Raw genomic sequence first — 57,671 nt, 5'->3', positions numbered from 1 at the left:
TTTATGAATCATAACCGCTTTATCGAGCTTACATTCATATTTCAAATACATCATATCTGATTTTTCCAGTAAAATCGCCGCATATTCGGCTCGACTGTATTGCGACAAGTACTTGAGTAAATGAATAAGACTTTGTTCATCATCCTTTTGTTCCAACTGGACAAGAACTTGTTCATTTGTAAGCCTAATCGCATGTGCTGATTTTTCCAGTGTGGTCAAGCGTTGTTTTTCCCCTTGCTGAAGGCTGACATCTCCTAATAAAAATTCCTTTCGAACCCGTTCGGCAATCTTTTCGGCACCCCATTTGCGAAAATAGTGCACCGCTTCTCTAGCATAAAAGTTTGAACGTTTATGGCCCTTTTCATGGTATCGTGCTGCAAGTAAATTGCTTAAAGCCAGCATATGAATTTGACCATTGCGTTCACTGCTTTCAATCGCCTCATTGTACCATTGATCCAAGCGAGCATCGGGCTGTAAGCACTTTTGATAGGCTGCTTTTGCCAAGCACATCCGCGCATAATGGTTATCTGCATAGTGAACGATCCATTCTTCAAATTCGTCTATCAGTATTTTCATCGTGCTCAGATTTTGCTGTTGCACATTTTCCGGATAGTCCGCATGCACAGCAGCTCTTGTTAAAACGCGGTACAGGAGGAGATCAGGATATAAAACCGTACCGTTCAGCAGTTTATCCGCCGCTTCAATTTGATTTGTTAGATGAATAGCCGCAGAGCAATTGCCTTCAAGATAGAGTCTTTGAAGTTTAAATAGCGCTTTCGTCAGCACTTTTGTTCTGCTCGGCACTGGCTCGATTATAACCGCCTGCTCTTCATCCGCATCTGACAGATCCTTTAATAAACAGTCAAGATGAAGTTCATGGGTTTCACGAATATAATTCAGCGTGATGCGATCCATCCATGTCATTTTTTCCTTAAATTGCGCTATTTCTCTACGCAATGAGGTCAATGGGGTTCCCATCACATACTTTGCATTGAGAAGCCCCGTCACACTATAACCGCAATAAACATAATATCCCGATAACAGTCCCTCATCGATCGAACTCATAGAATCCGCTATTGTATCAGCAAGTGGGGCAGAACGATGCTTTAGAAATGAGCCGCTTAAAAAATGAACAATGGATTTTGTCCATACTGCCGTTGTATTTTCCAGCATATCAAGTGCGATCAGCATCAAGCTTTTACCATTATGATAATCTTTCCAAAAGTTATATTGGATAAAGCTTATACCGGCATAGCCGATTGGCGCATAGTCAGAACGCCCATTAATAGCGGATATTTCTCCAATCTTGAGTAGGATAAAGAGAAAGAGTTTGCTGTCCGTCACATAGGTAACGGGCGCCAGCTTTGTCAATATATTGAGCGTATAGAGTATTCGTGCATCTTCAATTGCTGGCGATCTATGAAGTGTCTCAATCATATCTTTTGAAAAAAGCTGCTTTATGCGCACCGTTTCTGAAGCAAAATCCCTCGTTGTTAAGTCAAAACCCAAATCCTTAAGGACGTCTCGCCCCATTTCAATCACTTCGTGTGATCGACCACTGTGAATGAGCAGATCCATATATTTACACTTTACGTCAATTAACGCCTCATCTGATTGACATGTCATCATCAACTTTTGAAACCGCTTATCTGCCTGCTCGAATTTTTCTAAAAGGAATTCACATTCTCCAAGTTCAAACTGAATCTTTGTCGCCAGATGATCCTCTTCAAAGCGACTGCGAGGCAATAAGGTTTCACTCATCTGAAAGAGTTTTAAAGCATCCTCAATTAACGTAATTTTTTTGACGGCTATGCCTATTTGATAGAGTTCAACAACCCATCTGTTAGGATCTTTAAACAATGTTTTCGGATCTGCTCGCATTATTTGAGACGTCAATGCAAGCTGACCACTATTAAAATCGAAATTCGACCGATCTGCAATGATTTGCTCGGTTATCTCAGTATGTATCTTAGCCCTTTTCGCTCGAGGCAATCCCCGGTATATATGGTCAACAACAATGTCATGCATGAGTATTGATCGCTCGGCATTCTTAACAGCCTCATCGGAATCAACGATCGTTATAAGGCCGTTTTCACACAACCTATGCGTTTTCATACGCATCTCAGCTTCTTCAAGACCAACGATTTTCATCAGAAATGCATCTGAGGCAATCCCATCCAGACAGGCAAGTGTACTCAGCAGGATCCAGTCATCAACATTCAAATGTTCAAGCTTTCTAACCAGCAACGTGCGAACGTCGGGCAACAGCTCACCGCTTTCGATTATTTTAATATTGACAGACCAGCCTTCTCGTTCATCATCATACAGCACCCATTCTTTATCCATAAAAGCCAACAGCATTTCTTTAATAAAAAACGGATTGCCTAAAGTCGCACCATATAGATATCGTCCAAGTTTTTTCTTGTTTTGAATAGACTGTCCCAACACTGCTGATAAAAACATTTCAACATGATGAATACTAAGTGGTTTGATCTCGATTTGATGCTTCGAAAAATCTGAAAAGCACGTTTCCAGCAAATTTAATTGTGCCGTCTCATAAGACCTATTGGTAATGAGCAGTAAGCAATTCGCCTTCTGATAGTTTTGACAAAAATACTCTAGGACATTTAATGAAGCACGGTCTGCCCACTGTAAATCATCAATAAAAATGATCATTGGAAAAAGATAGTCTGAAACAGCTACCATAAAATCAAACAACACTTTTTCAACTTGATTAGCCTGTATCACATAAGCCCTATTCGGCTCAAACTGTGTATTGACGAGGAGTTTCTGTAAATATGGCGTTAATGAAGCAATAAAGGCAATATCTGATCCGACGGTATCGATCAGTGTCTTACGGACCGAATCTAATTGTGCGAGCGGCAGTGTCAGTAATCGTTTCACCATATTCTCAACGACTTCAGAAATTGCTGAAAACGGTTTGCTTTCATGTTTTCTAAATTTGCCGTAAATGCAATTCACATCGCTCATAACCATTGATTTTACAACATTTTCAACAAATGTCGTCTTTCCAATTCCAGCATCACCACTCACAAAGCAAACATCGCCATTCCCTTCTAAGATATGGTCAAAATGCTTCATTAACAATTCCGCTTCAATCGGTCTCTCCAAGACGTATTGCTGTATGTGCTCAATTACTTGCATTTTTACGTCTGAGCTGCTAATTTGTTTCATGTCACAATCTCCAACTGTTCAACTTGGTTTAAAGTATCTGTTACAATAACTTAACATGCTGTTTTGCTTATCATATCATGTTGCCATTTAGATGGGAATGCCCTTACAAGTAATTCATCCATTTTTTCCAGTTATTGAACAAATGGTTAATGTTTATATCAATCAGTAAAAACAGCCTTATACGCTCATTAACATCTCACCGTACACCATCCGCTTCTGCACTGCGAAATTGATCATTTATTGTATACTCCCGCCGCTTAAATCAAACACCGATGAGATATCTCGATCGTCAGCATCAAAAAGAGTTAATTTGTCCAGCATAATCGGCGCCGTTTCGGCATCGTCCGCTACATCTGCATAGACTAAGAAGACCGGTTGGGTAGGTATTTCAAGTTCGACTGTATGGTTAGCATCCAGTACAAATACTGCTTTTGCAATTTCACCAAATGTATTACGCCCCATAAAGAGCAAGTAACGTTCACCATCAATCTCGACAACACCATTTTTAAAATTACCCGTGCCATAAGCCGTATGAACGATTTTATATCGGCCTGCCAAGCTCTTGTTTAAAAGTACGTACCCCAGCGATTCATCAACCGTCATCGGCACGTAAACAGCATTGCCGAGCTTCACCATTAGCCCATCATATATTGTAATCTGCCGAGAAGTCCCCGCACGACTCCCCCGATTGAGCCAATCACTTGTTTTCATATGTAAGTTGTTAAACGCACTATCTATCGGATATTGGAGCTGATAACCCGCATATCCCATCCCGATGACCAAGAATGCCACCAGTACAATCATCCATTTTTTCATCCTGTTTCCTCCTGAATATTTAAGCGGTAATATTTGTTTCGAAATGATGTCTGTGCTTCCATTGCCAACGCCACGCTTTTTCATCCAATTGCATTATAACACAAATAAATGATGCCTCCAGCGATACGGAAAGCATCATTGATCAGGGTGTCCTCTCCATGGAAAAAATCAAGCCTAAAATTGCCTTTGAAGTTGAAGAATGCAATTCGGCAATCGGCTTTGTCTCAAATGGGCTCGGCATCACAATCGTCGCTAAAAATCCATTTTTGACACATAAGAATTGTGCCATTGTTCCTTTTGTCGATAACCCCTATACACTTTCTGTACACATGGTATGGCTTAAAAACAAATTGCTTTCTCCTGCTGCCTGCAAATTCAGAGATTATATGCAAACGCTGGTAGATCATCAATTACCCACAAAGGTTTTTAATGCCGAACAGTCTAATCTAGCAGATATCGTGCTCATGGAATAGCAATGCCATTTGGATTTTGACGTTTATATTCTGACGTTTTCTATTTTGACGTTTTCTATTTTGATCCTAAAAATAACATAAAACCACAAAAATAAACGGCCCCAAGTATTAGCTTTAAATTGCTAACAGCTTGGCGGCCGTTTTTAATGCTTCCTAAAATGCATTTTTTCTTTAAGACTATTATATTGCAATGATTTATAAAAGCACACCCACGAATCGTATAACGTGTTCCTCTCACTTGTCAAGCACTCAATTGGTATGGTGATCAGAAACTTTTATTGACTTTCTTCTTAGCATGATTTTTTTATTCTCATGCTCTTTTTGATGGAAGTCACAATGTAAACCATCATATAAACGCTTGCCGCAAGAATGACAATCACTGCGCCCGAAGCAATATTGATGACATAAGATGCAAATAAGCCCGCTAAACAAAAGACACTGCCAATTATAACAGAAAATATCATCCTAAGTTTTAAACTTTTCGTCAATCGTTCCGCTATGGCAGGGGGTGCTGTAAACAGGGCAAGGACAAGAATAATCCCAACAACCCTTATGAGTACCACAACGGACATTGCAATGAGTATAAAGAGCAGGTATTCGAGCCATGCTGTTTTAATGCCTAAGAGATATGCAAATTCCTCATCAAACATATACGCTTTCCAATAATGAAAGAGTGTCGATATGACGAGTACAACAATCAGTGTGACAACTGCCATCAAGTAAAGATCTGCCCGCGTCACTGACAGAATACTTCCAAATAAATAGGAGGATAAATCCGGTGGATATCCCGGCATTAAAGCAATAAATAAAATCCCCAGTGCCATTCCCAATGACCAAAAGAGACCAATCACAACATCTGATCGCGTACCGCCCTTTCTTTTGATAAAACAGATACCCATTGCTGCCAAAATAGAGATAAAAAAGGCACCAATAATCGGCTCGAAACCAAGATAATAACCTAGACCTACGCCACCATAAGAAGTATGGGCAATACCGCCGCTCATCATCACCAGTTTTTTTTCAACGATGATGACCCCGATGATCCCACATACGATACTGGCAAAAATGCTGGCAATCATTGCATTTTGGATAAATTGATATTGCAATATGGATAGCAGCATTTTATTCACCCTCCTCATGCATTTTTAAGACCCTATGCGGTACACCATGTGCTATGAGATCGATCGGACAGCCATATAAGGCATTTACAACTGCTTCATTCAGCTCTGTTGCACCATGATAGACCAGTTTGCCATTGAGACACGCCAGCGTTTTGACATGGGAAGAAACCGCTGACAGATCATGTGTTACCAAGATAATCGTCATGTGCCGATTGAGTTCATTGAGTAATGAAAAGATCTGATCTCTGGCATTTGCATCGACACTTGCCGTTGGTTCATCGAGCAGCATCAGTTTAGGGTTGACAGCAAGCGCCCTTGCTATTAGCATCTTTTGAAATTCGCCGCCTGACAATTCAGATATCATTCGCTCTTTCAGTTTATAGATCCCAACGGTATGCAACAATTCATCCGCTTTTTCTTTATCGCTTTTCGTGTATCGGTGAAATGGTTTGAAAGCCGCATCTAGCGTTCCCGTCAAAACCACCTCGCGAACGGTAATGGGAAATGTTCTTTCAAGCGTCGTCATTTGAGGAACATAACTAATCAAACGTCCTAGTTTTCCGGGCTTTTTACCATAAACGGTTATATTGCCGGATGCATAGGGGATTAACCCAATGATCGCCTTTAATAAAGTCGTTTTGCCGCCGCCATTTGGACCAATAATCCCTAGGTAGTCCCCCGATTCAACATTGAACGAAACACCTGAAATAACAGGTGTTTCGCTATATTTAACCATTAAGTTTTCAATGCAGACCGCGCTGTTGTGATCCGTGTGATTGAATGCATTCATTGCATTACCTCTGACATGTGTTCAACCATATTTTTCAGATTGTCTATGTAGTTCGCATCAAGCGGTGCCAATTGAACGGTTTCACCACCGATTTCTTCAGCAAATGCCTCTGATTGTTTACTGGAGATTTCAGCTTGATAAAAAATGATTTTGATCTCTTCTTGTTTTGCCAAGTCAACCATTTCTTCCAATCGCTGAGGCGTCGCTTCTTTGCCATCCTGCTCGAGCGCATACATCTGAAGTCCATAGTCATCTGCTAAATAACCAAATGCCGGATGAAACACAATAAATTTTCTATTTTCAATCGTTTTAAGCGTATCTTCAATTTGTTCATCCAACGCCTCTAATTCTGTAATGTATGCATCAGCGTTTGCTTCATACTGTTCTTTATGATCAGGATCTAATACCCCCATTTCACGTGCAATCGCCTGAACCATTACAATCGCTCTTCTAGGTGATAGCCAGATATGAGGGTCTCTTTTACCGGGTGCCAACTCTCTATCGTCGTATGCATTAGAGACTTCATCTTGAAGCTTAACGATTTTCATTCCCTCTATTTCATTTGCTTTGGGAATAATATTCGCTTCTTCTGTGGGAACGCCAATTGTAAAATAAATTTTCGCTTTGCTAAACTGTGTCATTTCTTTTGGCGTTGGCTCATAATTCGCCGGACTGTTCCCTGGCGGAACCATTGCAATTACCTCTACTGTATCACCGCAAACGGCTTCAACAAACGTCTTTTGTGGGATGATGGACACTGCAACAACCTGTTTTTCTTCAGTTTCTGCTGCCGCTTCATTACTGGCGCAGCCTGTCATCATCACGAATGAAGCAATGATTATGAGGACTGCTATACCTAAAAAACTTTTTTTCATCATTATTCTATTCTCCTTATTTCAGCAAAGATATCAAATTTCCATCACATCAAATGCAAATAATTCGCATTTGCAATAATGATTATATTGTACTTTACAGAATTTGTCAAGCTTTCAATGATGTCTATTAGGCACAATAACCGTTATCCCTCAAATGGTGATCAAATTGACGTTCGACTTTAAGTAAATGACCAACGAAAAACAATGATGCAATTGCCTTCATTATAGAAATATTTGACTCTTCATTTGATCAATCGCTTCTTTCGTCGTCTGGTGCATGTTTAGTTTATTTTCCCATGCAGCTGCTATATCATTCGTATGCAAAACGCTGTCAGGGCAATTGGCAATACACCTAAAACAAGCAATGCAGGCTTCTGCATCAGCCTCGCCCTTTAGTGCATTCATTGCATTCGTTGGACAAAGCGTTTCACATAGCATACACATTGTACACGCTTTATCATCACGCGTCGGCAATTGCTTTATTACGTGAAAACGAAACTGCTCTGCTTGATCAAGCTGTTCAGACGTATACTTGACTTTTTCAAAATCACAAACCGCTTTGATGTCACCATCCTTAAATCTTTGCAGTGTTTGAACGGCATAATCTTCGGCCATTTCAAAATCTGACTGATTCGGCCTGCCTTCTGCCGCTTGCCATCCGCTGTAATTAAACGTATGTGCCCCCAGAAACTCTGCTGTCGATACGAGTGTGAAACGACGTTCTGTCAGCAGCTTTTTTATATAATAATGAGCGGGTTCCTTACCAAATCCGCCATACGTGAAGAAGACAGAGCATGGCTTGTCATTGCCCTCTTGGCGCTTAAGCCATTCTCTGCACACACGCGGCGCTCGCAGTGAATAGATCGGAAATCCGAAGAAAACAGCATCGTATTCATCGAGCGCTAACGTTCTATTCCTATCTTCATATGATGTAATGTCATACTTTGTCACTGTCACATCCATACTTTCAATTTTTTGCTGAATCCTGTCTGCAATTTTTTTGGTATTGCCCGTCGCTGAAAAGAAAACCATCAATACATTGTATGCCTTATTACCTCGTACTTTTCCCATTTAACTTTCTCCCTTCTTGAAAACCACATTTATGATTTTCTCTTGATTCATTTTAATGATTGATTAAATCATAATCACTCATTACCGCCACTTTTGAATACGATCGTCAGTATCCTTAACGCGTCACTATTTACACTTTAATTGCAACACATTCATAAAACTTCCCCCTCCTTTCAAATGGCGTGACCATTGGCCTCCATAGCTTGCGCGTACGCTTGAATGACTTGATATGATCCATAATGATAATAAGATGCACTTTATAAATCCAAATACTGAATTCATATTCAATATTAAGTTAAAAAAATATAGCTTCCTCACACAAATGCAATTTTGAAGATAGCGTATAAGCTTATTATACCTATTCCTACATGCATCATCAAGTACCAGCATCATAAGATAGGCCAAAAGACTGCTCCCTCTTAATGCATCATACAGCGATCCACGCTTTACAACGCATTAACACCTTCAAAATAAGCTTTGTTGACTAAACTCAGCATATGCCGTGCCCATTCTTTACTTTTATAATGCCTTGCAATTTCAAGAATGCTTTCTGTAAAATTACTGGCCAATATGTGTATAAATGCACTTTCATAGTCTTGTTGACAACGTTTTGAGAAGCTCGTTTCAATGTGCTGCTCAATAATCTCGACGAGTTCATCTCTTGCATGTTCATGTTTTGTTCCCTTGCTTTTATCCATAAGGATGACAATCCTCTTGTGATCATCAAATAATTTAAGAAGCGCACCTTCTCCTACTTTTTCAAAGTTATCAGAAGGTTTGCCGGTTTCCCGTTCTTCTTCTCTTAAGATGCCCGTGATATCAATCAAAACGGTATCGACGATCTCGTCAAACAAGGCCGCTTTATTTTTGTAGTAAGAATACACTAAACCAACCGGAATACCCGCTTTTAAAGCAATCTCCTTCATGGTGGCACTTAAAAAATCTTTTTCATAGAACGCGACAAGTGCAGCGTCGTAAATTCTTTGCCTTATTTCCTCTTTAAGTACCTGCGCCAATTTAGCCTCCACAATTGAAATAGCATTCATTGAAATAGCATTCGTTTAGATCGTCCATTGTTATTATACCTCTTTTTCAGTGTAAAAACAAAGACTGCCAAAAGCGATGGCACAGGTACCGTAAAAAGAGAGGCTGTTGCGGGATAGCGCTTTACTGGAAAAATCGCATCATTACCTTAACGTAAAGGAGGCGTTGCCCATCTAATCGCTTAGATTTACAACACCCCTTTGAAGACAAATAATCAGCGTTATTGCCACCAACTGAATTAAATTATGCCATTATTTTAGAAACGTCCTGCAACTGCGTCCTGAGCATACCTGCAAAAATGCCATTTTGTCTTTTCAAGTCGCTCGGCGAGCCAATTTCCTTAATCCGACCGTCTTTAATAACAATCACTTTATCAGCGCCTGACACGGTCCGCATGCGATGCGCGATAATCAAAACCGTTTTATTTTTTACCAATTCGCTGAGCGCACTTTGTATCTTGCTCTCGTTCTCTGCATCTAATGAGGCTGTTGCTTCATCAAGCAGAATAATCGGCGCATCTTTCAGCATCGCTCTTGCAATTGAAATCCTTTGTCTTTCGCCGCCTGAAAGCCGTTCGCCATTTTCACCAATCAGCGTATTGTATCCATCCGGCAATTTATTGATAAACTCATCACATCTTGCTAATCTGGCAGCTTCTTTGACCGCTTCGTCAGTTGCATCTTTTTTACCCAGTCGTATGTTTTCCATGACACTGGTATTAAATAGCGTTACATCCTGAAAAACAATAGAATAATACTGCATCAGCGTTTCAGGATCGATGCCTGCAATATCTTCTCCACCAAGTGTTATTTTACCTCTGTCAATGTCCCAAAATCTTGCTGCTAACTTCGCAACTGTCGATTTCCCACCGCCTGACGGTCCTACCAGCGCTGTCACTTCACCTTGCTTTGCTGTAAAGCTTACCTTATTTAATGTTTGGATTCCATCAATATATGAAAAATCCACATTTTTAAACACGATATCATAATGTTTTGGTGAAAATTCTGTTCGTCCTTCTTGACGAGGCATGTTATCCATTTCTTTCATCCGATTAATCCGAACATTCAAAAATAGCAGCAGGGCTAAATTATCGACGATCTCCATGATCGGATTATAAACTCTCGCCGTAATTACAAGGAACACTAAATATGCAAAGACACTAACTTCGCCTCTAATCAGAAGGGCGCCTCCAACCAACATAACACTTGGCAGACCGAGTTTTAAAATGGTATAAGCAAAATTGACGAAAGCGCCGAGCAGCAGTTCTGATTTAATGAGATAAGCCTCATAGCTGTCCAACTTATCGTCTAAAATTTGACGATAATCATCTTCCCTGTTGTAAGATTTAATCTCATGAACTGAATCGAGTGTTTCCTGAATATTATCCGATATATCGCGCTTAATATCGTAAACCTCTTTATGCGTCTTGTTCTGAAACTTCCTTGAGAGATAAAAGACTAAAAACGCTACCGGCACCACCCAAAAAACAGCAAGCGCTAAGCGCCAATTGTAAATAAACATCATCACTGCCATCATCACCAGTGTTATACCCGCCGCGAAAATTTGGGGCACTGCATGTGAGAACAGTTGTTCAATCTGAGTCGCATCTTCCATAATCGTCGCGCTTAAGTCAGCAATATCCTTTTTTCCGAAAAACGCTAATGGCAATTTTCTTAATGTTTCTGCCAGACTAATGCGTCGTTTAGCACTTTCTTCATAAATTCTCGTGTAAGTTGAATCATACTGAAAATACGCGATGACAAACATCACCACTAACGAAGCAACACTCATCACTGCGTAATAACTGATCGATCCTATTGCACTTGCCGAATCATTCAGCATCACACGCATACTTTGATCCAAAAACTGAAATCCGAAGATCATCGGCAGCATAAAACTGATGTTCATAATCGTTGATAATATAATGGCATTCATTAAGTTTTTAGCGCCTTTTTCCGACATGGCAAAAGCGTTTTGAAAATAATTAAGCATATTGTACCTCCTCGCGCACGACATCTTCCACAGCACTGTCAACATGCCCGATTTTCCATGCTACCGATTGTCGATACTCATACCACATCCTGCTGTATAGACCATTTTCAGCAACTAATGCGTCATGTGTTCCCTGCTCGACAATCCTTCCTTCGTCAATGACCAATATCCGATCTACGTTTTTTACACTGGTCAAACGGTGTGCGATCATTAATGTGGTTTTGCCTTTGCTTAATTCATGCAGCGCTTTCTGAATCAAATGCTCATTTTCCGGATCGGCAAAAGCCGTCGCTTCATCGAGCAGCACAATTGGCGCATCTTTTACAATAGCTCTCGCCAGTGCGATCCTCTGCTGCTCACCACCTGAAAGATAAGTGCCTTTTGAACCGATGACCGTTTCTAATCCGTTCTTTTGCGCATCAATGATTGTTCTGGACTGTGAAAGATCAACGGCTTTTTGTACCGCTTCTTCGGTGACGCCTTCTTTACCAAATACAATATTTTCTCTCAGAGTTCCCTTATATAGATGTGTATTTTGGAAGACAAAGGAAATCTGATTCATTAAGTCTTTCTTGCTTATTGCTTTAACATTCACACCCCCAAGAAGCACTTCGCCTCTATCGACATCAAAAAATCGGGCCGCTAATCTGGCGATTGTCGTCTTGCCGCCGCCTGATGCTCCTACAAGTGCAACGGTCTCACCCTCCTTTAATTTAAAGCTGATGCCGTCAACGGCATTTTTATCCGCGCCGTTATAAGCAAAAGCAACATTCCGAAACTCAACGGTATGACTGGTTACAGACATTGGCGATGACGGGTAAACCATTTCGGGATATTCGAACAGATTGTCAATACGATCAATTGCCTGTTTGGCAATCATGCTATTCTGTTGAAAATACATGGACTTCATCAACAGCATCGTGAAAATTGGCGAGATCATTAAATAAAAAATATAATCGGCCAATATCAAGGCAATATTGCCGCCGCTGCCAATTAAAAGAATGCCCATCGGAATTAGGAAAAATGCCGCTGATTGCATAATAATGGTGTAAAAGGACATCGGTGATCGCCATAATAAGGTATACGCATGCACCATTTCCTTATAATGCATAATGCTGTTATAAAACTTTCTGAATGAATAAATGGATTGTCCGAACGTTTTAACAACCGGAATCCCTCTCACATACTCAACCGATTCGGAACTCATTTCTTCTAATGCATCATAATACTGTTTCTGAAAATCTTGTCCCTTGCTGTTCATCATAAACTTCATCGTAATAAAACCTAAAATAATTGGTACTAATGAAGCTACGCCCAATCGCCAATTCATCGTAAAAATCAAGACGAGTAGTATGACCGGCGACAGCACCGTTCCAGCCATATCCGGCAATTGGTGGGCTAAAAAACTATGCGTGGTACCGGCGCTGTCATTGACAATTTTACGAAGCTTCCCGCTGGCATGTTGATCAAAAAAGCCAAGAGGCATATTCATAATCTTTGCCATCCCCACTTTTTGCAATCCCACTTCAACTCTAAATGCCGCTAAGTGGGAACACATCAATGCTAAAAAGTAGACAACAACGCCTGCAATTGCACTCCCAAACGCCAACCATGCATAGAGTCCAATATTGGTGAGCTCGTTTGCCGCAGGATTCAACAATATTTGTCTTGCAATATACCACACCATGACATATGGTATCATATTTAATACCGCAGACGAACCCGACAGTATAAGAGCCAATGGCAATAAAGCCTTTTTATTCCCCATATAAGGGATGAAACGTTTTAAAATTGATTTTTCTTTCATTTTCTTCACAATCCCTCCAAAAATAATTTTCTTATGCTTTTACATTATTCACTGCGGCAGTCACCTTGCCTCGCCTCAATCTGCCAAACTCTTTCGTAACAAGATAGACCACCCACAGTGTCATTGTTGTATCAATCAGACAGGAACCAAGATAAACCCATCGAACACCGTAAAACCTTGGCAAAATCAGCATCACCGGAACATAGAAGACCAGTTGTCTGGCAATCCCCATCATTGTCGCCGGCTTACTATTATTAATCGCCGGAAAAAATGTCATTGCCATAAAAATAACCGGCATAATCGGCAGCAATGCCATAAATATTCTAAAATTGCCTAAATCCCAAGCTGTAAAGGCTTTTGCAGGCAACATCAAGTTTAGGACAAATTCAGGCATTGTCATGCCAACTAACCAGAACGGCAGCATCAACGCTGTCGCCGCTACAGCAAACACCTTGAAAGCACTGATAACCCGCTCATACTGCCTTGCACCAAAATTAATGCCAATGGCCGGCTGTAATGCACGCATCAATCCAAAAATCGGGGTTAGCATAAACGTGAACAATCTGTAGACAATCCCATAAAATGCCACATCTGCCGTTGTCCCAAACTTTGTAAGCGCATTCATAACGACAACTGCCTGTATCAATGTCATTACCGTCATAATGAAAGACGGCATGCCCATGGATAGAATATCTTTCGTGATCTTCTGATCACGTCTAAAGCTAAAAACCTTCGCATCAAATGAAGCGCGTCCGCTTTTAAAATAGATAAATGCCGAAAGCGTATAGACGACCATACCAATATTGGTGCCAATCGCCGCCCCTACAACGCCCATATCCATCAGCACAATTAAAATATAATTGATAATTACATTGACGATAAGCCCGGAAGCCATCATCACAGCGGCTGATTTCATCTTTCCTTCAGCGCGAACGACCATATTGCCCGCGAGCCCTGCAATCCAAAAAATCGCTCCAATCTGCGTCACTCTGAAATATGAAACGCCAAATGCCAATGCGTCACCGGAACCGCCCATCATCCTAACCAAGACGCCTGCAAACGCGTAGCCAATAACAGAAAACACCAATCCGATCACGACATTCAAATAGTTCACATTCCCGAGTACTTTCTTTTGCGTATCGTGGTCTCCGGCGCCAATTGCAATACTGAGTGCTGAACCGGCGCCAACACCAATCAGCGACCCAAAACCCAAAGCAATTTGCGTCAGCGGATACGCTAGTGATATCCCCGCAAGTGCCGTCTCACCTACAAACCGACCGACAAACAAGGCATCAAACACGGTATTCATGCCATAGAGCACCATTGCTAAAACCGCCGGCCAAGACAGCCGCCACATGACTTGCCACATATTGCCTTCGAGGATCATTTGTTTTTTACTCGTCTGCTCCATTTCTTATCCCTCCCTAAATCATTATTACGATCATTTTTGACACATCTTCACCAACATAAAGCGCATGATTTCATTAAACCTTCTTTTTAGATCAAATCTCGGAATCCTTTAGTTGGTTTGCCTTTGACAGCGCATCTCTTAGCAATGGCCTGAAAAACTGTCTGAAAGTTTCTTCCCTATTGATAAACAGCGTTTTATCCTCGAAGAGATTTTGTCCCATCAACAGTATATTTACCATCCGGCTAATAAGCCGCAGCGGTTCATTTTCACCGCACATGTCTCTTTTGGTCACGTTTGACAGCTTTTTAAAAAAATCATTTTCCAGCCTATTAAACGCTTCTCTAATAGCCGAATCATACATCACTTCTGCGCAGAACATCAGGTATAGTTTGCGGCTGTCAGTCGCCACGCTGAACTTTTCAATAATGGCTGAAAGCATAATTTCTAAAGCCACCTCTTGATCTTCTTCTTTCGCGAGCGCTTTAAAATAGTCATTGGTTTCCACAAAGGTGACATTACCCCGATCCATAATGTCAATAAGGATTTCGGAAGTGTTTTTGTAATAATAGTATAGGCCGCCCTTTGACAGTCCCGTTGCTTGGACAATGTCTTCCATCGTTGTGAATCGGTAACCTTTTTTTAGAAAAACGTCTGCGGCAATTTGGCGTATTGCTACCAATCTATCTTCCCTGCTCATACGTTCTTTTATCATTCGCCCTCCCCGCTACCGACGCAAGCGTCGGTTCCTGCAAACAGTAAAAGACGCCAAAGGACGTCTTTCAAGGGTTGATTTAATTGATGTTGATTATCATTCTCATTATAGCATAGCAACTGTACCTGTCAATAGCTTAACAAGACCATTGTCATTGCTCTTCATCTCTCCAACAATTGGCGCATTCAAAAAACGCTCTATAAACACCTTTAACTGGCTCATGCCGTTAAAATCACTCTATAAAATACTTTTTAATTTTCTCGACGCCTTCAGCATCTACTGGATATGAATCAAACACTTGGCCATCTTTGAGATGAATTACGCGATCACAAGTCTTAAAGATCAGTTCTGGATCGTGTGTGATAATCATCGTACACAATGTGTTTTTCTCAGTATCCCGTATCAATTCGCTCATTCGGTTCATATTATCCCAATCTAGACCACTGGTTGGTTCATCATAAATGAGTATGTCCTTTCCGGCCATCATCGCACTTGCAATGGCGACGCGCTGCTTTTGACCGCCTGAGAGCGCCATGGGATGCCTTTCTCTGTGTGCCTCTAGATTTAATGCCTTCAGCAGTTTGTCAACTTTTTCTTTATCGGGCTTTTCAATATTTAAGAGCAATTCTTCCGCTACGCTTTCCGTAAACAATTGCGTATTAACATCTTGCATAACCATAAAACTTCTGGCCGTCAATTCTTTATTTTTTTGAACTTTTCCGTCAATCTCTATCATACCTTTGAACTTTTCAAGACCACAGAGACAATGCGCCAAAGTCGTCTTTCCGGCACCGTTATCACCGATTAAGGCAACTATTTCATGCTGAAACAGTGCCAGTGATTCGATATTTAATATTTCTCTTTTGCCTCGACTGAATGATAAATGCTTTATACAGATGCTCGGTTTTCTTTCGTGATGAATAACCGGCAGCGCTTTCAAAGAATTTAAGTCAAGTGTCCTCAATCCTTTTGACGTTAATGCGTCAAGACTGAGTTTTAGAAAATCCTCTCTGTCGTATACAGACTTAATTTCTCCTTCTTGCATATACACAAAACGATCCGCCACATCTCTCAGGTAATGAAGGCGATGCTCAGCAATAATGACTGTTTTACCCATTTTTTTAAGCGTTTCAATGACGCCTTTCAACTGAATAATAGAACTTTTATCAAGGCTTGATGAAGGCTCATCCATAACAAATACATCCGGATGAGTGGCATAAACGGAACCGCAGGCAATCCTTTGTTTCTCGCCGCCGGACAATTCGAAAATACTCCGATCCATTAAATGTTTCAAATTCAGCTTTTCGACAGCTTCTTCTATTCTCGAGCCAATTTCATTAACCGCCACGCCGAGATTCTCACAGCCAAAGGCCAGCTCACTGGTCGTATCGACATTAAAAAACTGCGTCCTTGGGTTTTGGAAGACCGAGCCAACCTTTTCTGCGGTTTTTGCAATGGCCTGTTGGGACATATTCACCTCTTTCGACAGCACTTCACCTTCCAAACTGCCATGGTAAAAATGAGGAATCAGTCCGTTAATCATCCTGCTTAAGCTCGTTTTGCCACATCCGCTGACACCACACAGAACAAGACACTCGCCCTCTTTTATATGGAGATTGATATTTTTAATGCCCGTGGCCGCTCGGTATTCTTTTTCGCCGACTTCGCTTATTTCTTCATACATAAAACTGGCATTGATAAATTTAATCATTGTTCCCCCTTTCTTCAAAGAAATACATTAAGCAATTACTACATGCCGTCCAGTATTGTAAAAATCATAAAGATCGACGATAGGATCACCACACCATAATCTAAGATCCCAAATCGTATTTGCTTAAAGCATGTCCTTTCTTTAGGCCCGCCCAATCCTCTGGAAATTGATGCCGCTGAAAGGTCGCCGGATATTTTAACGGTCGACATAAGCAGGGGAACAATGACATACTCCAATGTTTTTATCGGTGACAACATGATGGATTGCCAGTCAAATCGTATGCCTCTAAACCGCATTGCATTGCGTATATTCCGCCATTCTTCCCCTAAGGTCGGAAAGAACCGAAACATCACGCTAAAGGGAATAATGATCTTATCCGACAATCCCATTCTTTTAAACGCGGCGACGAACTCACTGACAGTGGTCGTGCGAATCAAGAGAATCGCCGCGCAAATAACTGGCATGTAAAGCCTGGTAACGCGAAATATCGTCAATAAAAGAATGCTTACCGTTCCAGATAATTTAGATATCAACACAACATCAATCGCTAAAAATGCAAAATAAATAACGAAAGCCGTCATCGCCATCCGCGTTTGTTTGCCATTTATGAGTAGGAGAACAATAAAAACGAAAAAAAGATTGCTCGCAAAATAGTTCGTTCCCCCCCACAAGGCAAAATTAGCTGCTAAAAAAAGTAAAGCTTTACTTCTCGGATCCATCCATAAATAAGGGCTATTGGTATAGCCGAAATTGAAATTTTCCATTATACGATGCCCGCTTTTCTAAAATGTTTTTTGAGTATGCGCTCACCGAGCAAAGCGCCAAAGAAGGCGGCTACAATCGTTCCACCCATTAAAGGGAGCAATATCCACGGCGGTAAAAAACGCGCCAGTGCATCGGCGTATTCCGCACCATAATACGCTTCCGTTTTGGCAAAATAGACATCTTTCATCAACACGACACCAAAGTAAGGGCCAACTGTTGTCAAACTATAAATCAAGTAGCTGAGTTTCACTCTTTTCAGCGATTGATATCCTCCATTCAGTAATATCACTTCTGTGACAACGCCCACAATCAGCACCCATATTGAAGCATAGTAGCTCGCTCCCATAAACACAAAAGCCATCAGCACCGACATCACAAAGACAGCCCCCGTCTTGGGTGCACGCATTACGAACAGCATATAAATCGTTGCACATATTAAGGCTACAAAAACTGGCGCAATCGCATAGAGCAGCGGCACCATCCCCAATGCCGTAACAACAGCCATCATCACAATAATATACACTGCTGCGAATATCCCAACGTTTATGAGATCTTTTACATGTAATCTTGAAGTCATTTTTCCCCTCCACATCATTTTCAACGAATCCTGCACCTATGTATTTTTCTTCACTTTTCTGGACACCCTCAAAACTTTTAGTCTTTAAGGCGCTATTTTCGCATAGGCGCTACTACCATTACAATCAAATTTAGCACTATCCAATTAACGGCATCATTTAAACATTTACGCTGCCTCTCATCACGCTCCTTTACCGTTTGTTATTTTTTAAATTAGCACTAGCATCTCTATTATAGTAATCGTTAAGATCATTGTCAATGATTATCATTATCAATTACATGCTAAATTCCCATTCCTTTGCAGACGCTTGAACTTGCCAAAGCTGCCTGTAAAGTCCCTCTCTTTTTAGCAGTGATTCATGTGTCCCTTGCTCAACAAGCTCACCTGCATTAAACACCAGAATTTTATCTGCCGATCTAATCGTATGGAGATGGTGCGCAATCACCATCACCGTTCTGCCTTTTGCCAGCGTGCTAAGCGCTCTTTGGATTTTAACTTCATTCACCGGATCAACATTACTGGTCATTTCATCAAGTACGACAATGGGGGCATTTTTGACAAAAGCACGTGCAATCGAAATACGCTGCCTTTGCCCACCAGACAATCCCACGCCGTTTTCACCAACAATTGTGTCATAACCATTTGGCAATCCGACAATAAAATCATGAATCTGCGCTTTTTTAGCGGCTGCCATCACTTGAGCTCTCGTTGCATTTCGATTTCCGAGTTTTATATTCTCGTAAATACTGTCAGCAAAAATCACAACCTGCTGCATGACAATACTGATATTTGATAACAGGTCATCATAATCCATTTCTCGAATATCCACACCGCCGATTTTAATCGCACCGCTTTCGTTATCCCAAAATCGGAGCAGCAAGTTTGCAACTGTCGTTTTACCTGAACCCGATGGCCCCACCAATGCCGTTATGCTCCCTTGCGGCAGTTCAAAGCTGACATCTTTCAGTGCAAATTCGTTGCTGGCATAAGCAAAATTTACCTTTTCATAGGCAATCTCAAATGTACCTGCTTTTTGAGGCACTTGTATTTGAGACATTTCGGGCGCTTCCAGTATTTTGGAAACTCTTTGATAACTGTCTTTTACTTGCAGAAAGTTGATCCAATACTTTTCAATCTTGCCAATGGGTTTATAAAACTCATGGCTAAAAATGATAAATATCAAGAACGTTTTTATGGCTAACATATCATAATAGAGCATCACCGCACCCGCAATCATCATCACGGCATAGGCGAGTTCAAAAAAAATCGAAAAGCTTCCCACATAAATGGCAACGGCCTTGGATTGCTTTTTAGCACTCGTACCGAATTTCCGAATGCTGTTTTGAAGCTTTTCCTCAAAATCAACATTTTCTGAAAATGCCTTTATGAGCGGAATACTTCTCACGTACTCGATAAAAAGACTTGCCATGTCGACTAAATCATCATTGGTTTGCTTTTGCAATAAAAGGCTTCTCTTTAACCCAAGGACAAGCATCAGCACTGCTATGGGCAACAGGGCAATCATCGCAAGGCCCAATGCAAGGCTCTGCGTAAAAAGCCAAACACCAAGGATCAGTGCAATGATGATATCACTAAACATCACTGAGAAAAAATGACCCACTAAACTTTCCAAACGATCGACATCTTTATGAATAATGGTACTGATTTCACCTAAACGTTCCTTGCTGTAGAATGCAAGCGAGAAACGCTTGAGTTTTCGTATAATGCTTTCCCGCACCTTTGCTACAACCGCAAATCCCGCAAAGTGTTTCGTCATATCAGCCGCAATGACTAAGCCGGCTTTCAATAAAAGAATGGCGAACAAGAGCATGCACAATACCGTCATTTCACTTCGTGAGCGATCAATATGTCCCTGATTAATGACATTCACAATGACATACATTAAATAGGTGCTTAAAAGTCCACTCATTGTAAATGCAAGCGTTGCCGCGGCAATCATCGCTTTGCCCTTGACTGTCAAAACATTCAGCATTTGCTTAATCATGCCATGACCCCCTTTGTTTCTCTGATTTCCCAATGGTCAACTTCATTCTGGGCATGAACCATTTCGGAATAAATCGAGCAGTTCTCCAATAAGTCATTATGTTTGCCAGTAGCCGCAACGCGGCCTCGATCCATCACCACAATCTGATCGGCATTCGCAATGGTATTCAAATGATGCGCAATCACGATCAGCGTTTTCTGCTTGCAAAGATTATGAATCGCTTCTTGAATCAGTTTTTCATTATAGGCATCAATCGCCGCGGTCGCTTCATCAAGAATGATAATAGGCGCATTTTTCAACATTATGCGTGCAATGGCAATACGCTGCTTTTCTCCACCGGAGAGTTTTGCACCGGCTTCACCAACAAGTGTATCGTATCCATTGGGCATCTGACTGATCATGTCATGGATCTGAGCCTTTTTCGCCACCGAGATTACGTCTTCCATACTTGCATTTGAACGCCCGATACGAATATTTTCAGCGATACTCGCATTGTACATAAAGACATCTTGCTGAACGATTGAAACCAGCTTTGAAATATCCTTTTCATTCAGCTTGTTTATATCATGATCGCCAATGGTTACATGCCCCTCGGTTACTGGCCAAAACCCCATTATAAGATTGGCAATCGTCGATTTCCCCGAACCGGATAGTCCCACAATGGCATTGACCGTATTCTTTTCAAATACAAGATTAATAGCCTGCAACACTGTATGACTGCCATCATAACTAAAACTCACATTCCGCATCTTTACAGCGCCCGGCGTTATATTCCCATTATATGCATACGCCTTTTTAGGCGCTTCACCCATGATCGAGGCAATACTGTCCAGTGATCTGCCCAGTACAATTTCCGTATGGTTGAAAGTCATCAGCTTAATCAGTGCGCTGGGAAACATTCCCGCAAGTATGATGGCTAAGATAAACCGTGTTGTAGAAAGCTCGCCAGTATTCATGAGCATTACCCCGACCAGCACCACCAGCACAATGCCAATCTCCAACAGCATACGCGTAAGGCTCGTCGGAATTGAAATGGTGTGCATGATTTTTTTCATCCAGTCTATATAGGTATTAATCCTTAAAAGGATCGTCTCCGTTTTTTGTTCGTCGGTGGCAAATGCCTTTATCGTCGGCATGCCTGAAATATACTCGGTCAAGTCTTCCGACATTTCCTTAGTACTCTGTGCATACCGTTTAAAGGTTTTTCCCCATAGTCTGCCAGTGATTTTTCGAAAAACAACCATTAGCGGGAAAGGCAAAACCAACACCAAGGCCAACCGCCAGTCTACGGCGGTCAAACCGATCACCGCTAAGACGGGAACCAGCTTTGTAATCATCATTTCCGGCTGTGCATGGGCAAGGTAAACCTCTATTTGCTCTACATCGTGGCTAATAATTTTAGTGAGATCACCAACGCTCCGTTTTTGGAAAAAACTTATGGGGAGCTGTTTTAAATGTGCTATCATCTCCAAACGAATATCTGTAAGAGACTGATAGGCCGCATGATGCGCATGCCATATGCCGATAGCATAAAAAAACGCCTTTGCAAACTGCATGAAGCAAATGCCGATCACCGCCAAACTAATATTCTGCCGCGTTGCAGCCCCCTGCATAAACAAACTCATCAGCCAAACGGATAAAAATGTCGTCGCAATCCCCGGGAGTACACTTATAAACATATAGCGATTGGCACCCTTATTTTTTTCTTTCATTTTCTTAGCAAACGATTTTGTGTTCAATACGTGCCCCTCCCGGTTCATTTTCACTTAAAGACTGATTCAGTATCACAAAAGTGCTAATCTCTTTTCCTAGAATACGTGTACGGACAATCGCTGAATCCACTCCAAAATAGGCTCTAACATTTTCCTGAGTCAGTACTTCAATCGGCTTTCCAAAAACAGACTTACAATCATTTAAAAGCAGCACTTGGTCTGCAACCTTAATGGCATGATTTGGATAATGCGTATTCATGACACATGCAATCTTTTTTTCTTTGGTCAGGCGTTTAATGATCTCGAGAATTGTCAGCTGGTTATAAAAATCCAAGTGAGATTCAGGTTCATCTAATATCAGTAGACGAGGCTCTCCTGCTAAAGCGCGTGCAATCAATACCATTTGAAGCTGCCCGCCACTCAATCGATTGCAGGATTTGTCACTGAGATGCAGAATACCAACTTCTTCTAAGGCTTCTTTGGCAATCCTATAATCCTCTTTGCCTGGAGTGGCAAAGACAGACATATACTTCGCCCGGCCGAAAACCACCATATCCAGCACAGAATAAGGAAAAGAAAATTGATGTGCCTGCGGCACATATCCGATCTTGATTCTCGCTTCGCTGCTATCTTTCCCATCAAGTTTGGAATGTCCCGACTGCCATTTTAGAATACCCATTAAACATTTCAGCAGCGTTGTCTTCCCAACACCATTTGGTCCCATTACCGCTAAGATCTCTCTCTCCTTTAAGGTAAACGTGATGTTATTCAATATCGCTTTCTCTGGGGTATATCCAAAACTGCCCCCTTTTACCTGCAGCATTACACTTCTCCTTTCATGCGACTATAGATTAATGCGAAAAACGGCGCACCGATCAATGCCGTTAAAATCCCAATGGGAATTTCAGCAGAGGTCAAGTTTCTGGCTGCGCAATCCACAATAACCATGAAACTCGCTCCCAACAAAGATGAAGTCGGCAGCAGCGTATCGTGTTCAACGCCGAACAGCTGACGGCAAATATGCGGTATCACCAATCCTACCCAGCCTATGATACCGGATGCCATTACACATGCTGCCGTAATAACGGTACTAAATAAAATAGCGGCTATTCGAATCCGTTTTGGGTTTATGCCTAATGAAAAGGCTTCCTCATCACCTAATGAAAGAATATTTAGCCGCCAACGCAACGCCGTCAATCCTAATATTCCGATCAAAATAGGTGCGATTATCAATTGCAAATCATCAAAATTTTTATTGGCAAAGCTGCCCATTAGCCAAAATATAATGGATGGCAGCTGATCTTCTGTGTCTGCAACATACTTGATGAGTGACGTCAATGCCGTGAATACTGAAGTAACAATAATACCCGCCAGAATATAGGACATCGTCTGCGAATGTTCTTTTACACGCACGAGCGATAGCGTCAGTAAAACACTAAGCAGACCAAAGAAAAAAGACAACCCTGCGGTAATCAGCCCCGCACCAGATGTAAGCAGTATGCCCAGTGCAGCACCGAAGCCCGCGCCTGAGCTCACACCAAGTATGTCAGGGCTTACAAGGGGATTTTGAAAAATCCCCTGTAGTGAAGCACCTACAATCGAAAGTCCGGCGCCCACAAGTGCTGCTATCAGCACACGCGGTAATCGCACATCAAATATGATATGTTCTGCGACCTTGAGATCTGAATATGACTCTAACAGCATTCTTCCCTTGAAAAGCCGTACTACCTCGTCGGGTCTAATGCTATAGCGCCCTAAGAATAGTGATAGAATCATCACAACAATCAACAGCCCAAATAGTGCCAATAATTTATTCGCTATTCTTTTTTGCCCATCCATGCTTTTGATATCTTTTTTTGCCAGAATCATTTCTATTTAGTCTCCTCACGCCCATTTAAAATACTTTGTATGAATTCGTCGTCGAGTTCGATATCATAGACTCTTTCATAGTACGCTTTGAACAACTTAGAGAATTCGTCCTCATCTAATAAATCAGGATGACTTTTACTAATCAGCCAAAGCGGCATAAGCGGCGAATCTGAGCATGGTGCGCCCCATGAAAATATTGTTTGCGGTATATCAAAAATCGCTTCGTGCTCATAGGCACTCAACAGCGACCAGTCTTGTCCCTTCACCTGGTTAGCAAGCATTACAGATGCCGGTGTTCCTTTAAACACAAAAATATAATCGGGATCCCATTCGTGCATTTGCTCCATACTCACTTCTGATTGCCCTTTCACATCCGATGCAGCATTCACTAAACCACCCTTTTCAAACCACGTATCTGCATAAGTGCCACTGCCGAATACAGTAATCACACCACCCATATTACTTAAAAGGTAGATTGCACTTTTCGCTTCCCCCTCATATGTACTTAGAGCCTTCTGCGCTTTGTCATTGGACATTTCCCATTCTTTTGCCAATGTCGTCGATGCTTCTACTTCAAAAATTTCCCGCATTAAATTGTCCCATGCAACGGATACTTTTTCTGGATTATTTTCACCTTTAATCATCATATCGACGATTGGGATGCCTAAGTTTTCAATGCCCGGTTTTTGCATATTGCCATAATAAAAGACGAGATCCGGTTCTAATTTCAAAATTTCTTCAGTATTGGCTACAAAACCATCAATCATAAAGCCCGTTTCAACATTTTGCCATTCTGGAAACATCTTTTCCAGGATTTCAGGATTTGCCCTTTCAAATGCATTGGCATTTGCACCGATGATCTTTTTAGTATCCGGCAATATACTCAACAGCATTGAAATGGATGGCGGATTCATCACCACGACGCGATTGATTGCTGACGCAGGTGGAAGCTTTATGACATTCCCCCCCAGATCAGTTATGGTTCTTGCTTCATCAGAAGGTATTTCGGCACTCGTTGCTTCCGGTTTTTCCGTCTCTGCTTGCACCGTCTCTGCTTGTGCCGTTTCTGCTTGTGCCGTTTCTGCTTGTGATTTACCGCAACCTATCAAAGAAGCTGCAAGCAAAATACATAAAACTGCCAAGATCATTTTTTTCATTTTCTTTTCCTCCTCATCATAAAAAGAACATCACTTATCGTGTCACTTTAATATTGAACTATTATTCAATATTAAAACAAAAAAATACGGTTTCATCTTTTTTTGTTAAATATTAAATATTAAAAATGAAACCTGTTACCAAATCAGATTTATTCATCTGCTTTACAACGACCATGACCCTATCACGATATTGAATCGATCACGGCTTTATATTGAATTCGAATTCAATTATATAGTGTGTCTCTTTTTTTGTCAATCACATCCATCTATCTTATGTCATTTTATTGTCTGTGATCAGCGCTCACCATTTTACTTCAATTGCCGCATCATCCATTGCATTAAAAATCTATACAATGATACCAGCGCCGCTCCCAGCAGTACGCCTCCCACAATATCTGTAAACCAGTGAACACCTGATATAAGCCTTCCCGCAACCATTAAAGCAATAACGCTGCCTGCAAAAAAAGTAAAGCCCCATAACACGAAATTATTTTTAGCCCGTTTTTGAAAATAAACAATGGCCGCGCCTAAAATACTAAATGCAACCATCACATGTGATGATGGAAATGAGGCTTCCAGTTTTCCATCCAGCAAAATAGGACGATAGTTGACAACGTATTTCTCAAAACTAATGTACATCGCAACAACGATCACATCGTAAATGCCCATTGCCAAAACAGCCCGGTCTACTTTCAAAATACTTTTTCTTTGAATCCATTGCACGACACCTACAATACCGAATCCACCTGCTGTTAAAAGCACAACAATCCCCAGCCATTCGGTCAATTCATACCATAAAAAATTGATCCCCGTTTTCTCAAATACAAATTGATTAAAAGCGGCAAAGCCGACACGAGACTGATTTGGACCTATTGGTTTCACATCATAATGCATGACTAAAATAGTAAAGCCTGCAAAAATAAGCCATAATACTGCTGATACGATTAGGCTAACATTTTTCTTTTTCATCAAATGCCTCCACGATTTTATTCGGATCTTACATCCGATTAAAACCTTAGCACGAAGGCTTTGAATAGATAAGAAACGTTATTTTACATCAGCGATACGCTTTGTCTCATCCTCTTTTTTCAAGATGCTACGTTCCGTATCATTGGTGTTTCAGATAAAAAACGCCCTTTAAAATCACAATCCAAAACATAAAAAAAGCCATATAAGGCTGTCGACTTATGATAAATAACACAGTTGCCGTAATGGTGATGCCCAGTGATAGGATGGCGCTGTATCGTTTCCACAATTCATTTTGATATTTTTGCAGCGCTAGCTCTATGGCGCCATACAATACCCCGATGCCAATCACTGTGAAATAGGCAATACGCATATAAGGTTCTGTCCACTCTAATTTCAACAGAGAAACCGACTGAATAATATCGCCTTTTTTTTGACCAAATAGAGGGATAAAAACAAAAATAACACTCATCACATCCAAGATGCCATAGAGCAGGTATCTCAATGAAATCATATTTTCCTTCTTATCTTCCTCTGCAAATCTGATAAGTTCTTCATTTGACAGCAAGTCATCTATTGAGATATCAAATAGTTGTGATATGGCTTTTAACGAATCAATACTTGGATAACCACGTCCCGATTCCCATTTTGATATCGTTGCTCTTGAGACAAAGAGACGTTGCGCCAACGCCTCTTGTGTAAGATTTTTCTCTTTTCTCAGTTGCTGTAGTTTTTCATTAAATTCCAATGTGATCTCCTTATGCGATTTTCTGATGTAACATCCTGATGTGATGATCTGATGTAATATTCAAATGGGCAATTACTATAAAGCACCCTGATAAACGCCTCTAAAACATTGCCCATTTGAAAACAAATCTTATCTCTATCATAGCGTAAAAATTGTGATTTAAAAAGAATCGTTCTTTTAAATGGGTGAACCCAACCATCGAAAAGCGTGCTCAACTTCAAAAGCACCGTACATGCGCGTCTGCCTACGGTGCTTCTGCTTCATTAACCAGATTATTTATTTGAGGTACTGATGCCATTTCTTTATTAGCTATTCAATACAATCAAAGCCAGACAGCCCAATCCCCATAATCAAAAACGCCGCTGCCGTGATGCAGCTTGCCCTCTGCTTCCAACTGTCGAAAGGCATCACGCATTTCAATCAGGAGCTCCGACTGAACATCCAAGCTGTGATGCGCCGGAAACACTTTTTTCACAGGCAATGCGGCAATCTTCTCAAGTGATATGAGGTATGCCTGAGGATCGGTCGAGGGATAATACGCAAACAGCGTATCTTTATAGACGAGATCACCTGAAAATAAATATGCTCGCACCGATTCCCAAAAGCAAAGATGCCCTGGGGAATGTCCCGGTGTATGTATGGCTGTCACCACTCGGTCCCCTAAATCAATGGTGTCGCCATCATTTAGAATGCGCGTAGGCGTCCCCTGAAAAAACTGATATTGACTGACATCATAGCCTTCCGGTAGATCACAGCGATCGACGACCATCTCTCTGATGGTCTCCATTGATAACGGGAATTCACCGTTTAGCCAATTCAATTCCGCTGCATGTGCGTAAAAGTTCGGATAGTATGCATGCCCGCCTATGTGGTCCCAATGGATATGTGTCGCCACGGCTATGACAGGCTTATCTGTCAATTTTTTCACTTCTTCAGAGATATTGCAGATACCAAGCCCCGTATCAATCAACAAACACCGCTCACTGCCTTCTATCAAATAACAATGTGTTTCCTCCCAATGGCGGTATTCGCTAATAATGTGTGTTGTCGTGTCGATTTGATCAATTGTAAACCATTTTTTCATTTTACGACTTCCTTTCTAAATGTGCTGATCATTACTTTATGCCTTCATTTGCTAAATTATGCCTTTATTTTTAAATAAGAAAACGGCAAAATTACCTTTCGTTAATCCTTCACGGCAATAGGTTGAATTTTCGCATGATAAGAATCGTCCCTAATTATATGAAAGGATTAAAATTTGAAAGATGCAATTTACTCAAATGAGAAAACAACATCTTTCAAAGCTTAATCGTTATATCGATTTTTCATGGTGCCAACGATGATTATTTTATTTCAGTTCCCAGCATTTTAGTAATATAATCTACGGGGACATCCATTCGGCTTGCGGTTTCTTCAATTGACAATCCTGTATTTATAAACCGCTTTATGACAAACAGCATGTTCTCACCTACTTCAATCATATGATGATCCAAGTCATAAAAACGAACCACTCTTTGACCCCATGCATGTTCGATGAGCGGGTGTACGTAATCAATATGATCCATCGCATTTAATCGCTCAATAAAATCATCTAAATGGTCTTCTTCAAAGTAAATTTCGGCTGCATTGCTGCCAAACGTAATGGCGGACTCTTCTTTGTGGATAAAGGTTTGCCAAGTATCCAGTGTTTGCAGTGCAACGCCGCCTGTCAGTGTAACGTTCGCACCAAAATCAGAAATAATCTCTAATCCCAATACTTCCTGATAGAATGCCTTTGCTTTTTCAATATCTTTTACCACGATCAATGTACTAATATATTTCATACAGGCCTCCATTATGCTGTTAACAAATTTCTTTTTCATTGTTTTAGTATTGGCGTCATTGGTTCAATTATTGGCATCATTAGCTGAAGTCGTTGAACGCGTTCATCGCCTTTTATATCGTCATACCATCAGTCAACCATCATCCAGCATTTACATTGTTCTATCCGTTTGCCGTCATCTCCCTGTTCTTTGTCATAAGCAAATTGATGCAGCAACTCACAAGGGAACGCACTGCACTCGCCGCAATGATTCAGATTTTTACCCTCGCAGCAAGTTTTAACTGCACATGCATTGCCCCAAAAGGGTTTCGTCATCACCGTACAGCCGCTGCAATTCATTGGTTCCCGATAGCTGCACTCACTGCACAACAGCCCGCATCTCGATTCGATCATATCGTATACCTCCTTTTTAGGGTGAGTATATCATAGCGAACACGACACCTCTATGTCATGTTTCTGTATAAACTGTCATCATTTTTTGCAGTTTTGTTTTGATCGCTTCACGAATCGCCGGAGGTTCCAGTAACACCGCCTGATCCCCAAAACTGAGTACCCATTCTATCAGATATGCTTCATTGGTAAAGGAACATTCAAATCGCAGTTTATGATTTTCATCTGCTGTAAAACTGTCGGGTCCATATGATTCAACCAGTCTGTGTTTAACACTTTCTTCAAAAATAATGACTGCATTAATCTCATCTGTAAAATAACGATGAAATGCCAGTTTATCCTGAGGGATTACTTTAACGGCATATTGCCTGTCCGTACATGCCAGTTGCCAAAGCCTATTTAGTTTATAGAGCTTAAAATCATTGGATGCATGATCAACCCCAAGCACATACCAGCTTGACCACTGAAAGACGATCAGATACGGGTCCAGCGTAACGACGCGTTCACCGGCATGATTGTAATAAGTAAAGGCGATCTCAAAGCGCGCCTCAATTGCCGCTTGGATCGTTTCTATTTTAGGTGCAAGACTGTTCTTGTAATGTGAAGACAGATCAATCAGTATATGACTTGCAGCGGCAATGCCATGCTTCTCTAGGCCAAATTTATCAATGGTTTTTTGATACTTAGAATCTTGGGCAACGCTGTCAAGACTCATAAGTCCCGTCAAGATGGCGCCGAGTTCCCTCTCGTTAAAAACGGTTCGATCAATCTTATAGCCCTCAAAAATCGAGATGCCGCCATACATCCCTTGCGCCGTCATCACGGGGATACCGGCCTTGCAAAGATCTTCAATATCCCTGTTGATGGTGCGTCTGGAGACCTCAAACTTTTCTGCCAGTTCTGGTGCAGTTACTTTATCTTTCTGTAATAGGGTAATGATAATGCCAACGAGTCGGTCAATCTTCATCGTATTGCCACCTTATTTGCAAACGTTTTGCTAAATTTGTTAAAAATTCAATCCGGTTGTACATCCATTTAAAAGTATATCTTAGAACGGCAAGTAGAACAAGCGTTCTTTCGCGTAAAAAAAGTTCCAAGTACTTTTCATCACTTGGAACTTTAACACTTCCTTAAAAAACCGGCATTATAGCCTTGAGTTCATACATCGCCACAATATATTGGAATTCCGTCTTGCAAAAGATATGCATATTGTCATAAACAGATTGACCTTTGAATGATACATTTTACAAAATCTCTTTATTAAAATGCCCTCTCGTATCCGTATCCTGATCGAAGACAGGTCGATTGATGCTCCCATTTAATTTACCCATCGCCTTGTTGATCGTCTTCACGACTTCATCTTTTGATTCGATCGTGAAATTCAGCCTAAACGCCTCAATGCCGTCAATGTTTTGAAGCTCATCCAATAGATTCAGCGTTTTCCCATTGAGAATCGTCGTCGTACAGTCTTCGTGTGAAATAATTGGGAACGAACCGTGCTCGTCTTTCAGCACATACTGTTTTGTTTTGCAGTTGCCGCACTGATCCATTTTTTTTAGCGGACAGTACTTGGTAAACATCAATGGCGCTCTGCCGTAGACGATCATTTCAAGTGACGGATCACCGTCATTGGCTTCATGATAAACACGTCTCAAGTCCTCAATTTGGCTCTTGTTGAGTTCATAAGAAAGCGTGATGCGCTTTGCACCTAACTTATAGAGTTCATAACAGCTTGTCGCATTGACGACATTCATGGAATAATCTGTGACAAACGGATTGGTTGCTCTGTAGTGATAAATGCCGCCATAGCCGCCTATGAGCAATTCACCTTCTTTTTCTTGATAAGTGTTTTGGTTTCTCCGCACGATATTTTCAAAATAGACCGTCTTAATGCCGCAACTTACACACGCATCATATTGTTCCTTTGTCATGACAGAAGCAGTAAGATAGGGCGCTTTAGGGGCAAAACTGATTTTATCATTTGCCTGCAACGTTTTGGTTCTTTTTTCTTTGCTGGCAAGCTTTAAGTCATATAGTTCCTGAACAATCGCTCTTCTTGCTGCATTCAGCATTTTAGCAGGCACAAATGCATTGCTGCCTTCAAAATCAACGCGATTCAATTCAAAGATTGTGTCATTTAGCCTCGAAAATTGCTTAATGACCTGCTCTTTTGTCGTCGGATTATTAATGGCTTCACTGACTAATTCATCGCTTTCATAAGCATAGTGAAAACCTAATCCATCAGCCTCAATCGCCAGTTTAGAATCCGGGTAAGCGCGTACGCGAATATCCAAATCAAAACGCTTAAATTCTTTTATCATCATTGAATCAAGTGTTTTATAATATTGATGATCTTTCGAAATATAAACGCGATCGCCTCTGGCCAATTTCTCTTTAAGCTTAATATAACAGACATCTTCTGCTCTGTTGATTAAATTATCGTCTTTGTCATACAATTTCACAGCGGTTAAATTAACATCCTCATCATTATGACTTATTCTGATAATATCGTTTTGATTCAGCGGACGCGACAGTGTTATCTCATACTTATCTCTAAATATCCTGCTGATAAATCCGATCTCATAGCCGAAGTTATTGGGTCTTTGAATGTTTGTAATCTCTTTTTTATCTTCATGAAACAAATAACCCTTTGTATAGGTTCTGTTAAAAGTTTTGCTTAAGTTGTCTTTTTCTTCTTCAGTTATATTGCCGTCTAAGGCCATGCGATAACGCGACACGACATTTGCAACGTACGCAGGTTCTTTCATCCGGCCTTCTATTTTTAAGGAATCCATTTCTCTTAATTCATCAATAAAGTCAATGGTGTTTAAATCCTTCATTGACAGCATATAATTTTTCGCAAGCGTCGTACCCGTGGTCGTATCAACGAGTTCATAAGCTTTTCGACATGAGCCGACACATCTACCGCGGTTCCCGCTTCGATAACCGATTAATCCCGACATGAGGCAATTGCCTGAATAGGACACACATAAAGCACCGTGAACAAATACTTCCACTGGGATATTCGCGCTTTTTCGAATCGCTTTAATCTTTTCAATCTCAACTTCGCGAGAGATGACCACGCGTTTGGCACCAAGCTCTTTTAACAACAATGTACCGTCTAAGTCGTCAATGCCCATTTGCGTTGAACAATGTGCTTCCATATCGAGAAAGTTTTTAACGACATAATCAAAAGCGGCGAGATCCTGAACGATAATGCCGTCGACGCCGATTTCATTTAACGCATCCATTTGTCGCTGCATCTCTTCAACTTCATTTTCGAAAACGACGGTATTCATCGTTACATAGATTTTAACATTTCTCAAATGTGCATATTGAATTGCCTCTTTCAGGGAATCCATATCAAAATTTGATGAGTACGCACGTGCACCAAATTTTTGCATACCCAGATAAATTGCATCACACCCATTGGAAATCGCAGCAATTAGAGCTTCCATATTCCCCGCCGGTGCTAATAGTTCAGCCATTTTTTCCTCCATACGACGCGCTTTCCGCGCTAGTTTATAGTTGGTATCCCTTAACTTTGGATTATCTTTCCAAATTTGATCTCATACCGATCCATATTGCCTCACTCGTCAAGCATCATATCAATTTAAGCTGACATCGGCATTGTCTTTATGCACATTTACTTTATCGCTGTCACTGAAATACAATTTCTGAGATAGCACCTGTTTCACAGTTGTAATCCAACGTTCCCTTTTGCAGCTGATCTGTCAAATCTTTAAATTTGAAAGCAACCGTCATCGTTCCCTGTAGTTCTTGCCACTTAATAAATTCAAATTGCAGCGTCTCCCAGTGTTCTGGCGCTGTCATAAAATCTGTAAACGTATCAAGTGATGACATGCTCATATTAATGACCGCATTTAAGTTTGTATTGTTATTGTTTTTATAATCTCTTAACTCCAAGAGTCTATTATCATGATTGAAAGTGGTAATCACTTGATAACGGCTATCCGGAGACCACCACATGTTTTCAAATGCAGAACCGTCTAAATAAATCTTCGTGCCCTTAAAATCACCGCTTGTCTTAATGGTGAAGCCATTGTTCTTCGGGAAAAGCGCCGTCATATTTTGACTGTACACGGTTACCGTTATCCTGCCATTGGGCGAAGTCTGTCGATCGACGATAAAGAATATGCCACTCGTCCATAAGATCAATCCAACAATGATAGCAATCATAATCATAGCTGCTGTTGTTCTCTTTTTAGTCATCACAGTCTGCCTCACAACCTTTCCCGTCAGCTGATATCAACCACCTGTCTAATTTAGTCCCCTTAGGGTACCCTATTTTCTTTTATCGCGCTGTCGTTTTAGCTTCAGCGTCGCTGAAATCACTTGCCTCAAATCTTTTCCATGCGCTATTCACGCTTCCGATTATATCACGAACGATGGCGCACTTGCTATTCTATTCTTAACAAGGTGAGATTTTTACAAAGATACCGCCGTCAAAAAGCGCTTGATGTAATCGGCATCAAGCGTGCATTACACGTCATTTACCATCTACCTCCGTGGTATTTTTTCAGTCTTTGTTTTACTCTCCCCAGCGATATTTTTTGTTGCTGAGGAGCGTATCAATATTGCAGTTCAGGCATAATCCGTTATGACAGCAAATTGTTCCACCACATTCCTGACAACGCCACAACGCCTTTTCCTTTTCTAGAAATGCTTCAATGCCATTGGCTTTAATGAATTCGAGGTTATCGATCATGCTCATATGGTATTTTGTGCGATAGCGCTTATCCAAAACTTTCAATCTCTTACAGGGAAATTTTTCACATTCAAAACAAAAACGAACGCTTCCCTTTGCCAGCAATTCACACGAATCGCCCATATGCAGACAATTTTCACCTCGCGGAATACATCCGAGGCAATACTTTCTGTGAAATCCTCGTTTGTTGAGATCATTTTCATTAAACTGATACGCGATGCATAACGCGCAGTTCATGCCACAGGAGGCAATCAATTTCTCATCCATAGATACACCTCTTCCCTTAGCAAGGAAATAACTTTATCACTCATCAAGTACCGAAGCGCTATACACTATATCCCCAAGTTTTCTTTCCATTGTGACAGCATGATTTTGTCCTTGTTCGTAACATTCATAAAGGATAAATTTCTAAATTTAGCGAGTTCTTTTTTCATTTTACTCGCTATTTTAAGCACATCTCCCTTTTGCGTTTTATTTGTACCCCTAATAAGTTCATGGAGAGGCGCATCATTAATAATAATTATGACTTCTTCTTCTCTATGATTTTCTAGTTTTGTTAATAATGTAAGCACTGCGTGCATGCCCACAACTGACGGCTTCATATAATCGGTAACAATAGATTCTTTTTTGATCGAAAGATCCTCCTGTATGATACAGTATCTTAATTCGATGTCCTCGCCTTCATATAATGTTGGAAATGCAGCTAAAAATGCTTTAATCATTTTAAATTCTCCTTTGATCATCAGAATGTGAATATGTTGAAGTAGCGCTTCAAAGTATTGCTCGGTTAAAATAGGGCCTGGACTTTTGGGACGTTCATCGTCAATTGCAAAACTTTGATGATATAATTCTTCATGATTAGATTTGTCCATCTACAAAATTGTACCACATGTTCGTTATTTACCTTACTACACTTTTTAATATGCTTGCGTATTTTTAGTAAGCTTATTCCTTTTCAGAGTTCCATACTTCGATAAACCTAAAACCATGTAAATTGTTTGCTAATACGCGTTCTTTAAATTCATCTGAATAAAACTCTCTAGATGGCAACTCATATATTTTAAACATGTGTGCACCTTGCACAGCACCAAGCCTAAAAGCATATTTTATAAACCCACCCATTCTCCCTGTACTAAATATTCTTCTTTCTGATTTATCATGATCTATGCAGTCTCTTGCATCTAATGTATTGATTGCAAACAATTGATTTTCTCCTGTATAATCGCTGTGAATTAATGGTAAATACTCTACAACACCATCTAACAAATCACTTACAACCTCTATTGCTTTCTTAGTAAACACGGGGACTTTAGGACTACAAAATGGAACATCACTTTTTTGTCCTTGCTGAATCGTTTTCATTTCTACCTTCGGCCAAGTTTGAATCATACTCATACCTTTAAAGCCAGGAAAAAAGTAATTTTTGTAATAATAATCAAAGTCTTTTACTTGTATCATCTCATACTTTTCGATGGTATTATTGAGTGTCCATATTCTCATATATTTTCTCCTTGTCCATTTATACCAAATCTGTTCGGCAGTTATCTCTATTTTAATATTCAACTATCATCAAATAAAAAGGTATCATTATGTCATTCATCGCGGAATAGCACATCTTTTGACGGCTCACCTGCTATACACGGTCAATTTAGTTCCAGCAATCGAATAGAAAGAAAAATCTTACTGATTTCATCTCCAAAATCTAATGTTATACCCGTTAATTCTTTTATCTTTTTAATACGGTAAAACAGTGTGTTTTTATGAATATTCAAAATGCGTGCTGCTTCTGCCGGCGCTGATGCATAATAGATATATTGCTTTAGCGTGTCAAAATAAACCGTTCCATGCTCTTCGTCATACTTCAGCAGCGTTGTTACCGCAGGATGACAAAAATCCATCAGATCATATTGACTTGAAACGAGTTCGGACAGAATGTATAAAGTACATTGATTAAAAAAAGAACAGTGTCTTTTCCTTGTTAACCCGATTTCCAAAGCTGCAATTGCATATCTATACTGTTTTCTTGAATCCGTCAAGGCGGCATACCTCTGGCTGATCCCTGCATATAAGTTGTTTTCTGCCAAAAAACGCTGAAAGGTGCCTTCTCCATTATCGAATAGCACATCATAAAGTATTTGATCAAAAAAAGCCACCATACTGGATTCATAAATGATCATTTGATCTATGGGAATATAGCGTTTTAATGCCTGAAAGGCAGCCGATTTTGTACCTTCAAACGATCCCCTCCGACTGTCGCAAACAACCGCAATATAAAGGGCTTCTGTTCTAGCCCACTTCAGATAACGCCCTCTGTTGTTTAAGATTGTATCATTGATAGGTTTTCCTTCAATCAAATCGGCAAGAATAGAACTAGGAATCTGATTATGGTCAAGTTTTAAGAGAATGCTTCGCTGCAGCTGTGTAGAGAGGAGCGCCCCCAATTTATTGATCAATAAAAAGTCAAATTCCTGAAACGGGATGTCGGCTTCGTAGACGGCCAGTTCAGCTACCTTAATAACATCTATCGTGATCGTAATGCAAAGCGTTCCCTGAGCCAAAGCGCTTGAAGCGTAATCTACTATTCGACTTGAATGAATCCACGAAACGGTCTCTTCATTGATGAAACATATTTCGTTCCCTGATGTCATATGAAATACAGGCTCTGCATCATTAGTCGCAGCAAGAACCTTTCTGCTAGTATCATATAGTATCAAAGGACGTTCAAACAATTCCCCAATTTGGTCAATCAGATATTGCAGTCCTTTATTGGCACAAAGGCCTTCGTAAAGTTTCTGCATAGAGAGGGCCAGCTTAATATCTGTTCCACGCCATTGATCAGTGTCATACTGATTGGTTTTCATATATAACTCCTTATTCTGCCCATTGTGTTTCAACACAATTTTCGAATTGATTGATCTGTAAATATCAAACGCCAGCACATTGTTAACATACTCAGATTATACTATACTAAGTGTCACAGGCAAAGAATTCTTTTCGCTTCACATTGTATTACAGCACAATAAAATTTTCAAACATTATTCTATTGATGCATTTTTTCATCCGTGTTTAAAACAAACGAATGGATCAAACCAAAAGGTTAACGATTAGGAGGTGCCCATATGGCTGCTATAGAAATAAGGAACGTAAAAATCTTCGACGGCATAAAAATAACTGACCAAGAGCGTGTCGTTATTGAACATGGTGTGATTTCAGCTAAAAAAGTTGGCGATCGGATTGTCCATGGCAATGGCGGCACACTGCTTCCCGGTCTTATCGACTCACATGTTCATTTATATGAGCAGAAAAATCTCGAAGACATGACCCGATATGGAATCACAACGGCACTGGATATGGGGACGCGATCACCCGACATTATTGATCATCTGAGAAATCTGCCGGGATTGACGGACATACGGAGTTGTTACAGCCCTGCTTTTGCTAAAGACAGCGAGCTTTCAGAAAAGATGGGCTTCACAGTGACTTCGAATGTCACAAGCCCCATTGATGCAGAGCGCTTTGTAAAAGAACAGGTCGCCCATGGCGCGGACTATATAAAGGTTATTTTGGAGGAGCAAAGTGTCAATGGCGGCGGAGCGCCATTCCCACCGAAAGTTCTCAGCGCCGTCGTCGAAAAGGCGCATCAATACGGTAAACGTGTGATTACGCATGTCATCGCCCCAAAAACTTACCAAGAAGCTATTGAAACAGGCGTTGATGTATTAACGCATACCCCTTTCGCAATTGGATTGCCACGACCGTTGATCGAAAAGCTGTCGGCTAAAAAAATGGTTGCTATCCCAACAATGTACATGATGAAAGGCATTGTCGAAACAATTAAGCAAAAGAATCCATTGATTCCTTTCGACTATAATTATGTAAGGGAGACGGTCGCTACAATGCATACGTGCGGCGTGACACTTATTGCCGGAACGGATTCAAACATAAATGATCCGACAACACCATTTTCAGCACCATACGGTATCTCACTGCTAGATGAGCTATGTTTAATGGTTGATGCCGGGTTGACGCCAATTGAAGCTTTACAAAGTGCCACCAGTATTCCCGCTGACTATTGGGGCCTTAATGACCGAGGCGTCATCAAAGCAGGCAACAGGGCGGATTTGCTTCTAGTTAACGGTGATCCCACCACTGATATTCATGCGATTAAGCATACTAGACGCGTTTGGATTTTGGGGAAAGAAACCGAACTGAGATAGCGAATAACAAAGTGGACAATAGTGAATAAATTAAGGAAAAGCCATCAATGACAATGAAGCTAAAGCGGATACTAATATTTACGACGCTCCCGAGTGACATCATGATCATTGTGAAAAAGATTTTTGATTAGTAACCGCCCGTTTCACTTGCTCAAAGACATCCGAATTATCGCAATGTTTGATAAGGCCTTCTGTAGAGGTCTTTCTTTTTTAGGCCATTCTTTTTCACCGATGAAATCCACCTGTGATCGCCCATAAAATGATACAGTTTTTTGGGAAAATTCACACTAATTTGGAGATCCGCAGGCAGCGATTGCCCTTCACCGGCGATGTCCTCCCCAATCTTTAAAAAAGCTGCATCCAGCGCTCTTATCGTCGGTTTCATAAATAGTGCATTCTGCGTATTTGGAATCATCGGCCCGCCGCCAATCAAAACACCAAACCGGAAGTTTGCTTGAATCTTTTCCGAGAAGCTCCGAATGACCCGAACCGCTTCTAGATTGACTTCTGGTTCTACAAAACCGGCATTAACCACTGCATAAATTTTGATCCCCCTTTGATCGATTGATTCATCGTCTGAATACTGCGTTTTTAAAAAATCATAAAAATCTTCCAGATAGCGCATCAAGAGCCCCGGTAGGCAAAACACATAGAGCGGAAAAATAAAAACGAGGGCATCTGCATCGCGTAGGGTTTCAAAGTCATGAGCCATATTATCATTTAAAAGGCTCTTTTGTGCACGTATTAATTTAACTTCTAGCAATTCACCTTTAAGTCTTTGCTCAGCGAATGCTGCCAGCCACCCTGACATCGATACGTTCGTCCGCTTTGGACTGCCATTAATCAAGATAACGTTCTTATGGGCACGGATCATAATGGACCTCCTATCCTTTCAAATTGAATGGAATCGAATAGTCTTGAAAGATCAAAATCCAGATCATCCACAGTTATAACCGCTACATTGGTCCGGTGTTTTTCTGTGATGTCCTTAAAAAGTTGGGCGTCTTCTTCCGACATTCCCATTTGATAGCCAATGATCAACTGCTTTGGATACGACGCATACCGCGGCGGATGCATGGTAGAACCGTCTGTTCGCGTTTCAAAAAAAGGCAGTGCGTTTGGGATCCACCGATCAATGGCATTTTTAATATTGGCAGAAAACTGTCCAAAGACCACCGGCGAAAGGTAGATTACACCATCACTGTTCATGAAGGTCTGATTGATCTGACCCATCTTATCGGGAATGACACATTCACCCGGTTTTTTAGTCCAACAACCAAAACACCCCATACAAAAGTCAAGATCGCCTTGATCAATCTCCTCAAAGGTGATTTCAAATCTCTTTTGGGAAAAGTATGTACGGATAGCCCTTTCAATGGCTTTATACAACGGCGTTTGAAACGCTTTATCCGAAATAATATATAGTTTCATCTCCTTGCTTCCTCCTTATGTTTACACTGTCAACAAAAATATATCACGCAATGTTTTCACTGTCAACATATTATGCTATAATAGGGGAAGTAAAATTTAAGTTAATTTGAAAGGATGACCACCTGTGCCCAATCAAAACTACCATCACGGCGATTTAAAAACGGAATTAATCAAAGAGGGAATCAAGTTACTGAATAGCGAGGGCTATGAGGGCGTCTCACTGCGTAAAATCGCCAAAGCCTGTGGGGTTAGCCAAACAGCCCCCTATCGGCATTTTAAAAATAAAGACGATCTGATTAATGCCATTTTGATGGAAGCCATGCAGGATTTTTCTCAAAGTCTGGGAAAACCGGCTGAGGAATACGCTGCTGATCCTCAAAAGCAGTTAAAAGCAATTGGACTCGCCTATATTGAGTTCTTCTCAAAAAATCCTGATTATCTCAAATTGCTTTTTTCAAGTGACCTCCTCGATAAACTCAATACTGAATCTCAGCTCGCGTTTCACAGCAAATCGAGGCACTTTGAAACGGGGCATCCCTTTGCCATCTTTTATCATGCCGTAAAAAATTATGCGGCGTCTTCTTCTGAAAACACTATGAGCGAACAGGAGCTTCTGCTCTACTGTTGGGGGCTGGTACACGGCATCGCGGTTCTGCTGACCAACACCAGTAAACTTCCTTTTGAAGGCGATTATTTAGCCATTGCCAAAAGTCTCCTTGAAAGTGAAGAGTTTTTGAGATAGTTGAGGAGCTGGGTTACGAATACTTTTACCTTTCTATCGTCCAAATGATAACCGATAGTGTTTTTTATACATTCAAAAAATAAAAACCTGCCTCTAAACTGGCAAGTCTTTGGTAGATGGCCATTGGGGCAACCGGCTCACATCAATTTCAAGCAACAAGCCCCTCCTTGCTCTAAAGTAATACATGCAAGTCTATTGGCATTTTCTGTTGGATGCTGCATATTTTTTATAACCGGTAAGTTCTTCGCAAATACTCCAGAGCTTCTCTTCAGCTTCTACATCTCTGAACTCGCATGCAATTTCTTGCCGCTTCTCAAAAAACTTACCACTTATACCATCTGTTTCAGAACTGCTTGCAAGCCATACCGCTGTATCTGCTCCATCTTCAATACTGCGTCCTCCCCCCTTGCTCAACTCCAAGCGCCTTTTTACAGGCATACTGCGAAAAAGGCCTGTATCCGGCGTCAACCCAGGCGCCATAGCATTAGAAGTGACGCCGCTGTTTTCAAGGCGTCGTGCAAATGCCCATGTAAGCATTCGGTCGCAGGCTTTCGACTGTGCATATGCTTTCATAGCGTCATAAGGCCGATGTTCAAACTGGACATCATCAAGATTGACATCATTAGCGAAGGTTGATGCAACATTTACAATGCGCGCCGACCCATTTGACTTTAGAAGTTCGAGCAGTTCGCACGTTAGTAAGTAATACCCCAGTACATTCGTAGCAAAAGTAAGCTCAATTCCTTGAACACTATTCTGTCGCTCCTTTCCAGTCAAGTTGACCCCAGCATTGTTGACAAGTACATCAAGCCTGGAATATTTTTTACGAAATTGGCAAGCAAATTCTTTAATAGATTGAATGTCGGACATATCGATGTGCATCACATCAATAATCGCAGTATTATTTCTCTGAATAATTTCTTCCGCTACTTGTCTTCCCTTATTTATGTCACGGCAAGCAAGCACCAAATTCGCGTCCATATTACCTATGTCTGAAGCGATCTTTTTCCCTATTCCGGACGTTGGGCCAGTAACGACAACCAGTTTACCTTTCATAGAATTCAACCTAATACCTCCTCGTCTACTATGATGTTATTATAAATGCGGTACAACTTTGCAGCTATGAAAATTTTAAGACAATAACCACTCTAATGCTTTGACTATGTTTCTCAAATGATTAATATTGCTATATAGGACTTCATATCACTTTCACAAAATTCACACCTTTATAAATATTCACCTTAACGTAAACGTAATATAAATTCGAAAAAATTTACTACACCTTCTATTTATCTTTCTTTTTGTTTGCTTTCATCTTTTTTAATAATCAATTCCAATTTAGCAATATTTGATTCACTTTCCGCTTTAAATGTATTTAGTTCTTTAATTTTTTCTTCCGCAACTGAGATATGACCTTTCAGCAATTCAATTACTCTGCGTTTTCCTTCAATAACTTGACCATCGGTAAAGTATAAATCAATAACCTGACTAATTTCCTCTAAACTGAGTCCTAACTCTTTCAGCATCTGAATCTTCTTTAAACGTTGAATATCTTCGTTGTCAAAAAAACGAAGTTGGCCTTGAGACCTTTTCTCTCTAGTGCCTAATAAGCTCAGTTCTTCATAATATCGAATCGTTCGAGGTGTTAAATTTGTAAGCTCAGCAATTTCACCAATCTTATACTTCATCTATACCATCCCTTTTCTTACGTTAACGTTAACTGTATGATAGCATCTGTTTTTATATCTGTCAAATCTTATCATTTCTATATTATCCTCGATAATTTCCTTATTGAATATATCCTACTATTCTAATAATCCTTTCAGAATAATCCTTGAGTTTAGACTCATCGTATTCGCATTTATAAACGCCTCGTCATCGTTATCTGCTATATAGAATTGACTCATCGCCCTTTCCTCCACCAAAAGCTCACATAAAGCATTATAGACTAACTTTATTCCCCCTCAATAATCCGAAGGCATAATGCCAAAACACTATCTTTCTTCGCTGCCAAATCTTCAACTGTTTGTGAACAAAGATGGTCTGGCTGAACATGCTCTGTTTGATTGCCATATATCACGGCACTTGGCATTTCGATTTGCAAACCTGTATTGGGCATTGTGTAAGTTGCAACGCTGCCATACATACAATCACGCCCACCAGTAGGCTCTCCTATCAATACGCCTAGATCATAGGTTTTAATTGTAGATGCCAACATAGTTGAACTCGACATAGAACCTGCGTCAATCAGCACAAAAACACGTCCCTTAAACATCAGAGCGTTTTCCTTTGGTTCTATTGCAGGATAATCTATTGCATTAACTTCACCTATTTTTTTCTCCCAAAGCGGTTTTAGCATTGGATGAAAATATTGGATAGGAAACCAACGAATAAAGCCTGGTGCTTCCTTAATATAGGCTTCTCTTGCTTCTTGACTTACAAGTGTTTCCATTCTTTTATACTGAGAATAAGGTTTGTCCGTAAGGTACGATAATATTTGATCTCCCAATGATGAAAGTCCACCTTTATTCATACGAAGGTCAATGATTAAGTTATCAATTTTTTCATCCCTTATTTTCACAAACAGATCCTTTAAGAATGCGTCAAATGTATGTTCCGGATCAGAGAATGATGTCATTGTCAACAATATCGTTTTGTCGTCTATTTTTTCAATATAAAATGGCCTATCCTCTTTTGCTGCATATTTCGAAGCCATAATCGTTTGTGTAGACACAACATCAGTACCGTTTATTTTATACTCAATCTTAAAAGTTTCTGTATTTCCATAGCAAATATAATAAGCCTCAGAAAAATGCTCTGCTAAGTATGCTACTTTCTGTTCATCATTTGAACCATAAAAATACGGTTTAAGTTTTTGTATCAAATCAGAAGATTCCACCCCATTGATTGATAGGATTTCTGATCCTATTGGAACGTCATCCTTCATTGAGCTTTGCATTTTTAAATAAATCTTATTATCAATAATTGAAAATTGATAGGGTAAGACCCCTTCCGCACTGTTAATCTCATACATGGGAAGTAATAATGTGGTATGTTCATCGTTTAAATTGCTGACAATTGGTGCTAACTGTTTGAAAAACGCTAACCGTGATAAAGGTTCCTTAATACCTTTCTCTACTTCTTTAATTTCTGCGTCAACATCCCCTAAAGGTAATAATTCAATTTCTTTAGGGTGAACATTGTTCAACATGTATTGATACCATCGTAAATCTGCTAAAAGTTCATCCGTACTGAATTCGCTTCTCTGATCTAATAATTTTACTGCTTGTATTTCATTCTTCTCTTTCATCGTAAAATACAAATTAGACAAAATACACAAAATAGCTCCAAAAGATATGATTCCTAAAACGATAATAATTAGTTTTTTTATCACAGCTTTTCTCCTTTTAAACTTTTCACCTGTTCTTGCAATAATTCTAAGGTCATCTCATATTTGCCAGAACTGAATAGATGATGATATTGAATCATCCAATATCCGTTGATGTTGTCGTCAAACGCTACCTTTTCTCGCCAGAACTACTGCATGTCATCAGCGTTATCGTTTCAACATGCCAAGAGGCGACAGTTCTAATGATCGCAAGGCCTACTGGTTACTTAGCGGAGGGGTATTTTTCTCGAAATAGAATCACAATTGTCCGTTTTTCAAATCCCGCTCTCCGCTCTTTAAAGATCAAAAGAGAAGTCATTTCTGTTCGGCTGTATTGAGGATTCAACAATAACATCAAGGTACTTTGAAGAGTCTGTTTTGGCATAAGAAACTTTCAACGTCTTAGGCATCGTATCTTACACTTGAAATGATTATTGAATATTGAAAACCAAAATATCACACAGCTTATTCGTCATACCCAAAAATCTCACTAAATTCATACAAACATCAAAAGGTCTAAAAAAAGCAAGGAGTAGGGATTCATTGAATCCCTCACTCCAACTATTAAACATAGAACTAGGTTTTTAAGGAAATGCCGATGCAATCAACGCTGCTTGGATAAACGATACTTAGCCATTTTTCTGCTCATAGTTGGACAGCTGATACCAAGTGCGTTAGCAGCGTCAGATGAATTCCGATATTTTTTTAGGGCAGCGATAAGGATTTCCTTTTCATACGCGGAAAGCTGATCTTCCAAAGGAGCCTCCGTCACCAGAGGCGTGTTTCTAATCAGCTTTTTGACAGGGCACTTATTATTCTCACCATAAAAATCAGAAGTCATCTCGCCGGAAGGAAGAGTGATAGTTTCAATTTCATACTCAGACGGGTCTGTCATCAATACTATCCGCTCAATCAGATTTTTTAGTTCTCGGATATTTCCCGGCCAAGAGTACGATTCCAGTTGTTGATAGATGTCTTCGGAAAATTTCTTCTTTATATCATATTTTTGAAGATAATGTGAAAGGAAATAGTCTGATAGAATGCGGATATCGCCCTCCCGCTCCCGTAATGGCGGGAGATACGCTGGAACAACATTAAGCCTGTAGTACAAATCCTCACGAAATTTCCCCATCGCAACCAGCTCATGCAGATTTTTGTTTGTAGCCACAAGCAGTCGAAAATCCACCTTAATGGGCTTGCTTTCCCCTAAACGCACGATAGTCTTCGTTTCAAGCGCCCTTAACAGCTTGCCCTGCTGCTCCAGCGGAAGTGAATCCACCTCATCCAGAAAAAGAGTGGAACCGTCGGCGCTTTCAAACAACCCCTTCTTTCCGCTGGGATTACTGCCTGTGAACGCCCCTTTAGAATACCCGAACATCTCAGCTTCAAACAGAGATGGCGCGATGGCGGCGCAGTTGATGCAAATCATGCTGTGCTCTTTTCGTTTGCTGGAGGAGTGGATATATTGGGCCAGAACCTCTTTGCCTGTACCAGTTTCACCATAAATAAGAATGGGAACATCCGCATTTGTTAAGCGCTTAAGGGAGCTAATCAAATTTTTCATGACTACGCTGCCGTAAACAATCGAGCGCTCGGTATCATTGTTTACAAGCTGTGTTTCTGTGTAATTACCAAAAACAGATTGTGACTCTTGTTCAAAACGGTTCATATCCTCTTGAAGACACGTCTGCCCCACAACGTACTTGACGTTTCCCTGAGAATCAAACACTGGGGAATTCCATGTAAAATACAAACGCGAGTTACGATTTACATCATAAATTTTGTGCCAGCAGTAGACTCGTTTTTTCTGCTTCAATACTTGAGGATATATATTTTCACTGAAAATCCCATTTTGGTCCATGGCGTAAATATCGCTGTATTCCCGTTCAAACACTTCCTTTGAACATTTGTACATCTTTAATGTGCTATTATTTGCAAATATGGTTTGCCCGTTTGCATCTATAATGTAAACCGCATCTGTAAGGCTATTAAGAAGTGTTTCTAAAATTTGAATATTATAGTTGTCTATAGTATCACCCTCAATCTTAGTGTGGAGATTACATGGACAAAAACAAGTTTTCTATTTCTCCCCTGACCAGTGCCTCTCCAATAACACATATTTTCCCAATCGTTTCCGGACTGCCAATGCGAACGGTGTGTTCTGTCGGCACATAGTCGAATTCATACCATGAGCCGGTCTCTGACGAAACGAGGCCCTTTGCGCGAAGAACATTTCCAGACGCATGATCGAGTGCTTTCATAATTTGTATTAGCCTGTCTTTGGTGAATGTCTGCGCTGTTTCAAGCCCAACCGTGTTAAACAGGTCTTCCGCGAAATCATGATTTTGGTGCTCGTGATGATGCTCGTGATAGTGCTCGTGATTATGTTCATGGCTATGATGATTGTCGGCTTTTTCAGCATATGCTTCATGCTCACTGGTCAGCAAGTCTTCAGCTCTTACATAATGGCTGTGGTCAAAATACATGGCACGACGTATCTGGTCAGAGGATAATTGATCCCAAGGCGTAGTGATAATAATTGCCTTTTGATTAATCGCACGAATTGTGTTGACACAACAATCAAGCGATTCCCGATCAATATCCTCCGTCCTGCTTAAGATAATACAGCCTGAGTAATTAATTTGATTGTATAGCACCGCTTTGTAGGCGTCAAGCATTCCGTTGATTTTTGTAGCATCAACGACGGCAACTACGCCGTCCAATTGTGTGCGGACCGGTAGATCTGAACTTTCACTCAGAGACAGTACAGAATCTATAATATCAGAGAGCTTTGCCACGCCGGATGGTTCGATCAGTATATGATCTGGCCGTATCCACTCTATGATTGTAATAAGGGATGCCCGAAAGTCGTCAGATAGACTACAACATATACAGCCGGAAAGTAGATTGGTTACTTCAATTTTCTGCTTCCGCAGGAATGCAGAATCAATACTGAAATCACCGTATTCGTTCTCCAGCAACGCCAGTTTTTCTCCAGGATAACCATCTTCAACGAGCTTTTGAAGCAACGTCGTTTTTCCTGCGCCAAGGAAACCTGAAACAATATCTATTTTTATCATTTTCTGCCACCTTTTCAATTATTTTCTTTTCAAGTAATATCTCCCGAAAACGCTCTACAGTGTCAGTCGTTAAAGTAATTGCGAAAGCCGCAGCAATCTCTGGGCGAAGACATACAGATGTAAGACATACTCAAACGACATAGTAGAGCTGAAGATACAGGAAATGGGAGACCGCAAATTCAACCTTCCATTTCCTGAATATACGATATTGTGTACTGTACTTGAACCTGAGGTTTCAGGCTATTTATGGCAGTTACTTATTCTGATTCATGAGTACGACAACTTTCTTGCTCCGGTTATGCTTCGCGTCGTCCAAGGCATCAACAACATTGTCCAAATCATAGAAGGTGTAAAGCTTATCAAAGGGGAATTTGCCCTCTTTATACAAATCAATCAACATGGGAATAATCTCATCGTTGTTGACGTTACCGTAACGGACGAAATCAACATGTCTGCTGTCATTGCAATCAATCATATAGCTGCCAAAGCTAACGTTGGTGCCAACAGCGACCTGCGCACAATGTGCGCCCCATTTCAGAGCTCGCATGATGCCCTTAATAACATGACTAAGACCAACGCCCTCTACCGCACCGTCGGCGCCCTTTTCGCCAACAATTTTACGAATGCTCTTTGTAATCTCTTCCTCACCCATGCCTGCGGAATTCAAAACAGCAGTCGCTCCAAGTTCCTTAGCGAAATCGAGACGGCTGTCAATAACATCCAAAATCAGAGTCTTGGCACCCATTGCATTTGCCATCCACATAGCTGACAGGCCGACCGCACCTGCACCGGTGATCACGATCCATTGACCAGGACTCGGCTTCAGCTCAGCATACACTGCGCCTGCGCCGGTACGCATACCACACGACAAAGGACCGCAGAGACTAATGTCTACATCTTTGGGGATTACCGTCAGCATGGGTTCATATATACAGGTATACTCTGACAAGGATCCCTGCTCGAACAACTGGAATACATCTTCGCCCTTTTCGTTGGTCATCGGTGCGGTTCCATAAAAATCATAACCGCCGGACAGGTATCGATAATCCATGGAACCTTCGCACAACCAAGTCATGTTTTGGCGGCAATAGAAGCATTCTCCGCAGCATGGAGGACCGATAGAAACATGGTCACCCACTTTGACCTTCGTTACAGCGGAGCCAACTTTCTCCACAATGCCTGCGCCCTCATGACCCAGCACAACAGGCATCTTATAATCAATTCCCCAGTGGTCATATTGGTACGCAATCTCTGTACCGCAAATGCCACTGCTCTTCATGCGAACAATGACCTCTTTTTCCCTAGGCTCCCGTACCGTAACGGTTTCCAGCCTTAGTTGATTGTTTTCTCCTTTTTCATACAATACCGCTGCTTTTGCTTTCATAGTGTTTTCTTTCCGTCCTTTCTTTTTGTAATTTAGTTTGGATTTATATTCTGAAGATAGTCACCCTCTCCATCGTATACCGCTAGTTCTTCCTGCCCTGACAAAATTCGATATGCACCCAATGCCAGCGCTTCATTTTCAAAGCCGCCCGGGTAGCACATGACTGGCGCAAAATGGCGGACATGTTCTCCCACAGCCTCGATCAAGCGAGAGGAATTAGCCAAACCGGCAGTAAATGCAATCGCATCTACCTCTCCGCACAGAGTCGCCGCGCACGCGCCGATTTCACGGTAAATCTGATAGGCCAATGCCTTGAAAATCAGCTCTGCCTCTTCATCACCAGCGTCAATACGGCGCTCTACCTCTCGCATGTCTTCGGTCCCCAGATATGCCTTCATACCGGCATCGCCCTTTAGCTTGCGGAACATTTCTTTCTCAGTAAACTGACCACTATAGCACATGTGTACAAGTTGACCTGTCGGCAAGGACCCCGCCCGGTTTGGCGTAAAAGGTCCATCCGCATCACCAGTTGCATCGTTGACATCAATGATGCGGCCTTTTTTGTGCGCCCCAATAGAGATTCCCCCGCCAGCATGAACGACAATCAGATTTACTTCGTCATATTTCTTTCCCAAGTCAAAGGCTGCTTTTCTGGCAACTGCGCGGTGATTCAAGGCATGAAAGGCAGATCTTTTTTGGAACATTGGGTTGCCGGTCACTTTCACCTCTGGAAGCAGTTGGTCGATGGTCGACGGATCCGTGATGTATATGGGGATTTCTTTCTTACAATCTATTAATAATTCATCTACAACCGGAATTGCCACATAAGATGCATGAAGGATTTTCTTCTTCGGGTCGTACATCTCATTCATGTGCGCTCTCAGCTTACCTTCTACCAGGAAAGTACCACCTTCGCCGCCGAAGAACAAGCCGCTTCCTCGCACAGCGAAAGCGTCAAAATTGTCGACTACATATCCCCTGTCTGTCAGAAGCTGCATTATGCGCCTACTTTTTACAGCCACCTCCTGCTCACCGGTATATCGCATTTCCAGTTCCTCTTTTGTATATGGGAGATCGATTTTTTCTACAAGGCTTGCATCCTCGTAAATGGATAGCTCTCCTGACGTTCCGCCGAAATTAATTACAAATATACGAAACATAATAGTTTTACTCCTGTATTTTTTATTATCTGACACATGTTGATGTCACAACGAGTGAATTGTATTTTAGTTCTGCAGATGCGGCTCTGGAGGTTATGGTAATCGGAACGCTGGCTCCAAGCAAAATACCTAAAGGAGATGCCCCCATCAGCTCTATTGCTTTTGCATAGACGCTACCACTGATTAAGTTTGGAAACAAAAGTGCATCCACATTGCCCGCTGCGAAGCTGGAGTAACCTTTTTCCTTTGCCTTCTCAGTGCTCAACGCTAAATCCAGTGAAATCGGGCCTTCGACTCGGCATCCGGTAATTGCACCATCCAAATTCAGCTGTTTTAGCTTGGCTGCTTCAACAGACTCTACAACCTTTAAATTCAATTCTTCCGCTGCTGCCAGCGCGCCGAATATCATCTTATTGTCGTATCCCATATTATGCATTGCATTTGTTACAGCCTCGATTTGCGCAATTTTCTGTTCAAAGTTAGGATATGGAATTACGGCACAATCACACAAGCCTACCATCTTGTGATACCCCGGGAGCTCAGTCAGCGCCAAATGCGTCACAACCTTTCCGTGTGGAAGACCTGTTTTCTTGTTCAGCACTGCCTTCAAAACATCCGCTGTATTCATGATGCCTTTCATGATGAAATCTGCATCTCGGCTGTTGATCAGATCTACAGCCGTACTAGCCGCATCAGCCGTATCAGGCTTATCGTAGATCTGTTTTTCATCAAGTGACTCACCGATAGAAGTCAAAATACGGATAATCTCTTTCTTGTCGCCGATAAGAATAGGTTCTACAAAACCGTCGTTTTTTGCTCGCATAACCGCTTGCAGCACATGTTCCTGATGGGCGGCCGCCACTGCAACGGTACGCTTTTTACCTCTCCTTCTGGCCATTTCCAGAATGTCATCAACATTTCTAAACATGATTTCAGCTCCTTACAACTATAATTGTCACTAGGTGAATTGCATTACTTGGAATTTCTACTGATGCAATTCGCTTGTTCGACAGACTGTCTCTTTGCCGCTATTCAGCAGTTTCGCTCCAGACTTCTTCTTCCGTCTGAATCTGATCCACCTCAACGGTATAAATGATCCGCGTATAGTTAAGAAGACGAAGGAAATCAAAGTTTTCACAGAGGATATTTTTTTGCCAGAAACCGCAGCCCACGCCGCTAGTCGCTACCGTACCAGTGTCATAGGAAACACCATTGTAGGTATAAGCTCCGCCGCCCACAGCGATATCACTGTTATTAATAATGACACGGCAAACAGGCAGCTGAAGGCCAGCGTAAAGTTGATTGTCCTTATCATCTGAAATTACAACTGTTGAATGACCGATTCCTTCAATATTCAGATTGCTGATTGCGATATCAATCGCCATTTTCCATTCACCCTCATAGGTGTATACATAGCTTACCGGCATCAGTTTCTCATGGCAAAGCATTTCAGCTTCCCCAAAGCTCTTTATACGGCAAATCAGCAGTGTAACACCATCTGGTACCTCCAGCTCCGCGACAGCGCCAAGTTCCTTCGCGCTCTTTCCGGCCATCGCAGCATTCAATCGCATACCGTTGCCATCCGCTTTCGGTACAAAGCATACATTGCGGATTCGGTCAATCACAGCCTCATCTTCTACAAACATTACGTTCTGCATGGAAAACGCTTTCTTAAAAGCATCGTAATCTTCCGATGGAAGGATAAAACCCTGCTCACCGGTGCACATTACAGCATTGTCCATTGAGCGATTTGGCACCATCAACGATGCCAACTTTTCGAACTCCTTACTCATGCCCTTATCAATGCACACCTGACAATTGCCCTGTCCAACGCCAAAAGAGGGCTTCCCGCTGGAATTTGCGGCTTCAACCATGCTGGGGCCACCGGTTGCCACAACAACATCCGCCGCGCTCATAAATGCGCTGGTCATATCCAGTGACGGCTCCTCTACGCACTGAACCAGATCTTTCGGAATCCCCATCTCTGCAATCGCATCGCGAATCAATTCAGTGCAGTGGATTGATACATTTTTCGCTTTTGGATGTGAGCATATTACAACGGCATTACCCGTTTTTAATGCCTGCATGCAGTTTGCGGCCAGCGTAGCCGTAGGATTTGTGGAAGGCTCCACGGCGCAGATCACACCGATCGGTTTTGCAATTGTAATAATACAGTCTTTATCCAACTTGCCCTGCTCTACACCGATAACGCCAGTAGTCTTTTTGCCCTTCGCAAATGCCCATTGGCCGGTCAAAAGCCCGCGCTGCTTTGCGATTTTATCCGGAACATTCCCCATCTGAGTTTCTTCCACAGCCTCGACCGCAAGCATCTCTGCCGCATCATAAATCGCCTTAGCCGCAGCTCGAGCTGCTTTATCATACAATTCCTGCGATGCCATTGCTTCGTAGATTTTCTGTGCTTCTCTAGCCTTTGCCATAACCGCTTCTGTATAAGCTTTTATATTTATTGTTCCCATCTTTATATCTCCTTATCTCATTAAATATGTCGTGTAATTTCGTATGCAGCAGTGACGCTAGTATATACCAGTCCAACCCGGTTCATATCACCACAGCTGTATACAGCAATACCCTTGCCATACAAATCCTTCTCAATAGAAGCGATGGACTTTCTGCCGATTGAAATAACCACCGTATCCGCTTCGATTTCTAGCTTCTTGTTCTTTTCGGTATCAAGAACGACTGCACCCTTACTGTTCACCGCTTCAATTCTGCAATTTGCCTTTACTTCAACACTAAGATCTTCGATCAGATCAGGCACCATCTGGCGATAAGAAATAGGCACTGAATTGCTGGCAGCCAGAATAGCCGGCCCAGCTTCCACAATTGTGACGCTCTTTCCCTTTTGAGCCAATTCAATTGCAGTTTCGCAGCCTACAAGGCCACCGCCAACTACAATGACCTTCTGTCCAGGATCAATTCCTTTATTTAGCATAACCTCTGCAGAGATGCAGTTGTCGCCGTCAATGCCGTCTATACATGGCATCAGCGGTTCGCCGCCCAGTGCCAGAATTACCACATCCGGCTTTTTAGCAATGATTTTTTCAGCTGTCATATCTTCGCCCAAATGAACGGGAATGTTCATTTCCTTGATTTCATTGACATACCACGCAATCAGGCGATGAAGAGTCGGTTTAAAATCATGTGCCCCTGCTGCATGAAGCACGCCTCCTAGGCGGGTGTCTTTTTCATAGAGTTCAACCTCATGTCCCCGCAGCTTTGCGGTTTTTGCAGCTTCCATACCTGCTACGCCACCACCAACAACCATAATCTTCTTAGGTTCAATGGTCTTTTCCAAATGATACGTAAGCTCTCTTCTGGATGCCGGATTTACGGCGCAAGTTACTGGAGTTCCGGTTTGAAGCTTATTTAAGCAACAAAGGCAGCCAATACATGGACGAATTTTTTCCGGCTTACCCATTTCAAGCTTTTTTACGAAATGAGAATCAGCCAGTGCCTGACGTCCAAGGGAAACTGCATCAATCTTGCCCTGAGCAACCGCTTCATCATCCATATCTGGATTATTCATAGCGGAGCCGCAGATAACAGGAATATTTACTGCTTTCTTCAATTCTGCCGCTAGGTTAATACAGTATCCATCTTGCATATAACTTGGTGAACAGGCATAATAGAAAGAATCATACATACCGGCGTCCACATTCAAAACATCATATCCATACTTTTCCAGCAGCTTTGCTACTTCTACAGACTCCTCAAGCGTCCTGCCAGCCTCATGCATTCCATGAAGATCAGCCTTGTTCAAAGCCTGAATAAAACTCTTGGCTCCAAGCCTGATACTTACAGGATATTCCGAACCGCAGGCCGCCTTAACGCCCTCTACTATTTGCTTACAAGGACGAAGTCTGTTCTCCAAGCTTCCGCCGTACTCATCAGTTCTTTTGTTTGTAATGCTCATGGCGAACTGATCTAGCAAATATCCCCAGTGGAGAGCATGTATCTCTACACCGGAAAATCCGGCTGCCCGCATCACCTTTGCGCCCTCAATCACGCAATCAATTTTGGCCTGGATCTGTTCAACCGTAAGCGCCTGAGAAGTCAGATGCGGGAAGTCAAATACTTCATTTTCTGAGCTTGACAGCAAGCCGGGGTAGTTTCTTCCTAGACCCATGCTGATTTGTCCAAAAATCTTCATACCATAGGCAGCGGCGCGTTCGTTCAGTTCCTGTCCTTGATAAATAAACGGTCCCTGATTGTCAAGTAGAGATGAAATTGGATCCCCTTTCTCAACCTTGTTATCAGTAAACTGGCAACCGGTAATCATCAGGCCAAATCCACCCTGTGCCCGCTCCACCATAAACTCGATGCCTTGATCGCTGAATTCGCCTCTCGGTCCATTCAAACCCAAATAGCCATCTCCCATGGGAGCCACGACCATTCTGTTTTTAATCGAAAGCTTTCCAATTTTAAAAGGGGACAATAAATGACTATAATTACATTCCATATAAACCCTCCTGTTCTATAAATCTGTTATTTTTTATACGTTTTTGCAAATATAAGTGCGAAAATGCTTCCTAACAATGCTACGCCTGCAGTAATCCAATAGCTGATCATAATTGAGCCAGTCGCATCTTGTACAACACCCGAGATAGTAATTCCAATTACGCCAGCAATGTTGGTAATAAAGAGCATTACGCCGAGTCCTTTTGCAAAGAATTTAGGAGCAAAAATGCTGGCAGGAAGTACCCAAACAGGCGCAGCCGCCAAGGTAACGCCAGAGTATGCGATCATACACATGAGAGAGAAGGTGCCTACCGATGCCCCCTTAACCACTACAACCAGTACCATGAACAAAAATGAAATAAAATAAGCAATGGCAACAGTCTCTGCACGACGGCCCTTAAATACACGATCCGAGATAATTCCGCCCAGCGGAGACGCAATGATTGTTCCCACAAAGGTAACGGATGTGATCGCAGTAACGGTACTTGCTGGCCATCCCAGCTCCATAATAACGGCTGGTATAGAAAAAGCTAAGTTATATACTAAGTAGCAATATGCGAAGATCGGGATAAACAAGATCCAGAATCCCTTGGAGTGAAGCATTTCCCCATAGCTTCCCGGCAGGTTTTCTACATCAGCAGCGTTTGAACCGCTTGTGGTTTCTTTTGGCGTTTCCAGAAGCTCATCGACAGAAGATACACCATATTTCTTTTCAATGTCCGTATAGAAAAGCAGAATTAGAATCAGACAAAGTGCAGAACCGATGCATAAAAATGTTCCGATACCACTTGACCAGGACAAGCCGAGAGTTGAAAAATAGCTTAAGATCAATGTGATACCTGCAAGACCTACGCCATAAAGACCGGTTTCAATACCGGATGCAATCCCTCTTTCTTTCGCCGGAAACCAGGGCGCGATACCGAGGGCAAATGTGTTAACAAGACCTGCGCCAATGCCCTGAAGCAGTCTCAGCGCTACTAGCTGTGTAATGGTATTCGGGTGTGCCAAAAAGCCAATACCGGCTACCAGCATCATAATGGTACCGATTACCATGGTTCTCTTAGCGCCGCCCAGTTTCATTGCAATCGCACCGCCGATGAGACTAAACAAAGCCAGCATAATGGTGGTTCCGTTGGAAATAAATGAAATTGCAGTATTACTAACCCCAAGATCCTCAATAATACTCGTCGCGTAAGTAGCAATGACCTGCATACCCATGTAAATATTGATGTAAGCTATTGTCAGTACAATCCAGATTACGAAACGATAACTAGGTGCCTTGTTCAACTTAACAACATTTTTCACTAAAATTCCCCCTTTAGTTTTTTGAATTAAATATCTCACAATGGAGTATTTTTGCACGCAATTTGCGTGACGGAATACGTATGCTTCACCTCCCCTTGTATTGCATTTATTGAGCGTGTTTTCTATATTTTCATTTTTAAAGAATGAAAAAACTTTCTTACTTATATGCTGTATGCTCTTTTTAAGATAACCGCACACACTGCAACCATTACCATGCAAAAGGCCAAGAAAAAGCCACCTATTGCTGCGGACGTATATTGAATAAGAATCCCAAAAACCAGCATCATGGCAAAACCACCAAATCCAGAAACCATTACGCATATTCCCATGTTTTTAGACGCATCCTTTAGCCTCACGACCTCTGCCGGAATGCACCATAGCGGGCCGGATGAAAAATAGAGCGTTCCATATGCAAGGAAGAACAAAACGGTCATCATCGTAACCGATGTTGCGTGGCCAGAAAAAAACATGACCATAAATAAGGCAGCACATCCAAAGTATGAAATCATCGCTACTTCGGTCCTCTTGGAGTGGAAGACCCTATCACTGATCGTACCTCCCAGCAGAGCAAAGATAATGCTACTCAAGGGGCCAAGCGACATTACTGATGTGATACCTGCAGTGTCAAACCCGATTGATTGTAAAAATAGAGGCATGACGAATCCAACGCCATACAAACATGCTCCGGAGAAAAAAATCATAATTATGGTCAACCAAAATCCCGGAAATTTCATAACATTTGCCCATTCCGGTGCTTTAAAGCTTTGAATCGGGATAGCCCGTACCGCCTCCACTTCGTTGTCTTGCGGTTCCAGAGCATCGTCAATGGAGGCAACGCCATATTTCTTTTCGATATCCTTATATAGAAACGCAATCAACACCAGCATTACACCGCCGCCGACCAAAAGCCAGATTCCGATCATCCTATTCCAGACAATGCCTGCGTTGCCGCATAGATAGATGTAAAAAGTCACTGCCGAAACACTTAAACCAAAGAAGCAAGTCAATGCGCTTTGGGCTGTTCCGCGCTCCTTTTTGGGGAACCAAACACATATTAATGACATCAGACAAGCCGCTATCATGCCGCCGCCGGCTCCCTGGAGAATTCTTACGAAAGAGAGCATTGTGAAGTTAGTAGGAGCCAGAATATAAAGCAAACCAGAAATAGCGCTAACTGCAAGTCCTACCAATACAATCCTCTTCCCACCGTATTTAACCATTAACCCCCCGGCGATTGCAGATAAAATTGCTTTTGTCATGGTTCCTAAAGAAGAAAATAATGACAACCCTCCTTCTTCAAAGCCAAAGGTATGCATAATATCAGGGCCTAACGATGATGTAATCTGTAAGCCTCCATAGACCAACAGATAGGGCAACACCATCAATGAAAATACCACAAAGCGATATTTTGGTGCTGTCTTCAATTTACCTGTGTTTTCATTTAAAATCTTCCCCTGATTCTTTACCAAATAAGATTCATTTTGCTCAGATGAAAAATTCGTGTTTTCCATTAAAATCCTCCTAGTGTTCTTCACCCCACCGACTATTGCAGCCTGCAGAAGTGGCGCTGTTTTTATTTGTGACAGCTCTAATACAATCTAATATTCAGCAACTTTCATGCCAAACTATTTTTCCTTTCACCCCATTGCCTTCAAAAAAATTGAGGGTTTATTGAAAAAAAAGGATTCTCTGAAATAATTGTCATAAAAGTTTTTTGAAAAGCACCTTATATGATGATTTTCATAACGCTTACAGCAGAACATTTTGTCCAATTTTTCATTTTTGCAATTTCATAAATGAAAAAAATTTCATTGAGTGTACAGGAACAGCTCATGAAGGGTTACGCTGCCATAACAGAGTACCCTGCGCCCCAGCTCACGACCATTGCCTCTAAATGGTAAATTACCATTTGTTCTCACCGCATTTCGTCCACATTTGTGTGCCTTTTTTTAATCGAGTAGGAGCTGATCAATTATTTTATTCAGCTTCCTTGTGTTCCAAATACAAGCTTTAAGCCTTCTACGAACCCATTTATCAATATCAATCAATATATTCGACATATCAGCTAGTTTAAAATAATTCACCCACCCTCGAGTCTTCTCAATCAGTTTCTTAAGCCTCGTTTCAAAGTAAAAACTGTATCCAATAAGTTTTCGTTTCATTGGACTAGCTACCGCGCTATTCCTTTCATTCACTTTCAACCTTAATTCCTTTTCTAGAAATCTTCGTACGCTTTCCATCATGCGTTGTCCTGCTCACCTACTCTTTATGTAGATGTTGTAGTCATCCGCATATCGACAGAATTTGTGACCACGTTCTTTGAGCCTTTTGCCTCCAGATTCCTTCAGATTCGCAGTCACCCACGACGCCCTTATTCTTGGCTAACGTTTGCCCCCATATCGGATTTACACCAGTTAGAGTGCGCCCGTGCTGGGCGCAAAAAAAAGCATACAGAACAATCGTTCTATATGCTTTCCTTTTATATTTCAGGCTATTTTAAAGGTGTTTTAGCCCACGTGATTTGACTTTGCCTTGCTCTTTGTCTTTGTCAATGCCACGATGAAATAGATCACTTGTTTTGCCGTAGTCATTTGTTACAATACATGTAGCATATATGTATTGAGGTGATAGAAAAAGCATCACTAGACGACTGACCTTCCAGCAAGATTGTTCATCGTCATAGTGATGCTCCCAAAAACATGATTATTGTAGCACGTTATGACGTAA

The 57,671-nt window shown here is 41.3% G+C and carries 49 protein-coding genes (1 of these 49 running past the window's edge); 3 read left to right on the top strand and 46 right to left on the bottom strand.

The annotated features are described in order from the left end of the window. Both KHM83_RS19900 and KHM83_RS14915 read right to left on the bottom strand, forming a co-directional pair. Positions 1–3,195, bottom strand: partial view of a helix-turn-helix transcriptional regulator gene (locus tag KHM83_RS19900; RefSeq protein ID WP_213237836.1) — the 5' portion only. 531 nt of this gene lie to the left of the window's left edge; the window shows 3,195 of its 3,726 coding nt (coding positions 1–3,195); it begins with the start codon at positions 3,193–3,195; the stop codon falls past the left edge of the window. A 237-nt stretch (positions 3,196–3,432) separates the two neighbouring features. Next, a complete protein-coding gene (locus KHM83_RS14915) occupies positions 3,433–4,011 on the bottom strand; it encodes a hypothetical protein (protein WP_213237835.1) in 579 nt (192 codons plus the stop codon). A 158-nt stretch (positions 4,012–4,169) separates the two neighbouring features. On the opposite strand from KHM83_RS14915, the gene KHM83_RS14910 reads away from it, so the two are divergent. Next, a complete protein-coding gene (locus KHM83_RS14910; RefSeq protein WP_213237834.1) occupies positions 4,170–4,484 on the top strand; it encodes a LysR substrate-binding domain-containing protein in 315 nt (104 codons plus the stop codon). A 290-nt stretch (positions 4,485–4,774) separates the two neighbouring features. Here the strand turns inward: KHM83_RS14910 and KHM83_RS14905 are convergent, their stop codons facing one another. The 29 genes from KHM83_RS14905 to KHM83_RS14765 all read right to left on the bottom strand — a co-directional run bounded on the left by KHM83_RS14905 (position 4,775) and on the right by KHM83_RS14765 (position 36,619). Further along, complete coding sequence (locus KHM83_RS14905; RefSeq protein ID WP_213237833.1) at positions 4,775–5,605, bottom strand: metal ABC transporter permease; 831 nt, start codon at positions 5,603–5,605, stop codon at positions 4,775–4,777. A gap of 1 nt (position 5,606) precedes the next feature. Continuing rightward, positions 5,607–6,395, bottom strand: coding sequence for a metal ABC transporter ATP-binding protein (locus KHM83_RS14900; protein ID WP_213237832.1), 789 nt, complete (start codon positions 6,393–6,395; stop codon positions 5,607–5,609). Further along, positions 6,392–7,273: a metal ABC transporter solute-binding protein, Zn/Mn family gene (locus KHM83_RS14895; protein WP_246543131.1), complete on the bottom strand. Its 882-nt coding sequence runs from the start codon at positions 7,271–7,273 to the stop codon at positions 6,392–6,394. Before KHM83_RS14895 ends, KHM83_RS14900 begins: the two co-directional genes overlap by 4 nt. 219 nt (positions 7,274–7,492) lie before the next feature. Next, positions 7,493–8,341 carry an EFR1 family ferrodoxin gene (locus KHM83_RS14890; protein WP_213237831.1) on the bottom strand — a complete coding sequence of 283 codons (849 nt, stop codon included), beginning with the start codon at positions 8,339–8,341 and terminating at the stop codon, positions 7,493–7,495. A 446-nt stretch (positions 8,342–8,787) separates the two neighbouring features. Continuing rightward, the gene (locus KHM83_RS14885; RefSeq protein ID WP_213237830.1) at positions 8,788–9,357 is read right to left on the bottom strand and encodes a TetR/AcrR family transcriptional regulator; all 570 of its coding nucleotides are present in this window, start codon (positions 9,355–9,357) and stop codon (positions 8,788–8,790) included. 271 nt (positions 9,358–9,628) lie between these two features. Then, positions 9,629–11,377, bottom strand: coding sequence for an ABC transporter ATP-binding protein (locus KHM83_RS14880; RefSeq protein WP_213237829.1), 1,749 nt, complete (start codon positions 11,375–11,377; stop codon positions 9,629–9,631). Then, positions 11,370–13,184, bottom strand: coding sequence for an ABC transporter ATP-binding protein (locus KHM83_RS14875; protein WP_246543136.1), 1,815 nt, complete (start codon positions 13,182–13,184; stop codon positions 11,370–11,372). The genes KHM83_RS14880 and KHM83_RS14875 overlap by 8 nt, the downstream gene beginning before the upstream one ends. A 31-nt stretch (positions 13,185–13,215) precedes the next feature. Beyond that, a complete protein-coding gene (locus tag KHM83_RS14870; protein WP_213237827.1) occupies positions 13,216–14,595 on the bottom strand; it encodes an MATE family efflux transporter in 1,380 nt (459 codons plus the stop codon). 91 nt (positions 14,596–14,686) lie between these two features. Next, positions 14,687–15,307: a TetR/AcrR family transcriptional regulator gene (locus KHM83_RS14865; protein WP_213237826.1), complete on the bottom strand. Its 621-nt coding sequence runs from the start codon at positions 15,305–15,307 to the stop codon at positions 14,687–14,689. Positions 15,308–15,539: 232 nt separating this feature from the next. Next, the gene (locus tag KHM83_RS14860) at positions 15,540–17,018 is read right to left on the bottom strand and encodes an ABC transporter ATP-binding protein (RefSeq protein ID WP_213237825.1); all 1,479 of its coding nucleotides are present in this window, start codon (positions 17,016–17,018) and stop codon (positions 15,540–15,542) included. A 38-nt stretch (positions 17,019–17,056) separates the two neighbouring features. Next, positions 17,057–17,782, bottom strand: a complete 726-nt coding sequence (locus tag KHM83_RS14855; protein ID WP_213237824.1) for an energy-coupling factor transporter transmembrane component T — start codon at positions 17,780–17,782, stop codon at positions 17,057–17,059. Beyond that, a complete protein-coding gene (locus KHM83_RS14850) occupies positions 17,782–18,360 on the bottom strand; it encodes an MptD family putative ECF transporter S component (RefSeq protein ID WP_213237823.1) in 579 nt (192 codons plus the stop codon). Before KHM83_RS14850 ends, KHM83_RS14855 begins: the two co-directional genes overlap by 1 nt. A gap of 274 nt (positions 18,361–18,634) precedes the next feature. Continuing rightward, entirely contained in the window at positions 18,635–20,365 is a 1,731-nt protein-coding gene (locus KHM83_RS14845) for an ABC transporter ATP-binding protein (protein ID WP_213237822.1), read from the bottom strand. Then, a complete protein-coding gene (locus tag KHM83_RS14840) occupies positions 20,362–22,104 on the bottom strand; it encodes an ABC transporter ATP-binding protein (RefSeq protein ID WP_213237821.1) in 1,743 nt (580 codons plus the stop codon). Before KHM83_RS14840 ends, KHM83_RS14845 begins: the two co-directional genes overlap by 4 nt. Next, positions 22,082–22,900 (bottom strand): ABC transporter ATP-binding protein, encoded by an 819-nt coding sequence (locus KHM83_RS14835; protein ID WP_213237820.1) that lies wholly within the window; start codon positions 22,898–22,900, stop codon positions 22,082–22,084. Before KHM83_RS14835 ends, KHM83_RS14840 begins: the two co-directional genes overlap by 23 nt. Beyond that, positions 22,900–23,946: a FecCD family ABC transporter permease gene (locus tag KHM83_RS14830; RefSeq protein WP_246543130.1), complete on the bottom strand. Its 1,047-nt coding sequence runs from the start codon at positions 23,944–23,946 to the stop codon at positions 22,900–22,902. The genes KHM83_RS14835 and KHM83_RS14830 overlap by 1 nt, the downstream gene beginning before the upstream one ends. Positions 23,947–23,948: 2 nt before the next feature. Next, positions 23,949–25,103 (bottom strand): ABC transporter substrate-binding protein, encoded by a 1,155-nt coding sequence (locus KHM83_RS14825; protein WP_213237819.1) that lies wholly within the window; start codon positions 25,101–25,103, stop codon positions 23,949–23,951. 309 nt (positions 25,104–25,412) lie between these two features. Next, entirely contained in the window at positions 25,413–26,072 is a 660-nt protein-coding gene (locus KHM83_RS14820; RefSeq protein WP_213237818.1) for a phosphatase PAP2 family protein, read from the bottom strand. A 139-nt stretch (positions 26,073–26,211) separates the two neighbouring features. Next, the gene (locus KHM83_RS14815; protein WP_213237817.1) at positions 26,212–26,817 is read right to left on the bottom strand and encodes a helix-turn-helix domain-containing protein; all 606 of its coding nucleotides are present in this window, start codon (positions 26,815–26,817) and stop codon (positions 26,212–26,214) included. Between the two features lie 322 nt (positions 26,818–27,139). Further along, positions 27,140–27,901, bottom strand: a complete 762-nt coding sequence (locus KHM83_RS14810) for an MBL fold metallo-hydrolase (protein WP_213237816.1) — start codon at positions 27,899–27,901, stop codon at positions 27,140–27,142. Positions 27,902–28,160: 259 nt separating this feature from the next. Further along, positions 28,161–28,640 carry a VOC family protein gene (locus KHM83_RS14805; RefSeq protein ID WP_213237815.1) on the bottom strand — a complete coding sequence of 160 codons (480 nt, stop codon included), beginning with the start codon at positions 28,638–28,640 and terminating at the stop codon, positions 28,161–28,163. A gap of 128 nt (positions 28,641–28,768) precedes the next feature. Continuing rightward, complete coding sequence (locus KHM83_RS14800; RefSeq protein ID WP_213237814.1) at positions 28,769–29,032, bottom strand: DUF3795 domain-containing protein; 264 nt, start codon at positions 29,030–29,032, stop codon at positions 28,769–28,771. A 55-nt stretch (positions 29,033–29,087) separates the two neighbouring features. Beyond that, positions 29,088–29,996, bottom strand: a complete 909-nt coding sequence (locus tag KHM83_RS14795) for a helix-turn-helix transcriptional regulator (RefSeq protein ID WP_213237813.1) — start codon at positions 29,994–29,996, stop codon at positions 29,088–29,090. Positions 29,997–30,273: 277 nt separating this feature from the next. Further along, positions 30,274–32,517 (bottom strand): U32 family peptidase, encoded by a 2,244-nt coding sequence (locus KHM83_RS14790; protein WP_246543129.1) that lies wholly within the window; start codon positions 32,515–32,517, stop codon positions 30,274–30,276. Positions 32,518–32,689: 172 nt separating this feature from the next. After that, a complete protein-coding gene (locus tag KHM83_RS14785) occupies positions 32,690–33,262 on the bottom strand; it encodes a hypothetical protein (RefSeq protein ID WP_213237811.1) in 573 nt (190 codons plus the stop codon). 319 nt (positions 33,263–33,581) lie between these two features. Further along, positions 33,582–34,025, bottom strand: coding sequence for a DUF3795 domain-containing protein (locus tag KHM83_RS14780; protein WP_213237810.1), 444 nt, complete (start codon positions 34,023–34,025; stop codon positions 33,582–33,584). Positions 34,026–34,090: 65 nt separating this feature from the next. Then, on the bottom strand, positions 34,091–34,630 hold the full coding sequence (locus KHM83_RS14775; RefSeq protein ID WP_213237809.1) for a hypothetical protein: 540 nt from the start codon (positions 34,628–34,630) through the stop codon (positions 34,091–34,093). 73 nt (positions 34,631–34,703) lie between these two features. Next, positions 34,704–35,258: an imm11 family protein gene (locus tag KHM83_RS14770; protein ID WP_213237808.1), complete on the bottom strand. Its 555-nt coding sequence runs from the start codon at positions 35,256–35,258 to the stop codon at positions 34,704–34,706. A 143-nt stretch (positions 35,259–35,401) separates the two neighbouring features. After that, entirely contained in the window at positions 35,402–36,619 is a 1,218-nt protein-coding gene (locus tag KHM83_RS14765) for a PucR family transcriptional regulator (RefSeq protein WP_213237807.1), read from the bottom strand. A 258-nt stretch (positions 36,620–36,877) separates the two neighbouring features. Here KHM83_RS14765 and KHM83_RS14760 point away from each other — a divergent pair, with 258 nt between their 5' ends. Further along, the gene (locus KHM83_RS14760; protein WP_213237806.1) at positions 36,878–37,975 is read left to right on the top strand and encodes an amidohydrolase family protein; all 1,098 of its coding nucleotides are present in this window, start codon (positions 36,878–36,880) and stop codon (positions 37,973–37,975) included. 166 nt (positions 37,976–38,141) lie between these two features. Here KHM83_RS14760 and KHM83_RS14755 read toward each other — a convergent pair whose 3' ends face one another. Both KHM83_RS14755 and KHM83_RS14750 read right to left on the bottom strand, forming a co-directional pair. After that, positions 38,142–38,849, bottom strand: coding sequence for an NAD(P)H-dependent oxidoreductase (locus KHM83_RS14755; protein ID WP_213237805.1), 708 nt, complete (start codon positions 38,847–38,849; stop codon positions 38,142–38,144). Beyond that, on the bottom strand, positions 38,846–39,406 hold the full coding sequence (locus KHM83_RS14750) for an NAD(P)H-dependent oxidoreductase (protein ID WP_213237804.1): 561 nt from the start codon (positions 39,404–39,406) through the stop codon (positions 38,846–38,848). The genes KHM83_RS14755 and KHM83_RS14750 overlap by 4 nt, the downstream gene beginning before the upstream one ends. A 124-nt stretch (positions 39,407–39,530) precedes the next feature. On the opposite strand from KHM83_RS14750, the gene KHM83_RS14745 reads away from it, so the two are divergent. Continuing rightward, a complete protein-coding gene (locus tag KHM83_RS14745) occupies positions 39,531–40,148 on the top strand; it encodes a TetR/AcrR family transcriptional regulator (RefSeq protein ID WP_213237803.1) in 618 nt (205 codons plus the stop codon). Between the two features lie 192 nt (positions 40,149–40,340). Here the strand turns inward: KHM83_RS14745 and KHM83_RS14740 are convergent, their stop codons facing one another. The 13 genes from KHM83_RS14740 to KHM83_RS20050 form a co-directional block, all read right to left on the bottom strand. Next, a complete protein-coding gene (locus KHM83_RS14740; protein WP_246543134.1) occupies positions 40,341–41,204 on the bottom strand; it encodes an SDR family NAD(P)-dependent oxidoreductase in 864 nt (287 codons plus the stop codon). Positions 41,205–41,437: 233 nt separating this feature from the next. Continuing rightward, a complete protein-coding gene (locus KHM83_RS14735; RefSeq protein ID WP_213237801.1) occupies positions 41,438–41,836 on the bottom strand; it encodes a helix-turn-helix domain-containing protein in 399 nt (132 codons plus the stop codon). A 266-nt stretch (positions 41,837–42,102) separates the two neighbouring features. Beyond that, positions 42,103–43,542, bottom strand: a complete 1,440-nt coding sequence (locus KHM83_RS19975; RefSeq protein WP_213237800.1) for a S41 family peptidase — start codon at positions 43,540–43,542, stop codon at positions 42,103–42,105. Positions 43,543–44,140: 598 nt separating this feature from the next. Then, positions 44,141–45,205, bottom strand: coding sequence for a sigma-54 interaction domain-containing protein (locus tag KHM83_RS14725; protein ID WP_213237799.1), 1,065 nt, complete (start codon positions 45,203–45,205; stop codon positions 44,141–44,143). A gap of 388 nt (positions 45,206–45,593) precedes the next feature. Then, positions 45,594–46,616 carry a CobW family GTP-binding protein gene (locus KHM83_RS14720; RefSeq protein ID WP_213237798.1) on the bottom strand — a complete coding sequence of 341 codons (1,023 nt, stop codon included), beginning with the start codon at positions 46,614–46,616 and terminating at the stop codon, positions 45,594–45,596. Positions 46,617–46,869: 253 nt separating this feature from the next. Further along, positions 46,870–48,000: an alcohol dehydrogenase catalytic domain-containing protein gene (locus KHM83_RS14715; RefSeq protein ID WP_213237797.1), complete on the bottom strand. Its 1,131-nt coding sequence runs from the start codon at positions 47,998–48,000 to the stop codon at positions 46,870–46,872. Between the two features lie 32 nt (positions 48,001–48,032). Then, entirely contained in the window at positions 48,033–49,160 is a 1,128-nt protein-coding gene (buk, locus tag KHM83_RS14710; protein WP_213237796.1) for a butyrate kinase, read from the bottom strand. 25 nt (positions 49,161–49,185) lie between these two features. Beyond that, a complete protein-coding gene (locus tag KHM83_RS14705; protein WP_213237795.1) occupies positions 49,186–50,088 on the bottom strand; it encodes a phosphate acyltransferase in 903 nt (300 codons plus the stop codon). A gap of 100 nt (positions 50,089–50,188) precedes the next feature. Beyond that, positions 50,189–51,637 carry an aldehyde dehydrogenase family protein gene (locus KHM83_RS14700; RefSeq protein ID WP_213237794.1) on the bottom strand — a complete coding sequence of 483 codons (1,449 nt, stop codon included), beginning with the start codon at positions 51,635–51,637 and terminating at the stop codon, positions 50,189–50,191. Positions 51,638–51,657: 20 nt separating this feature from the next. Continuing rightward, a complete protein-coding gene (locus KHM83_RS14695) occupies positions 51,658–53,640 on the bottom strand; it encodes an FAD-dependent oxidoreductase (RefSeq protein ID WP_213237793.1) in 1,983 nt (660 codons plus the stop codon). A gap of 26 nt (positions 53,641–53,666) precedes the next feature. Then, positions 53,667–54,944, bottom strand: coding sequence for an MFS transporter (locus KHM83_RS14690; protein ID WP_213237792.1), 1,278 nt, complete (start codon positions 54,942–54,944; stop codon positions 53,667–53,669). Positions 54,945–55,105: 161 nt separating this feature from the next. After that, on the bottom strand, positions 55,106–56,455 hold the full coding sequence (locus KHM83_RS14685) for an MFS transporter (protein WP_213237791.1): 1,350 nt from the start codon (positions 56,453–56,455) through the stop codon (positions 55,106–55,108). A 438-nt stretch (positions 56,456–56,893) separates the two neighbouring features. Then, the gene (locus tag KHM83_RS20050; protein WP_425513879.1) at positions 56,894–57,106 is read right to left on the bottom strand and encodes a group II intron maturase-specific domain-containing protein; all 213 of its coding nucleotides are present in this window, start codon (positions 57,104–57,106) and stop codon (positions 56,894–56,896) included. Positions 57,107–57,671: the final 565 nt, after the last annotated feature.

The sequence above is a fragment of the Fusibacter paucivorans genome, assembly GCF_018390735.1.
Classification (GTDB): domain Bacteria; phylum Bacillota; class Clostridia; order Peptostreptococcales; family Acidaminobacteraceae; genus Fusibacter; species Fusibacter paucivorans.
Note: the sequence above shows the minus strand (reverse complement) of the source record. Positions and strands in the feature narration are given on the sequence as shown.

Excerpts from the sequence above, each read along its gene's own strand:
- KHM83_RS14915 (WP_213237835.1), bottom strand. The coding sequence starts at position 4,011 with ATGAAAAAATGGATGATTGTACTGGTGGCATTCTTGGTCATCGGGATG.
- KHM83_RS14910 (WP_213237834.1), top strand. The coding sequence starts at position 4,170 with ATGGAAAAAATCAAGCCTAAAATTGCCTTTGAAGTTGAAGAATGCAAT.
- KHM83_RS14905 (WP_213237833.1), bottom strand. The coding sequence starts at position 5,605 with ATGCTGCTATCCATATTGCAATATCAATTTATCCAAAATGCAATGATT.
- KHM83_RS14900 (WP_213237832.1), bottom strand. The coding sequence starts at position 6,395 with ATGAATGCATTCAATCACACGGATCACAACAGCGCGGTCTGCATTGAA.
- KHM83_RS14895 (WP_246543131.1), bottom strand. The coding sequence starts at position 7,273 with ATGATGAAAAAAAGTTTTTTAGGTATAGCAGTCCTCATAATCATTGCT.
- KHM83_RS14890 (WP_213237831.1), bottom strand. The coding sequence starts at position 8,341 with ATGGGAAAAGTACGAGGTAATAAGGCATACAATGTATTGATGGTTTTC.
- KHM83_RS14880 (WP_213237829.1), bottom strand. The coding sequence starts at position 11,377 with ATGCTTAATTATTTTCAAAACGCTTTTGCCATGTCGGAAAAAGGCGCT.
- KHM83_RS14875 (WP_246543136.1), bottom strand. The coding sequence starts at position 13,184 with ATGAAAGAAAAATCAATTTTAAAACGTTTCATCCCTTATATGGGGAAT.
- KHM83_RS14870 (WP_213237827.1), bottom strand. The coding sequence starts at position 14,595 with ATGGAGCAGACGAGTAAAAAACAAATGATCCTCGAAGGCAATATGTGG.
- KHM83_RS14865 (WP_213237826.1), bottom strand. The coding sequence starts at position 15,307 with ATGATAAAAGAACGTATGAGCAGGGAAGATAGATTGGTAGCAATACGC.
- KHM83_RS14860 (WP_213237825.1), bottom strand. The coding sequence starts at position 17,018 with ATGATTAAATTTATCAATGCCAGTTTTATGTATGAAGAAATAAGCGAA.
- KHM83_RS14855 (WP_213237824.1), bottom strand. The coding sequence starts at position 17,782 with ATGGAAAATTTCAATTTCGGCTATACCAATAGCCCTTATTTATGGATG.
- KHM83_RS14850 (WP_213237823.1), bottom strand. The coding sequence starts at position 18,360 with ATGACTTCAAGATTACATGTAAAAGATCTCATAAACGTTGGGATATTC.
- KHM83_RS14845 (WP_213237822.1), bottom strand. The coding sequence starts at position 20,365 with ATGATTAAGCAAATGCTGAATGTTTTGACAGTCAAGGGCAAAGCGATG.
- KHM83_RS14835 (WP_213237820.1), bottom strand. The coding sequence starts at position 22,900 with ATGCTGCAGGTAAAAGGGGGCAGTTTTGGATATACCCCAGAGAAAGCG.
- KHM83_RS14830 (WP_246543130.1), bottom strand. The coding sequence starts at position 23,946 with ATGATTCTGGCAAAAAAAGATATCAAAAGCATGGATGGGCAAAAAAGA.
- KHM83_RS14825 (WP_213237819.1), bottom strand. The coding sequence starts at position 25,103 with ATGAAAAAAATGATCTTGGCAGTTTTATGTATTTTGCTTGCAGCTTCT.
- KHM83_RS14820 (WP_213237818.1), bottom strand. The coding sequence starts at position 26,072 with ATGAAAAAGAAAAATGTTAGCCTAATCGTATCAGCAGTATTATGGCTT.
- KHM83_RS14810 (WP_213237816.1), bottom strand. The coding sequence starts at position 27,901 with ATGAAAAAATGGTTTACAATTGATCAAATCGACACGACAACACACATT.
- KHM83_RS14805 (WP_213237815.1), bottom strand. The coding sequence starts at position 28,640 with ATGAAATATATTAGTACATTGATCGTGGTAAAAGATATTGAAAAAGCA.
- KHM83_RS14800 (WP_213237814.1), bottom strand. The coding sequence starts at position 29,032 with ATGATCGAATCGAGATGCGGGCTGTTGTGCAGTGAGTGCAGCTATCGG.
- KHM83_RS14795 (WP_213237813.1), bottom strand. The coding sequence starts at position 29,996 with ATGAAGATTGACCGACTCGTTGGCATTATCATTACCCTATTACAGAAA.
- KHM83_RS14790 (WP_246543129.1), bottom strand. The coding sequence starts at position 32,517 with ATGGCTGAACTATTAGCACCGGCGGGGAATATGGAAGCTCTAATTGCT.
- KHM83_RS14785 (WP_213237811.1), bottom strand. The coding sequence starts at position 33,262 with ATGACTAAAAAGAGAACAACAGCAGCTATGATTATGATTGCTATCATT.
- KHM83_RS14780 (WP_213237810.1), bottom strand. The coding sequence starts at position 34,025 with ATGGATGAGAAATTGATTGCCTCCTGTGGCATGAACTGCGCGTTATGC.
- KHM83_RS14775 (WP_213237809.1), bottom strand. The coding sequence starts at position 34,630 with ATGGACAAATCTAATCATGAAGAATTATATCATCAAAGTTTTGCAATT.
- KHM83_RS14770 (WP_213237808.1), bottom strand. The coding sequence starts at position 35,258 with ATGAGAATATGGACACTCAATAATACCATCGAAAAGTATGAGATGATA.
- KHM83_RS14765 (WP_213237807.1), bottom strand. The coding sequence starts at position 36,619 with ATGAAAACCAATCAGTATGACACTGATCAATGGCGTGGAACAGATATT.
- KHM83_RS14760 (WP_213237806.1), top strand. The coding sequence starts at position 36,878 with ATGGCTGCTATAGAAATAAGGAACGTAAAAATCTTCGACGGCATAAAA.
- KHM83_RS14755 (WP_213237805.1), bottom strand. The coding sequence starts at position 38,849 with ATGATCCGTGCCCATAAGAACGTTATCTTGATTAATGGCAGTCCAAAG.
- KHM83_RS14750 (WP_213237804.1), bottom strand. The coding sequence starts at position 39,406 with ATGAAACTATATATTATTTCGGATAAAGCGTTTCAAACGCCGTTGTAT.
- KHM83_RS14740 (WP_246543134.1), bottom strand. The coding sequence starts at position 41,204 with ATGAAAGGTAAACTGGTTGTCGTTACTGGCCCAACGTCCGGAATAGGG.
- KHM83_RS14735 (WP_213237801.1), bottom strand. The coding sequence starts at position 41,836 with ATGAAGTATAAGATTGGTGAAATTGCTGAGCTTACAAATTTAACACCT.
- KHM83_RS14725 (WP_213237799.1), bottom strand. The coding sequence starts at position 45,205 with ATGAACCGTTTTGAACAAGAGTCACAATCTGTTTTTGGTAATTACACA.
- KHM83_RS14720 (WP_213237798.1), bottom strand. The coding sequence starts at position 46,616 with ATGATAAAAATAGATATTGTTTCAGGTTTCCTTGGCGCAGGAAAAACG.
- KHM83_RS14715 (WP_213237797.1), bottom strand. The coding sequence starts at position 48,000 with ATGAAAGCAAAAGCAGCGGTATTGTATGAAAAAGGAGAAAACAATCAA.
- buk (WP_213237796.1), bottom strand. The coding sequence starts at position 49,160 with ATGTTTCGTATATTTGTAATTAATTTCGGCGGAACGTCAGGAGAGCTA.
- KHM83_RS14705 (WP_213237795.1), bottom strand. The coding sequence starts at position 50,088 with ATGTTTAGAAATGTTGATGACATTCTGGAAATGGCCAGAAGGAGAGGT.
- KHM83_RS14700 (WP_213237794.1), bottom strand. The coding sequence starts at position 51,637 with ATGGGAACAATAAATATAAAAGCTTATACAGAAGCGGTTATGGCAAAG.
- KHM83_RS14695 (WP_213237793.1), bottom strand. The coding sequence starts at position 53,640 with ATGGAATGTAATTATAGTCATTTATTGTCCCCTTTTAAAATTGGAAAG.
- KHM83_RS14685 (WP_213237791.1), bottom strand. The coding sequence starts at position 56,455 with ATGGAAAACACGAATTTTTCATCTGAGCAAAATGAATCTTATTTGGTA.
- KHM83_RS20050 (WP_425513879.1), bottom strand. The coding sequence starts at position 57,106 with ATGAAACGAAAACTTATTGGATACAGTTTTTACTTTGAAACGAGGCTT.